A 57,121-nucleotide genomic window follows, 5' to 3' on the forward strand; every position below is an offset into this window, starting at 1 on the left:
GGCGGGGGCCGAGGCCTCGGTCGGCAAGCGGTACGACCTCAGCGCGCACGCGCTCGGCGGCTCGGCCCCGGACGTCCGGCTGGCCGACGAGGAGCTCGGGCCGCTAGTCACCGTGCCGCTGCTGGAGGAGGTGGCGGCGCTCGTCCCGGACGAGTGGCTGGCCGGCGAGCCCGGCTTCGACTCGGTGGACGCTGTCCGGCACGCCTACGTCGCCCACCTCGCCGCCCGGGCGGTGCTCTCCGAGGAGTGGCTGCCGGAGGGCTTCGCCACGCCCGAGCAGCTGCGCGAGGCGGAGCGGCGGCGGGCGGCCCGGACCAGGGCCGGGCGGCCGGCCTGGCTGCGGGACGTACCGGACCTGCACGGCAAGCCGTCGGTGGAGACGGCCTGGGAGCAGTACGCCGACGAGGGCTAGCCGGGTTCGGGCCCGACGCGGCCGGAACGCCGACGGGTGGGAACGCGACCGGGGAGCGGACCCAGTGGGCCCGCTCCCCGGTTCTACTGTTCAGTGCTGTCCGCGGTCAGCGCGTCAGCGCCACCACTGGACCGCCTTCTCGGCGTTGACCAGGCCCGCGCCGTAGAAGCCGTTGTCGTTCGTGGTGCCCTCGCAGGTGGCCTTCCAGGCACCGGCGCCGCCCGGGTTGAACTCGCCCTTCGGGCACGGGACGGACTCGGCGTGGCTGGTCAGCATCTCGGTCAGCTCGTCCGGGCTGGCCCACGGGAAGGTGCTGGCGAGCAGCGCGACCACGCCGGCGACGTGCGGGGTGGCCATCGAGGTGCCCTGCATGTAGCCGTACTTGCCACCGGGGATGGTGGACAGGATGCGGCCGTCCTTGTCGGGGGTGTCCGGGAGCTGGAAGCGGCGGTCGCCACCGGGCGCGGTGACGGAGACGACGCCCTTGCCGTAGCTGGAGTAGTACGCCTTGACACCCTCGGAGCCCACCGCGGAGACGGCGACGACGCCGGGCAGCTCGGTCGGCAGCGACAGGCAGTCGTTGGTGACCGGGCGGGAGGCGGGGGTGGTGTCGTCCGGGCTGGCCACGTCGACGGTCTTGTGCGCCAGGTCGAGGTTCTCGTTACCGGCGGCGGCGACGTTCAGGACGCCCTTGCGCTGCGAGAAGGCGACGGCCTTGCGGACGGCGTCCGAGATGGCGGCCTGGTCCTTGTCCGTCTTGCAGTTGAACATCCACGGGTCGACGAAGTAGCTGTTGTTGGTCACCTTGAAGCCGTGCTCGCCGGCCCAGACGAAGCCGCAGACCGCGTTCTCCGGGTAGATGAACCCGCCGTCGTCGACGACCTTGACGGCGGCCAGCTTGACGTTCGGCGCGACACCGACGATGCCCTTGCCGTTCTTGGCGGCGCCGATGGTGCCGGCCACGTGGGTGCCGTGGTCGCTGGTGGTCGGCTGCCAGGCCTTCCAGTCGGTGTTCGTCCTGCCGTCGATGCAGGAGACCGACTGCGAGGCGTCCACGTTGGCGGCCAGGTCCTCGTGGGTGGCGTCGATGCCGGAGTCCAGGACGCCGACGGTGACGTTGCGGCTGCCGAGCGAGATCTTGTGGGCCTTGTCGGCACCGATCTGACGCATGTCCCACTGGTAGGCGTCGTAGGGCTCCTGGCCCGGGGCGGCCGCGGCGGCCGGCTCGGCGGCGACGTCGGCCTTGCCCTGGTCGGAGGCCTGGATGCCCTTGGTGCGGCTGGCACCGACCGAGTCGACGCCCTTGGCCAGGCGCAGCTTCTCGGCGAACTTGGTGTCGTTCGAGCGGGCGACCACGACGCCGACCTGCTCGTACGACTGGACCACCGTGCCGCCGAGGCCGGTGATGGCCTTCTCGACCTTCTGCACCTGACCGTGGTTGGCCTTGGTGTTGACGACGTAGCTCATCACCGGACCGGTCGTCGGGTCGGCCGCGGGGGCCGCGACGGCGGTGCCGGCCGGCAGCGCGAGGGCGCCGGCAGTGGCGAGCACGACGCCCACTGCCGCGTACCGGGTACCGCTGATCCGAGGAACACGCATGAGGGTTGGCCTCCCGAGTCGTCAAGGCGGCAGCTGCGGTGGCAGGTGCGCTTGGGAATGACCGGGACGCTAATGAATATTTGCTTATAAGCGCAAGAGGTAGTCATCTAATCGTCACATCTGAACCAGAAACCGGGATGCGACCGTTCGGGGGTCAACAGGGAAACAGAGGTCAAGAGTGTTAAAAAGTGATGGTTCGCCGACGTGCGGCCGCACCCCTCGGAACCTCGGCCACCAGCGCGGATCGCGCCGCTACAACGCGTACAACCGACGCGCGTTGCCGCCCGCGACCAGGCCCGCCACCCGCTCGGCGTCGGCCGCGGAACAGGCGCCGTCGGCCTGCCAGTCCGCCAGCACCGCGCCCAGTCCGTACCGGAACTGACAGGTCCCCACCAGAAAGAGTTCGGGCAGCCCGTAGGCGTCGGTGGAGAACAGCAATTTTCCGAACGGGGCCAGCTCCAGCATCTCGCCCAGCACCGCGGCCACCCGCGGCCCGGTGTAGGAGGCCGTCAACCCGAGGTCGGTGTACACCGTCGGGAAGGCCTGGGCCAGCCAGGCGGCCTGCCGGTGGTACGGGTAGCCGTGCAGCAGCACCAGCGGGACGCCACTGGGCTCGGCGGCCCGCACGAAGTCCGTCAGCAGCGACGGGTCGGCCCGGTGCAGGGTGAGGTCCGGATCGCCGAAGCCGGTGTGGAGTTGGAGCGGCAGGCCGAGCTCGGCGCAGACGTCCACGGCCGTCCAGAGCAGGTGGTGCAGCAGCACCGGATCCGTCAGCCGGCCCCGCCCGGCGCGCAGGTGGGCGCCGGCCGCGGCCACCACGGCCGCGGTGGCGGGGCGTTCGGCGGGGGCCGCCAGCCCGTGCCGGTAGGCGAGCACCGACTTGACCGCGACGGCCCCGGCGGCGGCCGACCCGAGCGCCTGCGCGACGGCCCCCGGCCAGTCCCCGGCGCCGGCCGTCACCGCCGCGGCGACCGACTCCAGCCGGACCACCTCGCGCACCGACGCCCCGGTGGCCCCGGCGAGTTCGGCCAACGGCAGCAGCTCGTGGCCCGCGGCAGTCGTCAGCCCGGTGTCCACCAGGCAGGTGTCCAGCCCGGCGGCCGCCAGCAGCCGCCCGGTGGCCCCGGCCGCGCCCAACTCCCGCCGCCGGGCCAGGTAGTCGGCGGCCGGGGCGTGCGCCGGCAGGCCGAGCACGGGCGGGCACCAGCGCCGCACCGCGAGGCCCAGCGCGCTGTCGAAGGGCGAACAGCCGGGCGCGGGCGGGCGGTCGGACTCGGTGAGCAGCCCGGCCAGGGCGTCGTCGGCGAGCTCGGCCGCCACCACGCTGTGGCAGTGGTGGTCGACCAGCGCGGGCCCCTCCGGCCGGGCCACCGCTCAGTACCGCCAGCGGGTGGCCGCGACCAACTCCTCGGGCGTGACGGCCGCGTACTGCTCCCGCTCCGCCCGGCGCACCGCCAGCACCGCCTGGTAGAGCGGCTCGCCGAGGGCCTCGCGCAGCACCGCCGAGCGCTCGTACGCGGCGATCGCCTCGGCCGGGGAGGCCGGCAGCCGGGGCACCGTGCCGGGCTCGGCGGCCGCCGGATCGCCGGTGAACTCCGGTGGCAGCGCGCGGCGTTGCTCCAGCCCGGCGAGGCCGGCCGCGATCACCCCGCCGACCGCCAGGTACGGGTTGGCGCTCGCGTCGAAGCACTTGACCTCGGCGTTGGCGGCGGCGGACCGCTCCCCGGTGGAGCCCGTCACCAGGCGCAGCGCGGCCTCCCGGTTCTCCAGGCCCCAGCACTGATAGGCGCCCGCCCAGTGCGACGGCACCAGCCGCAGGTACCCGGCCGGGCTGGAGCAGCCCAGCACCAGCAGTTCGGGCAGCGCGTCGAGCACCCCGGCGAGGAAGCCCTCGGCCTCGGCCGTCAGGCCGTGCGGGCCGGGGCCGCCGTGGCCGAGGTTGCGCCCGTCGCGCCAGAGGCTGACGTGCAGGTGCCCGCCGTTGCCGACGCCGCCCGGCTCCACCACCGGGGCGAAGGAGACCCGCAGGCCGTGCCGGGCGGAGACGGCCCGGACGGTGTGCCGGACCAGGACGGAGGTGTCGGCGGCGGCGACCGGGTCCTCGGGGGCGACCGAGACCTCGAACTGGCCCGGGGAGTACTCAGGGTGGATCTGGAGGACGCTCAGGCCCTGCCGGTCGAGGGCGCGCAGGACGTCCCGCAGGTAGTCGGAGAGGTCGGTGACCCGGTGCATCCCGTACGCCGGACCGTGCGTCGGGTACTGCGGCTCCTCCCCCGGGGCGCCGGCCAGGGCGACCGTCCACTCGACCTCGATGCCCGCCTTGAGGCTCAGGCCGCGCGCGGCCGCCACCGCCCGGGCCCGGCGGGCGAACAGCCGCTGGCAGCCGGGGTGCGGGGCGCCGGCCTGGGTGTATCTGTCCCCCGGGGCCCAGGCCCAGCCGGGCTGGGCGGCCAGCGGGACGATCCGGTCGAGGTCCGGGTAGAGCCTGAGGTCCCCGGTGGGGCCGCCGATGATCGGGCTGGTGGTGATCGCGTCGTCGGCGAGGAAGACGTCGAAGCAGGGCGCGGTGCCGACGCCCCACTGCGCGGCGTGCAGCAGGCCGCCGAGCGGCACGGCCTTGACCCGGGTGATGCCCGCGTTGTCCACCCAGGTGACGGCCACCGCCTCGACGGCCTCGGTGCGCAGCCGGTCGACGGCCTGCGCCGCCCGGGCGGCCCGCTCCTCGCGCGGTGGCAGCGCGACGGCCGCCACCGCGGCGGCGGCGAGCCGTTCGGCGGTGACGGGCGGCTCGGCGGGCCCGGGCGCGGTGGGGTCGACGGCGGCGGTTCCGGTGGTCATGCCGTCATGCTGCCCCGCCAGTCGGGGTCGGGTAACTCCCCTATCGGGTGGTCCTGCGGGCGCCCCCGTTCACCCGTTCACCCGTTCGGGGCGAACCTGGCGGTCAACTCCCCCGCGGTGATCCGCTCCAGGGTGTCCGGGGCCGCGTCGGTCGGGCCCGGGTAGAGCCGGTAGAGCGTCCCGCGCAGCTCGGCCGGAGCGGGCACGTCGGCGTGCACCAGGGCGGCGAACGCCCGCGTGCCGCCGAGGCGTTCGGCGATCAGCCGGGCGGTGTCGTCCGGCGGCCGCTCGGTGCGCCGGTCGCTCTCGTGGCGGGCGCGCAGCCGCTCGGCGAAGGCGCTCACCGGCTCGTCCGCGCCCCGGCGGTAGACGTCGAGCCCGCGGCCGGTCCGGTCGCGGACCAGCACCTCGTCGCTGCCCGCCGCGGCGGTGGCGCAGGCGAGGTCCCACAGGGTGGCCCGGGTGCCGGGCGCGAAGTGGGTCAGGACGTCGGCGGCCAGCGAACCGACCGCGGCGTGGTGCCGGTCGAGGTTGTGGAACCCGGTGCCGGAGCCCACGTTGAGGTCGGTCCAGGTGTAGGCGCGGGACCGGAGGTCGACGATCATCGGCACGCAGATCCTGGCGTCCCCGGCGAGGTCGAGGCGCTGGCGGACGTCCTTCGGGCGGAAGGCCCCCCTGTGCCGCTTGGCGCCCTGGGCGGGGTCGAGGGCCATGAACCCGGCGAAGGCGTCGGTGAGGTCCTCGAAGGGGACGTCGTTGTAACTGAACACCACGACCACGGCGTACCGGGCCCCGGCCCCGCCCAGCGCGGGCAGGTCGAGGTCGACGAACTCGGTGGCGCCGTGCGGCGGCGGGGCGCTGGTGTAGTCGCCGGAGTGGACGGCGGCGCGCGGCCCGGCGACCAGCCGGGTGTAGTCGCACAGACCGGTGAACTGCCAGTCCTCGTCGTAGAAGGCGACCGACAGGTCGAGGTCCACCCGCTGGTGCGGACGCTGCATCCAGTGCACGAACAGCCGCAGCCGCTGCCCCTCCGGGAGGGGTTGCACGCTGCCGCGCGGCACCGCGACCAGGGTCCTGGCGCTGGCGCGCTCGGCGAAGGGCACCACCAGGTCGGCCAGCGCGGCGTCCAGCACGGCCACCTCGTAACGCTCCCGGCCCTGGACCGACTGCCCGGCCCTGCGCAGCAGTTCGGCTTCGATCAGGGCGCAGACGGGCGCGCTGAGCCCGGCCGGGACGGGCGTGCCCCGGTCGGCGCGGGCGTGCGCCGAGGCGACCCGGCCGCGCGGGAAGAACAGCCGCCGCTCGCCGTACTCGCGCGGCGCGCGCAGCCGTCCGTACGCGCCGAGCAGCGGGCCGGGGGCGACGGCGCGCAGGGCGACGGGCAGCGCCTCGGCGAGTTCGGCGGGCAGCGGTTCGCCGGGGAGCCAGGCGGCGTGCACCCGCAGCAGGTGGTGCAGCCGGCGCACCAGTTCGCCCGGACGGCGGGCCAGCAGCTGGACGGCGGCGGGCAGGTCGCCCTGTTCGAGGGCGTGCTCGACCCGGGCGGCGAAGGTCTCCACGGTCAGCCGGCCGTGTCCGCCGGGTGTCTCGCGCACCCGCAGCGGGGCGGGCGCCTCGCGCAGCAGCGGGCCGAGGCCGTGCAGGTCGAGGTCGCTCTGCCGGAGGACCGCGAACGCGGCCGCCGCGTGAGGGAAGCGGGCGTGGTGCTCGTACGGGTGCAGCAGTTCGCCGACCCGCAGCCAGGGCTCGCGGTGGCGGCGCAGGTCCTCGGCGAGGGTGCCGGCCGGGAACGCGTCCAGGACGGCGAGCAGGTCGCGGCGCAGCGGGCGGGGCAGGTTGCGCAGGCGCAGCGTGCTGGCGGTCTCCGGCAGCAGGTCGGGTTCGGCGCCGGACCACGCCCAGATCAGCCGCAGGACGTCGGTGGCGGTGGTGAGGTGGGCGGCGAGCAGCGGTCGGGCGGCCTCCCGGTCGCGGTGCAGCAGGGCGGCCAGCACGGTGGCGCGGGTCTCCCGGACGGGGATCTCGGCGGGCAGCCAGCCGGCCGGGTCGGCGGGGGCGTGGTGGAGCAGCAGGGCGAGGTCCTCGCGGTCCTGCGGGCTCAGCGGGGTCTGCCGGGCGAGCAGCGCGGCCAGTGCGGTGGCGGCGAGGGCGTCCACGTCCTCGGGGTCGGCCAGGCGCAGCGGCTTGAGCTGCTGTCCGGACCGCAGTTCGCGGGCGGCGTTGCGGGCGGCCCTGGTGTCGGTGGACAGCCGGCGCTTGCGCTCCAGCCGGGTGTGGCAGAGCGGGCAGCGGTGGTCGCCGCCGGCCTCGACCAGTTCCAGGTAGCAGTCGCCGCACAGCAGGTGGGCGCAGGGGGCGAGGGCGCCGATGCCGGCCTCCAGGCTGGTCCGCTCGCAGAGCAGGCAGACCTGGCTCGCCTGGCAGAGCAGGTAGCCGCGGATGATCGCGGAGTAGTCGGCGTGGGCGTGCGAGGGCACGCCCTCGGGGAAGCGGCGGAACAGCGGGGTGTGGCTGCGGTCGGCGCCGAGCATCGCGTCGATGCCGCGCAGCAGCCGGGTGCCGGCCGCGGCGAGGTCGAGCGGGCGCAGTCGGCCGAGGGCGGCCCGCAGCGGTGCGGTGAGCACGTAGCCGCGCCGGGCGAGGTCGGCCTCCAGGACGACCAGCCCCTGGGCCGTCCAGGGCTGGGGTTCGCCGGGGACGGCTCCGGGCTCGCCCAGGACCGTTCCGTGGCGGCGCAGCAGGTAGGCGTCCAGACCGGCCCGCGGCGCGGTGGTGCTCGGATTCTTCACAGCTCTTCCCCCGTGGGAACGACGAAGCGGGGGCGGAGAGTGGGCGCACTCGGGTTCATTTTGCAGATGAGTGAGAAGGAAGCACGCCGCGGAGCCGCCCCCGCGTCGATCACCCTAGCGAACGCCCGCCCGCGGCCCCGAACGGTTTTCCGTCCCCGCCCCCTTCCTACTCGCCAGTAGCTTCGCTACAGTGGCCGGGCACGCACCACCGCCGGGCTTCGGGAGCCGCACCGGCGGCAGGCCGCGGTCGCCGCTTCTCCGGCGCCCGCGCGGTGCGCCTTCACCTTCACCGGCCGGTGCCGCGGACCGCGGCGGGCCGGGTTCCTCCTCGTATCAGGGCCGTCTCCTTCACCTTCGAGCGCCTGAGCACCACGGCACACCCGCGATCGGGCCGGAGCGGACCGGCCCCCGCCCGGCGTGCCGACACCCCGTCATCTCCCCAGCCCTCGCGCGTGGACCCTCCTCCGGCGGCGGCCGCCCCCGGCGTACGGGCGCGGCGGCGTGCCCGCCGGAGCACGCGCGGGCCCTTCATGACTAGGAGTACAGGACAGATGGAGCGTCCCTTCCCCACTGTCGCCGTCGTCGGCCTCGGCACGATGGGTGCCGGCGTCGCGGTGGCCGTCGCCAAGAGCGGCCGCCGGGTGATCGGCATCGAGGCCACCGAGGACTCGGCCGCCCGGGCGCTGGCCCGGATCGAGGAGGCCACCGCGCACGCGGTCGGCCGGGAGCGGCTCACCGCCGAGGAGCGCACCGGGCTGCTGGCCCGGATCTCGGTCGGCCACGAGCTCGCGGCCGCCGCCGGGGCGGACCTGGTGATCGAGGAGGTCCCCGAGCAGCTGGAGCTGAAGCGGGAGGTCTTCGCCGAGCTGGACCGGATCTGCCCGGAGGGCACCGTCCTCGCCACCGGCACCACCGCGCTGTCGGTGACCCGGATCGCCGCCGCGACCGCCCGTCCGGAGCGGGTGCTCGGCCTGCACTTCTTCAACCCGGTGCACGGCATGAAGCTGGTCGAGGTGGTCCGCACGGTGCTGACCTCCCCGCGGACCGCCGAGGACGCCGCCGCCTTCGCCCGCGACCTCGGCAAGGAGCCGGTGGCGGCCGGCGACCGGGCCGGCTTCGTGGTGAACGGCCTGCTGTTCGCCTACCTGAACCAGGCCGCCGCGATGTTCGAGTCCAAGTACGCCTCGCGGGAGGACATCGACGCCGCGATGCGGCTCGGCTGCGGCCTGCCGATGGGCCCGCTGGCGCTGCTCGACCTGATCGGCGTCGACACCGCGCGCACCGTGCTGGAGGCGATGTACGAGCAGTCCCGGGACCGCCTGCACGCGCCCGCCCCGATCCTCGGCCAGCTGGTCGCGGCCGGGCTGCTGGGCCGCAAGACCGGCCGCGGCTTCTACACCTACGAGGCGCCGGGCTCGTCCCGCGCCGTGGACGCGGCGACCGGGCCGGCCCTGCCGAAGGTGCCGGGCCGGGAGGTGCGCACCGTCGGCGTCTGCGGCTCCGGGACGATGGCCACCGGCATCGCCGAGGTGTTCGCCAAGGCCGGGCACCCGGTGCTGCTGGCCGCCCGCAGCCAGGAGAAGGCCGAGGCGGCCAAGGCGCAGCTGGCGAGGTCGCTGGAGCGCTCGGTGGCCAAGGGCCGGCTGTCCGCGCAGGCGCGGGACGCCGCGCTGGCGCTGGTCACCCCGGTCGGCCAGTACACCGAGCTGGCCGAGGTGGACCTGGTGGTCGAGGCGGTCGCCGAGGACCTGGCGGTCAAGCGCGAGCTGTTCGCCACCCTGGACAAGATCGTCCGGCCGGGCGCGGTGCTCGCCACCACCACCTCCTCGCTGCCGGTGATCAGCTGCGCGACCGCCACCTCGCGGCCGCAGGACGTGATCGGCATGCACTTCTTCAACCCGGCCCCGGCGATGAAGCTGGTCGAGGTGGTCTCCACGGTGCTGACCGCGCCGGACGTCACCGCGACGGTGCTGGAGCTGACCGCGAAGGTCCGCAAGCACCCGGTGGAGTGCGGCGACCGGGCCGGCTTCATCGTCAACGCGCTGCTCTTCCCCTACCTGAACGACGCGGTGCGGATGCTCCAGGAGCACTACGCGACGGTGGACGACATCGACACCGCGATGAAGCTGGGCTGCGGCTACCCGATGGGCCCGTTCGAGCTGCTGGACGTGGTCGGCCTGGACGTCTCGCTGACGATCGAGCGGGTGCTGCACCAGGAGTTCCGCGAGCCCGGTCTGGCGGCCGCGCCGCTGCTGGAGCACCTGGTCGCGGCGGGCTGCCTGGGCCGCAAGACCGGCCGCGGCTTCCGCGACCACGCGCGCCGGTGACCACCCCGCAGGCCGGGGGCGGCCCGTACGAGCTGCCGTACGAGCCGCCCCCGGCCGGACCGCACGCCGCGCCGCCACCGGGCTCCGCGGCTCCCCCGCGCCCCGCCTGGAGCCCCGGGACGGCGACCTCCCGCTGGCCCCGCCCGGCCGTGACCGGACCGGTGGTGCCGGTGCGGCGGGGAAGGGCCGCGGGCGCGCCGTCCGGGCCGTGTAGCGTTCCGGACATGGATCGGGTTCAGTCAACCTCCCCGCAGCACCCCGCCGGGCCCCACGGCGGCGCCGACCGGACCAGCCCCTCGACCGGGGGCACCGGGCCGGAGGGCGGGCCGGGCAGCCGCCGGGCGGCGGCGCAGCGCCAGCAGATGCGCCAGGACCTGGCCACGGCCGCGATGGAGCTGTTCGCCTCGCAGGGCTACGAGGAGACCACGGTCGACCAGATCGCGGCCGCCGCCGGGGTGGCCCGGCGCACCTTCTTCCGGTACTTCCGGTCCAAGGAGGAGGCGATCTTCCCGGACCACGACGACACCCTGGTGCGGGTGGCCGACCTGCTGGCCAGCGCGGAGCCGGAGGAGCACCCGCTGGACGTGGTCTGCCGCGGCATCAAGGAGGTGCTGCGGATGTACGCCTCCACCCCGGGGGTGTCGGTGGCGCGGTACCAGCTGATCCGTCAGGTCCCGGCGCTGCGCGAGCGGGAGATCGCCGTGGTGGCCCGCTACGAGCGGCTGTTCACCCGTTACCTGCTGGGCCGTTTCGACACCGGCGAGTCCATCCCGTCCGGCTGGCAGCGCGGCGGCGAGGACGACTCGATGCTGGCCGAGGTCTCGGCGGCGGCGGTGGTCGCGGCGCACAACCACGTGCTGCGGCGCTGGCTGCGGGCCGGCGGCCGGGGCGACGTGGAGGCGCAGCTGGACCACTCCTTCGAGGTGATCCGGCGGACCTTCTGGGCCTCCAGTGCCCCGGGTGCCAGACGGCGGGGATCGGTGGTGGCACCGGGTGCCAACGGGACCCCGGGGGACGCCGGGGTCGAGAGCGCACTGAGTGCCAGTCCTGGAGGTGAGGTGCTCATCACAGTCGCCCGGACGGACGCTCCGCTGGACGTCGTGGTGGACAGCATCCGGGCCGCGCTGAGTGGCGCCCGGGAGTCGTAGACCCAGTATTCACGCAGGTCAGAGCGGTATCGAGGGCCCGCGCCGGGATGCCGGCGCGGGCCTTTCGCATGCCCGCGCAACGCGCGTCACGCGGCCCCTGAACCGGCTGGAATTCCTGGCACCCGGTGTCTTTACGAGTGGCACAGGGTGCCACTACCTTGTTACTCACCAGTCGCGGCGCCGCGGCTCCCCACCTCGGCGCGCCGTCGTCCGGCGTTCCCACACCCCGGGAGCAGAGAGCCAGAACGGCCCGGTCCACCCCGGGTGCCCCGTCTGACCCGCCCACCACCCACCTCAGCGAAGCCGGTGTCCGCTCCCGGCTCCCCCAGACGCCCTGTGACCCTCGCACAGGTACGCCTTCGGAGGCAGCCATGCAGGAAATCCTCGACGCGATCCTCAGCACCGACAGCACGTCGGCGGACTTCGCGGCGATCAAGCTCCCCGAGTCCTACCGGGCGGTGACGCTCCACAAGGACGACGAGCAGATGTTCGCGGGCCTCGCCAGCCGCGACAAGGACCCCCGCAAGTCCCTTCACCTCGACGAGGTCGCCCTGCCCGAGCTGGGCCCGGGCGAGGCCCTGGTCGCCGTCATGGCCAGCGCGGTGAACTACAACACCGTCTGGAGCTCGATCTTCGAGCCGGTCTCCACCTTCGGCTTCCTGGAGCGGTACGGCCGGCTGTCGCCGCTGACCAAGCGCCACGACCTGCCGTACCACGTGGTCGGCTCCGACCTGGCCGGCGTGGTGCTGCGCACCGGCGCCGGGGTCAACGCCTGGAAGCCCGGCGACGAGGTCGTCGCGCACTGCCTCTCGGTCGAGCTGGAGTCCGCGGACGGCCACAACGACACGATGATGGACCCGGAGCAGCGCATCTGGGGCTTCGAGACCAACTTCGGCGGCCTGGCGCAGCTGGCCCTGGTGAAGACCAACCAGCTGCTGCCCAAGCCCCGGCACCTCACCTGGGAGGAGGCCGCCTCCCCCGGCCTGGTCAACTCCACCGCGTACCGCCAGCTGGTCTCGCGCAACGGCGCCGGCATGAAGCAGGGCGACAACGTGCTGATCTGGGGCGCCAGCGGCGGCCTCGGCTCGTACGCCACCCAGTACGCGCTGGCCGGCGGCGCCACCCCGATCTGCGTGGTCTCCAGCGACCAGAAGGCCGAGATCTGCCGCGCCATGGGCGCCGAGGCGATCATCGACCGCTCCGCCGAGGGCTACCGGTTCTGGAAGGACGAGAACAACCAGGACCCGCGCGAGTGGAAGCGCCTGGGCGCGAAGATCCGCGAGTTCACCGGCGGCGAGGACGTGGACATCGTCTTCGAGCACCCGGGCCGGGAGACCTTCGGCGCCTCGGTGTACGTCACCCGCAAGGGCGGCACCATCGTCACCTGCGCCTCCACCTCCGGCTACATGCACCAGTACGACAACCGGTACCTGTGGATGTCGCTCAAGCGGATCGTCGGCTCGCACTTCGCCAACTACCGCGAGGCCTTCGAGGCCAACCGCCTGATCGCCAAGGGGAAGATCCACCCGACCCTCTCCAAGGTCTACTCCCTGGAGGAGACCGGCCAGGCCGCCCTGGACGTGCACCACAACAGGCACCAGGGCAAGGTCGGCGTGCTCTGCCTGGCCCCCGAGGAGGGCCTGGGCGTGCACGACGCGGAGTTCCGCGCCAAGCACCTCGACGCCATCAACCGTTTCAGGAACATCTGATGACCGAGCCCCGGAAGCGCGACCGCCCCTGGCTGATGCGCACCTACGCCGGCCACTCCACCGCGAGCGACTCCAACGCGCTCTACCGGCGGAACCTGGCGAAGGGCCAGACCGGCCTGTCCGTCGCCTTCGACCTGCCGACCCAGACCGGCTACGACTCCGACCACGTCCTCGCCCGCGGCGAGGTCGGCCGGGTCGGCGTCCCGGTCGGGCACGTCGGCGACATGCGCACCCTGTTCGACGGCATCCCGCTCGAACGGACCAACACCTCCATGACGATCAACGCCACCGCGATGTGGCTGCTGGCGCTCTACCAGGTGGTCGCCGAGGAGCAGGGCGCGGACATCGCCACGCTCACCGGCACCACCCAGAACGACATCGTCAAGGAGTACCTGTCCCGCGGGACGCACGTCTTCCCGCCCGGCCCGTCGGTGCGGCTGATCACCGACATGATCGCCTACACGGTCGGCAGCATCCCCAAGTGGAACCCGATCAACATCTGCAGCTACCACCTGCAGGAGGCCGGGGCGACGCCCGTCCAGGAGATCGCCTACGCGATGTGCACCGCCATCTCGGTGCTCGACGCCGTGCGCGACTCCGGCCAGGTGCCGGCCGAGCGGATGGGCGAGGTGGTCGCCCGGATCTCCTTCTTCGTGAACGCCGGCGTGCGCTTCGTCGAGGAGATGTGCAAGATGCGCGCCTTCGCCCGGCTGTGGGAGAAGGTCACCCTGGAGCGCTACGGCGTCACCGACCCCAAGCAGCGCCGCTTCCGCTACGGCGTCCAGGTCAACTCGCTCGGCCTGACCGAGGCCCAGCCGGAGAACAACGTCCAGCGGATCGTCCTGGAGATGCTGGCCGTCACCCTCTCCAAGGACGCCCGGGCGCGGGCCGTCCAGCTGCCCGCCTGGAACGAGGCGCTCGGCCTGCCCAGGCCCTGGGACCAGCAGTGGTCGCTGCGCATCCAGCAGGTGCTGGCGTACGAGTCGGACCTGCTGGAGTACGGCGACATCTTCAACGGCTCCCAGGTGATCGAGGCCAAGACCGAGGAGCTGCTGGCCGGCGCCGAGGCGGAGATCGCCAAGGTGCTGGAGATGGGCGGGGTGATCCCGGCCGTCGAGTCCGGCTACCTGAAGTCCAACCTGGTCGCCTCGCACGCCGCCCGCCGGGCCCGGATCGAGTCCGGCGAGGACAAGATCATCGGGGTCAACTGCTTCGACACCACCGAGCCGAGCCCGCTCACCGCCGACCTCGACACCGCGATCATGGTCGTCGACCCGGCCTCCGAACAGTCCGTGCTCGCCGCCCTGGAGGCCTGGCGCGCCGAGCGCGACGAGGCCGCCGTCCAGTCGTCGCTGGCCGAGCTCAAGGCCGTCGCCGCCACCGAGGCCAACCTGATGCCGGCCACGCTCGCCTGCGCCCGGGCCGGCGTCACCACCGGCGAGTGGGCCTTCGCCCTGCGCGAGGTCTTCGGCGAGTACCGGGCGCCCACCGGCGTCGGCGGCGCCCCCGTCGCGGTGGCCGCCGAGCCCGGCGGCGAGCTGGAGCAGGTCCGCGCCGCGGTCGCCGCGACCGCCGCGGAGCTGGGTGCCGGCAAGCTGCGCCTGCTGGTCGGCAAGCCCGGCCTGGACGGGCACTCCAACGGCGCCGAGCAGATCGCCGTCCGGGCCCGCGACGCCGGGTTCGAGGTGGTCTACCAGGGCATCCGGCTGACCCCGGAGCAGATCGTCTCCGCCGCCGTCGCGGAGGACGTCCACTGCGTGGGCCTGTCCATCCTCTCCGGCGCGCACAGCGAGCTGGTGCCCGACGTCCTGAGGCGGCTGCGCCGCGCCGGGGTGGAGGATGTCCCGGTGATCGTGGGTGGCATCATCCCGGCAGCGGACGGCGAGGCCCTCAAGGCCGCCGGCGTCGCCGCCGTGTTCACCCCGAAGGACTTCGGCATCACCACCATCATCGGCCGGATCGTGGACGAGATCCGGCTGGCCAACAAGCTCCAGCCGTGGACGTCCGCACCGACCGCGGCCACGAACTGACCAGCTGACCAGCTGACCACTGGGAAGGAACCCTCGATTCTGATGACTGCTGTCAACCGACTGCGCCCGCGCCGCTCCTGCCTCGCCGTACCGGGCAGCAACCCGCGCTTCCTGGAGAAGGCCCAGGGCCTGCCGGCCGACCAGGTCTTCCTCGACCTGGAGGACGCCTGCGCCCCGCTGGTCAAGGAGAGCGCCCGCCACAACATCGTCGACGCCCTCAACAACGGCGACTGGGGCGGCAAGACCCGCGTCGTGCGCGTCAACGACTGGACCACCCACTGGACCTACCGCGACGTGATCACCGTGGTCGAGGGCGCCGGCCCCAACCTCGACTGCATCATGCTGCCGAAGGTGCAGGACGCCGAGCAGGTCAAGGCGCTCGACCTGCTGCTCACCCAGATCGAGAAGACCATGGGCTTCGAGGTCGGCCGGATCGGCATCGAGGCGCAGATCGAGAACGCCAAGGGCCTGATCAACGTCGACGCCATCGCCGAGGCCTCGCCCCGGCTGGAGACCATCATCTTCGGCCCCGCCGACTTCATGGCCTCCATCAACATGAAGTCGCTGGTGGTCGGCGAGCAGCCGCCCGGCTACGGCGCCGACGCCTACCACTACATCCTGATGCGCATCCTGATGGCCGCCCGCGCCAACGACCTCCAGGCGATCGACGGCCCCTACCTCCAGATCCGCAACCAGGAGGGCTACCGCGAGGTCGCCCGCCGCTCGGCCGCCCTCGGCTTCGACGGCAAGTGGGTGCTCCACCCGGACCAGGTCGCCGCCGCGAACGAGATCTACTCGCCCTCGCAGGAGGACTACGACCACGCCGAGCTGATCCTCGACGCGTACGACTACTGCACCTCCGAGGCGGGCGGCGCCAAGGGCTCCGCGATGCTCGGCGACGAGATGATCGACGAGGCCAGCCGCAAGATGGCGCTGGTCGTCGCCGGCAAGGGCCGGGCCGCGGGCCTGCAGCGCACCACCAAGTTCGAGATCCCGGAGGCCTGAGCAGCCATGCAGTTCGGACGCACCTACGAGGAGTTCGAGGTCGGCGCGGTCTACAAGCACTGGCCCGGCAAGACGGTCACCGAGTACGACGACCACCTCTTCTGCCTGCTCACCATGAACCACCACCCGCTCCACCTGGACACCAACTACGCCGGGAAGACGACCGACTTCGGCAGGAACGTCGTGGTGGGCAACTACGTCTACTCGCTGCTGCTCGGCATGTCCGTCCCGGACGTCTCCGGCAAGGCGATCGCCAACCTGGAGATCGAGTCGCTGCGCCACATCGCGCCGACCTTCCACGGCGACACGATCTACGGCGAGACCACCGTGCTCGACAAGTGGCCGTCCAAGTCCAAGGACGACCGCGGCATCGTGTACGTCGAGACCAAGGGGTACAAGCAGGACGGCACGGTCGTCTGCGTCTTCCGCCGCAAGGTGATGGTGCCGACCGTGACGTACACCGAGGAGCGCGGCGGCGAGCAGCCCGGCCGCCCGACCCCGCTCTCCTGAGCCCCTCCCCTCTATAGGGGCCCGCTTTTCACCGCGGGCCCCTCGAGAGACCCCGGACGGGCAGGCCGCCGTCATCGGCCGCGCCCCACCCGGCCCGGGGGCCCTGCTGCCGCAGCCACGCCGGCAGGGCCCCCGCAATCCCCCCCCCCGGGGATTCCCCGACTTTTCCGCAGACCCTCAGACCTTTCGGAGCCGCACGATGGGACGCCTCGCACAGACCGACGGCCTCACCGAGATCCAGCGGGACATCCTCGCCACCGTGCGGGATTTCGTCGACAAGGAGATCATTCCGGTCGCGACCGAGCTGGAGCACAAGGACGAGTACCCGACCGCCATCGTCGAGGGGATGAAGCAGCTCGGCCTGTTCGGCCTCACCATCCCCGAGGAGTACGGCGGCCTCGGCGAGTCGCTGCTCACCTACGCCCTGGTGGTCGAGGAGATCGCCCGCGGCTGGATGTCGGTCTCCGGCATCGTGAACACCCACTTCATCGTGGCGCACATGATCAACGCCCACGGCACCCAGGAGCAGAAGGACCACTTCCTGCCGAGGATGGCGGCCGGCGAGATCCGCGGCGCCTTCTCGATGTCCGAGCCGGGCCTCGGCTCCGACGTTTCGGCCATCTCCACCAAGGGCGTCAAGGACGGCGAGTTCTACGTCCTCAACGGCCAGAAGATGTGGCTCACCAACGGCGGCACCTCCACCCTGGTCGCGGTCCTCTGCAAGACCGACGAGGGCGGCAGCAGCCCGTACAAGAACATGACCACCTTCCTGATCGAGAAGGAGGCCGGTTTCGGCCCGAACCCCTCGGTTCCCGGCCTGACCGTGCCCGGCAAGATCGAGAAGATGGGCTACAAGGGCGTCGACACCACCGAGCTGGTCCTCCAGGACGTCCGCGTCCCGGCGAACCGCGTCCTCGGCGGCGTCCCGGGCCGCGGCTTCTACCAGATGATGGACGGCGTCGAGGTCGGCCGCGTCAACGTCGCCGCCCGCGGCTGCGGCGTCGCCCGCCGCGCCTTCGAGCTCGGCATCGCCTACGCCCAGCAGCGCTCCACCTTCGGCAAGAAGATCGCCGAGCACCAGGCGATCCAGTTCAAGCTCGCCGAGATGGCCACCAAGGTCGAGGCCGCCCACCAGATGATGGTCATGGCCGCCCGCAAGAAGGACGGCGGCGAGCGCAACGACCTCGAGGCCGGCATGGCCAAGTACCTCGCCTCCGAGTACTGCAAGGAGGTCGTCGAGGACGCCTTCCGCATCCACGGCGGCTACGGCTTCTCGAAGGAGTACGAGATCGAGCGCCTCTACCGCGAGGCCCCGATGCTGCTCATCGGTGAAGGTACTGCGGAGATCCAGAAGATGATCGTCGGGCGCCGGCTCCTCGAGGAGTACCGGATCGCCGACTGACCCCCGGGCCGCCCGCCGACGCACCCCGTCGCCGGTCGGCCCCCTCGAACCGCCGGTCGACGGGCGTGCGGGCCCGTCCCGGCGCGGGGCCGTGCCCCGTCACGGGCCCGGCCTGGTCCGCCTGGGTCCGGCACGGCCCGCCGGAAGCGGCCGCAGGGCGTACAGCTGCGACGACGCGCCCTGCGGCCGCTTCCGCACACCCGCTTCCGGCCGCTACGGCCGTTTCGTCCGCCGGGTTCCGTCCGCGCACCCGTTGAGACAAGAGTCACCAGCCCTGTCGGGTCCCTTGGGAACCGGACCGGGCCGAGCTACGGTCGTAGGAGTGGACGCGCACACGCGCCGCCACCGGACACGTGAACGAGCAGGCGGGTTGCCCACCCACCGTCTGCTCCCGATAGCATCCACCGGGACAGCAAGCCGTCCCTCTATTACCGATTCCGCGGTGGCCCCCGTCCAGCGGCCATGATCCCCCGCGACAAAGGTCTTCGATGCCCATCAGCCCGTCCCCTCACACCTCCGTCACGGACCGCGATGCCCTCGCAGCCCCGACGGCCGGTCGGCGACCCCGCGTGACCATCGCGCGCGGAGCCACCCCCTGGTTCGTCCCCACCCTCGCCACGGCCGCCGTGACCACCGCCCTCACCCGGCGCAGCGGCAAGTGGGCCCTGGCTGCGGTACCCGCCTGTGCCCTCGGCGCGGGCATGCTGTGGTTCTTCCGCGACCCCGAGCGTGAGATCGGCACGGGCAGAGTGATCTCCCCCGCCGACGGCGTGGTGCAGAGCATCGACGCCTGGCCGGACGGCCGCACCCGGGTCGCGATCTTCATGAGCCCGCTGAACGTCCACGTCAACCGCGCGCCCCTGCCGGGCACCGTGACGTCGGTCGAGCACGTCGCGGGCGGCTTCGTCCCCGCGTTCAACAAGGACAGCGACCAGAACGAGCGGGTCGTCTGGCACTTCGACACCGAGCTCGGCGACATCGAGATGGTCCAGATCGCGGGGGCCGTGGCCCGCCGCATCGTGCCGTACGTGGACGCCGGAACCAAGGTCGAGCAGGGCGACCGGATCGGTCTGATCCGGTTCGGGTCCCGCGTCGACACCTACCTGCCGGCCGGCGTCGAGGTCGGCGTCGAGGTCGGCCAGAAGACCACAGCCGGGGTGACGCGCCTTGACCGTGACTGATCCTGAGACAATCGTCGGCCTGGACGACGAGGAGACGGCCCTGCGCCGCCGCCGCTGGGCACGGGACCGCGAGCTGCGTGCCCCGCGCTCTCCCCAGCACCTGTCCACGGCCGACTTCCTGACCCTGGGGAACGCCGTCTGCGGCTTCCTGGCGATCTACTCGATCACCACCGGGGTCCTGGTCCCGCACATCACCAACCCGGACGCCGCTCCGGACCGGCACAGCGCCGCCACCGCGGTCACGCTGCTGCTGATCGGCTCGATGTGCGACCTCTTCGACGGGCTGGTGGCGCGCAAGCTGCGCTCCTCCGCCCTCGGAGCGGAACTGGACAACCTCGCGGACCTGATCAGCTTCGGCATCGCGCCGGCCTACTTCGTCGCGGTCTGGGGGATGGTCTCCCCGGGTTCCAACAGCAAGCTGTCGGCGCTGATCGCGCTGACCGTACTGCTCGCGGTGGTCCTGCGGCTGGCCCGCTTCTCGGCCGTCAAGATGCGGCCCGGGGTGTTCCAGGGCATGCCCTGCCCGATGGGCGCGATGACGGTGATCGCCATCGTGCTGCTCGACCCGCCGTTCCTGCCCGGTCTGCTCGCCATCTTCGGCGCCGCGTACCTGATGGTCAGCCGGATCGAGTACCCGAAGCCGCAGGGGCTGCTGGCCACCGCCACGCTCTGCTGGGTCGTCGTCGCGATCGGCTGCCTGGCCGCCTGGGCGACCGGGCTGCCCGGCGGCGACAGCCTGATGCACGTCGGCGCGTTCGCCCAGATCACGCTCGCCGCGATGGCGCCGCTGCTGGTCATCCGCCGCAAGGTGGGGCAGAAGGTCGGCGACGTCCGCGCCCGGCGGGCGGAGTCGCGGCTCGGCTGAGCCGTCCCACGACCGACATGGGGAAGGGCCCGGAACCTGGTGGTTCCGGGCCCTTCCCGTGTTCCCGTGTTCCTGTGCGCCCGTGTTCCCGTGCGCCCGTGCGGCTCAGGCGCCGCCGGTGTGCACGCTGAACGCCGAGCGGCGGGCCGCCCGGGCCACGCCCGGGTCCGGGTGCACGCTCGAGACCGCCGTCAGCACCGAGGCCGCCCGCGGGTGGCCGGACTGCCGGGCCCGGGCGAACAGCCGGACCGGGTCGCCCGCCGCGGCGCCCTCGACGTGGCCCACCAGCAGCTCGGTCTCGCCGTGGTCGAGCACCGCGGCCGCGGTGTCCACCCAGAGCCAGGCCGCGTCCTCCGCGCCCAGCACGTCCGCCGGGGCGACGCCCTCGTCCGCGCGCTCCGCCAGCCACAGCAGCGCGTACGGGCGCAGCACCGGCTCGTCCACCGCCGCGCGCACCGCCTGCTCGGCCGGTCCGCCGGCCACCCGCAGCGCCTCGAAGGCCAGCCCGCGCACCAGCGCGTCGTCGCCCTGGGCGGCGTCCAGCAGCTCGCCCACCGCCCGGTCGGCCGGCCGGGCCGCGACCCAGGCCCGGAACTCGGCGCGGGCCGGGCCCGGCGAGTAGTCCGCACAGGCGTTCAGCAGCTCGAAGGCGCTCTGCTCGATGTGCCCGGCCGCGGTCTGCGCGACCGTGCAGATCTCCTCCAGCTTCGCCCGCACCGCCCAGTGGCCGAGCGGCGACAGCTCCGCGGCGTCGTTCCTGCGCACCAGGGCGCCGACGGCCGCCAGGCCGTCCAGCATCCAGTCCAGGACGGCGGCCACGTCCGAGGGCGCGGCCGGGGTGTCGATCTGCGGCGCGCGGCAGGTGCCGCGGACGGCGGAGACGGCCGAGGCCGCGTGCGGCACCGGCGACAGGCCGGGTCCGCCGAGGCCGGTGCCGACCCGGCGCTCGTCCAGGCCGCGGCGCAGCAGCTCCAGCAGCTCGCTCTCGGCGACCGGGCCGTCCACCAGGTGCAGGAAGGAGAGCAGCTGCGGGGCCTGGTCCACGGCCTGCCCGGCCAGGACCGCGAAGACGCCGCGCAGCGCCGCGGGCGGCACCGGGGCGAGCAGGGTCCAGGCGTCGAACAGCGCCGACCAGCCGCGCACCACGGCCTCGTCGTCGTGCTCCCAGGCGTGCAGGCGCCAGCCGGGGCCGGCTCCGCCGTCCCGGGCCTCCACCAGGCCCACCAGCAGCGCCTGCCCCCACGCCTTGGCGGCGGCACCGACCGTCATGGCCAGGGCCCGGCCCGCCGCGCGGGCGTCGTCCGGGAGCAGCTCGCCACGCTTGTCGACCTCGGCCAGCTCACCGGCCCAGCGGGCGACCCGGACGGCGTCCACCAGCATCCGGCGGGCCAGCGGCGCCAGCTCGGAGGGTGCCGGAAAGCCCTCCGGCACGGGAACCCTGCCCCGCCCGGGAGCCGGAGCGGGCCCTCGTCGCCGGGGTACTGCGTTACGGGGGACTCCCGCCCCGCCCGGCCTGCCACCGGCGGGCCGTTGGGCCGTTCCGGGGAGACGGGTCACCGTCGCACCGGTACCGATCGTCGGCGGGAGCGGGGCATCACGGTCGCGCGGGTTCCGAGACGTCACGTCGAGCAGTCTTCCCCTTGTACCGGCCTTCTGTCACATCCGGTTGTCCGTACGACCGGGCGACCGCCGGTGGCACCTCCGCAAGATCGGGCAACAACGGCAAACCGCCTGGCCGGAAACGTGTGACCTGCCCATGCCATGGGGGGCGGCCCGGTTGCCGGGAATGCTCGGGCGGTCACCGTGCGTACGGGTGGGGGGTAAGGGGCCGGGCCAAATATTGCTCCTGACAGCCGAGGGGCCCGTACGGGGGCGTTTCGGCCCGGCGACGCCCGGCAGGACTGTCCAGCCCGAATCCGGACGGATGGCGGGCGCGGTGATCGGGATCGAGCCGCACCGGAAGTCGGCCGGGCCGACTTTTCACGCGGGCCCGGAGGAATGGGAGGAACGTTCATTCCCGGACGGGGGGAATCGCACCGGGAAAAGCGGCGGGGACCAGCCGAAAACGCCCTCGCGCACAGGGGGGGTGGTTGAGGGGCCAGGGCCGGTCTTCGAACTCCCGTCGTCCGCCCGGAGGGCGGGCGGGGCGGCGTTGGGGTGCGTGCATCGCAAGGCGGAGGAGGGAGCCACTGCGGTGGGGGCACCTCCCGGCCGAAGGCTGGGGGCCATTGGCGACCGACGACAACGCGGCGAGGTGCGTGCCCCGGCGTCGGCCCGCAGACGCGAGTTCGAAGACGGGCCCTAGAGGAGCGGGGTGAGCCAGCGGCGGAGGAGTTCGGTGTAGCGGTCGGGGGCGGTGTTCCAGAGGGTGGCGTGGTCGGCGCCGGGGAAGGGTTGGAGGCTCACCACGTCGCGGCGGGCGGCGGCCAGCTTCTCGGCGGCGCCGAAGGGCGCGATCCTGTCCTCGGGGCTGTGCAGGAGGAGGGTCGGCACCCGCAGGTCGGTGCCGTCGGCGATGCGGCCGAAGTCGGCGAGGTCGACCCCGGTGCGGCCCTCGGCGGCGAGGGCGCCGAGCTCGGCGGCGACGCCCTGGAAGCCGGCCCGGGCGGCGTCCCGGCGGGCGGAGGCGGGCAGGTCGAGCACGGGCGAGTCGAGGATCAGGCCGCGGACGGCGTGCGACCAGGCGGAGCGGGCCACGGTCTGCAGCACGATGGTCGCGCCGACGGACCAGCCGTACAGGATCACCTTGCCCGCGCCGCTGTCGAGCGCCAGCCGTACCGCCGCCTCGATGTCGCGCCACTCGGTCTCGCCGAAGTGGCTGAGCCCGTCCGGGGAGGCGGGGGCGCCCCGGTCGCCGCGGTAGGTGACGGCGAGGGCGGGCAGGCCGAGCCGGTCGAGGACGGGGAGCACCGGGAGGGTCTGCCGGCGGTCGTCGCCGGGGCCGTGCACCAGGATCACCCAGGTGCCGCGCTTGCCGTCGAGCCGCCAGGCGGGGAGGGCGCCGAGCTCGCCGTCGGCGGTGGTGTCGGCGAAGGCGAGGCCGAGCGCCTCGGTGGGGTCGCCGAGGTGGACCCGCGGGGTGAAGCGGACCTCGGTGCCGGGGACGAGGGTGCCCCGGTCGGCGCGGACCAGTCGGCGGGTGACGCCCTGTTCGTCGGCGTGCAGCACCTCCTCGACGACCGCGTGCCCGCCGTCCGCCCACTCCACCGCCCAGCGGCCGGGGCGCAGGCTCGCGGGACCGCGGGTGAAGGTGACCCGGCCGGCGGCGAGGGCGCGGACCTGGACCGGCCCGGACTCCTGGACGGCGGTCACCGGACGGACCATCCGCTCGGAGGCCCGGCGGCCGACCACCAGCACGGCGGCCCCCACCGCGGCGGCCGCCACGACGGCGGCGGTTCCCCAACGCATCTCGCTCCCCGCTCTGTTGTTCACGGACGTTGTTCACGGACGTTGTTCACGGACCGGACGGTGTTCGAGCCCCAGTTCACCGGCGCTCCGCCCGACCGGCCACCGGGCTGGGCCGTCCGGGTCACCCGGCGGGCGCTCCCGGGGTGCTCAGGGCGGTACTCAGGGGGTGCCGGTGGCGGGGGTCGGGGCGGGGCCGCGCCGGGCGATCCGACCGGGCGTCAGCGGCGTCCCCGTGTGACCAACCCCTCCGTGACCTCGGTTGACTCCCGGTTCGGGCCCGTGATGGGATCCTGGGGCCAAACGGAGGCATGGAGAGGAAGCCGGTGGAAGTCCGGCGCGGTCCCGCCACTGTCACCGGGGAGCACGCTCGGAACATCGCCACGGCGGGCCGTCGACGGCCGCTGGAAGGCTCCGGGGGTGCGTTCGACCCGGAAGCCAGGAGACTCTCGCCGCCGTCACGTCGATCCAGGGCGCGGACCCTGAGTGAGGACACGCACGCGATGCAGGCTGCCCCGCCCGGCCGGACTCCGAGCTGCCCTCCGCCGTGCGGCCGATGACCCCGCGCGCGCCTTCCCCCGCTCCGCGCCCGCTGACCCGAGCCTCGCGCCCGCTGGCCCGCGCCGCCGTGTTCGCGCTCGGCGCCGCCGCGGGCTACGCCGCCGACGCCCGCTTCGCCGACCCCCGCCGGGGCCACCCGGTGGCCTTCTTCGGCAGCGCCGCGACCCGGCTGGAGCGGCGGCTGTGGCGCGACGACCGCGCCGCCGGGGCCGGGTACACCGCGCTGTGCGTGGGCGCGGTCGCGGCGGGCGCGCTCGCCCTGGACCGTACGGTGGGCCGGCGCCCGCTGGGCCGGGCGGCGCTGGCGGCGGCCGCGACCTGGACGGTACTCGGCGGCACCTCGCTGACCCGGGAGGCCCGCACCATCGGCCGCTCGCTGGCCGCCGGCGACCTCGCCGCCGCCCGGGAGCGGCTGCCGCACCTGTGCGGGCGGGACCCGAGCGCGCTGGACGGGCAGCAGATCGCCCGGGCGGTGGTCGAGTCGGTGGCCGAGAACACCGCCGACGCCGTGGTGAACGCGCTGACCTGGGGCGCCCTGGCCGGCACCCCCGGCCTGCTGGCCTTCCGCGCCGTGAACACCCTGGACGCCATGGTCGGCCACCGCTCGCCCCGCTACGCCCGGTTCGGCTGGGCCTCGGCCCGGCTGGACGACGTGGCGGGCTGGCCGGGCGCCCGGCTGACGGCGCTGCTGACGGTGGCCGCCGCCCCCGAGCCCCGGACCGCCTGGCGGGTCTGGCGGCGCGACGGCTCCGCGCACCCGAGCCCGAACGCGGGCCAGGCCGAATCGGCGTTCGCCGGCGCGGTGGGCGTCCGACTGGGCGGCACGCTGCGGTACGGCGAGCGGGTGGAGCACCGGCCCGTCCTGGGCGCGGAGCTGCGGCCGGTGACGGTGGACGACATCGAGCGGGCCTGCGCGCTCTCCCGGCGGGTGGGCGCACTGGCGCTGGGTACGACGGTCGCGGGGCACGTCCTGCTGCGGGCACTGCTGAAGAAGAGGGGACGGGCATGAGCAACGCACTGCTGGTCGCGGGGACGACCTCGGACGCTGGCAAGAGCGTGGTGACGGCCGGAATCTGCCGGTGGCTCGCCCGCCAGGGCGTACGGGTCGCGCCGTTCAAGGCGCAGAACATGTCGCTCAACTCCTTCGTCACCGCCGACGGCGCCGAGATCGGCCGCGCCCAGGCGATGCAGGCGCAGGCCGCCCGGGTGGAGCCGGAGGCGGCGATGAACCCGGTGCTGCTCAAGCCGGGCGCGGACGGCCGCAGCCAGGTGGTGCTGCTCGGCCGGCCGGTGGCCGAGGTCGGCGCGCTGGACTACCGCGAGCGCAAGCCCGTCCTGCTGGAGCGCGCCCTGGAGTGCCTGGCCGACCTGCGCGGCCGCTACGACGTGGTGGTCTGCGAGGGCGCGGGATCGCCCGCCGAGATCAACCTGCGCGACCGCGACATCGCCAACATGGGCCTGGCCACGGCCGCCGCCCTGCCGGTGGTGGTGGTCGGGGACATCGACCGCGGCGGGGTCTTCGCGGCGATGTACGGGACGCTGGCGCTGCTGTCGGCGGAGGACCAGCGGCACGTGGCGGGCTGGTTCGTCAACAAGTTCCGCGGCGACGCGCGGCTGCTGGCGCCCGGGCTGGAGATGCTGCACGAGCTGACCGGCCGTCCGGTGCTGGGCACGCTGCCGATGCTGCCCGGGCTCTGGCTGGACGCCGAGGACTCGCTGGACCTGTCCACCGTGGCGGACCGGGCGGACGGGCCCGGGCCGCTCGGCGCGGACGTGCTGCGGGTGGCCGTGGTGCGCTTCCCCCGGCTGTCCAACTTCACCGACATGGACGCGCTCGCGCAGGAGCCGGGCGTGCTGGTCCGCTGGGCGACCAGGCCGGAGGAGCTGGCCGACGCCGACCTGGTGGTGCTGCCCGGTACCCGGGCCACCGTCGCGGACCTCGCCTGGCTGCGCGAGCGCGGCCTGGAGCCGGCCCTGAAGGCGCGGGTGGCGGCCGGACTGCCGGTCCTCGGGGTCTGCGGCGGCTACCAGATGCTGGCGCACTCGATCGTGGACGAGGTCGAGTCGAAGGCGGGCGCCGTCGACGGTCTCGGGCTGCTGCCGACGCACGTGCGCTTCGGCGTCGAGAAGGTGCTGGCGCGGCCGGTCGGCGAGGCGTTCGGGCAGCGGGTCGAGGGCTACGAGATCCACCACGGGGTGGTGACCGTGGAGGGGGGCAGTCCCTTCCTGGACGGCTGCCGGGTCGGCCCGGTCTGGGGCACCACCTGGCACGGCGCGCTGGAGAACGACGGGTTCCGCCGCGAACTCCTGCGCGAGGTAGCCGAGTTGTCCGGCCGGGCGTTCGTCCCGGCGCCGGACACCTCCTTCGCCGCGGCGCGCGAGGCCCGGCTGGACCGGCTGGGCGACCTGATCGAGGAGCACGCGGACACCGACGCGCTGTGGAAGCTGATCGAGGGCGGGGTGCCGGCGGCCGGATCGCTGCCGTTCCTCCCGCCCGGGGCCCCTGGGAGTGACGCATGAGCCGGACACGGACGCAGGGCTGGGCAGGACCGCCGAACCGGGCGGGGCAGCAGGGCCGGGCACGATCACAGAGTCAGGCACGACAGGACTGGGGTACGGCATGAGTGACGTCCGCTATCCGTTCACCGCGATCGTCGGCATGGCCGACCTGCGGCTCGGACTGCTGCTGAACGCGGTCTCCCCGGCCGTGGGCGGCGTGCTGGTGCGCGGCGAGAAGGGCACCGCGAAGTCGACCATGGTGCGCGCGCTGGCCGGCCTGCTGCCGTCCATCGCCACCGTGGACGACTGCCGCTTCGCCTGCGACCCGGCCGCGCCCGACCCGCAGTGCCCGGACGGGCCGCACGACTCCCCGTCCTCCTCCGAACGGCCCTCCCAGCTGGTCGAGTTGCCGGTCGGCGTGGCCGAGGACCGGATCGTCGGCTCGCTCGACCTGGAGCGGGCGCTGGCCGAGGGCGTCAAGGCCTACGAGCCCGGACTGCTCGCCCGGGCGCACCGCGGCGTGCTCTACATCGACGAGGTGAACCTGCTCCAGGACCACGTGGTGGACCTGCTGCTGGACGCCGCCGCGATGGGCCGCTCGTACGTCGAGCGCGAGGGCGTGTCGGTGCGGCACGCGGCCCGGTTCCTGCTGGTCGGCACCATGAACCCGGAGGAGGGCGAGCTGCGGCCGCAGCTGCTCGACCGGTTCGGCCTGACCGTCGAGATCGCCGCCACCCGGGACCCGGCCGAGCGCGCCGAGGTGGTCCGCCGCCGGCTCGGGTACGACGCGGACCCGGCCGGCTTCGCCGCGCGGTTCGCCGAGGAGGAGCGGGCGCTCGCCGAACGCATCACCGCGGCACGGGAGTTGCTGCCCAAGGTCAAGCTGACCGATGTGGCGCTGCGTCAGATCACCGCTGTGTGCGCCGCGTTCGAGGTGGACGGCCTGCGGGCGGACATCGTGATGGCCCGCACCGCCGTCGCGCTGGCCGCCTGGGACGGGCGCACCGAGGTGCTGGAGGAGGACGTCCGCAAGGCCGCCCAGCTGGCACTGCCGCACCGCCGCCGCCGCAACCCCTTCGACGCGCCCGGGCTGGACGAGGAGCAGCTGGACCGGACGCTGGAGGAGCACGCCCAGCAGGAGGAGCCGGAGCCCGAGGACGACGGGCCCGGCCCGGACGGCGACGGTGGCGGCAGTGACGACGGCGACGGGCCGGAGGGCGGCCCGGACGGGGGCGGCCCCGACGGCGGCGGCGCGCCCGATCCGTCCGACGCCGGCCCCGAGGCGCCCGAGGCGCCCTCCCCCGAGGACCCCGCCTCCGATGGCCCCGAGGCACCCGCGCAGCCGCCCGTACCGGCCCAGCACCCGGCCCCCGCGCGGGAGTCGGCGCCGGTCGCGGCCGGCGACCCGTACCGGACGCGGCTGTTCACCGTGAAGGGCACCGGGCACGGCGCCCAGGGCCGCCGCTCCCCCGCCGAGACCACCGGCGGGCACACCATCCGCGCCCGCCGCCCGCAGGGCGCGCTCGCCCGGCTGCACCTGACCGCGACCCTCCAGGCCGCCGCGCCGCACCAGGCCGCGCGCGGGCGCAGCGGGCGGGCACTGGTGGTGCACAAGGACGACTTCCGCGAACAGGTGCGCCAGGGACGGGAGTCCAACCTGGTGCTGTTCGTGGTGGACGCCTCCGGCTCGATGGCCGCCCGGCAGCGGATGACCGCCGTCAAGGGCGCGGTGCTGTCGCTGCTGATGGACGCCTACCAGCGCCGCGACAAGATCGGCATGATCACCTTCCGGGGCTCGGGCGCCGAGCTGGCACTGCCGCCCACCTCCTCGGTGGAGGTCGGCGCGGCCCGGCTGGAGTCGCTGCCCACCGGCGGGCGGACCCCGCTGGCCGCCGGCCTGCTGCGCGCCCACGAGGTGCTGCGGGTGGAGCGGCTGCGCGACCCGAGCCGGCGCCCGCTGCTGGTCGTGGTGACCGACGGCCGGGCCACCGGCGGGCGGGACGCGCTCGCCCAGTCGCGCCGCGCGGCCGCGCTGTTCGCGGCGCAGGGCACGGCCAGCGTGGTGCTGGACTGCGAGTCCGGCCCGGTCCGCCTGGGCCTGGCCCGCACCCTGGCCGGGCTGCTCGGCGGCACCGCCGTCAGCCTGGACGAGCTGCGCGCCGAGGGCGTGGCCTCGCTCGTCCGCGAGAACCGCGCCGCGGACCGCTCCGCGAACCGTTCGACCACTTCGATGCGAAAGGCGGCCTGAGCCGAATGCCCAAGGGAGTCCCCGAGAGCGTCCCCGATGACGGCCTGACGACCCGTCAGCGCCGCACGCTGCCGATCACCGCCGTGCACACCGGCCCCGGCAAGGGCAAGTCCACGGCCGCGTTCGGCATGGCGCTGCGGGCCTGGAACCAGGGCTGGCCGGTCGGGGTGTTCCAGTTCGTGAAGTCCGCCAAGTGGAAGGTCGGCGAGGAGAACGCGCTGCGCGTGCTCGGCGCCTCCGGCGAGGGCGGCACCGTCGACTGGCACAAGATGGGCTCCGGCTGGTCCTGGATCCAGCGCTCCACCGAGCAGGAGATGTCCAGCGAGGAGGCGGCCAAGGAGGGCTGGGAGCAGGTCAAGCGCGACCTCGCGGCCGAGACCTACCGCTTCTACGTGCTCGACGAGTTCACCTACCCGATGCACTGGGGGTGGGTCGACCCGGACGAGGTGGTCGCCGTGCTCAAGGACCGCCCGGGCAGCCAGCACGTCGTCATCACCGGCCGGTACGCGCCCGAGGCGCTGACCGGCTTCGCCGACCTGGTCACCGAGATGACCAAGGTCAAGCACCCCATGGACGCCGGCCGCAAGGGCCAGCGCGGTATCGAGTGGTAGACCGTTGAGCAACATCCCCCGCCTCGTCGTCGCCGCGCCCTCCTCGGGCGCCGGCAAGACCACCGTCGCCACCGGCCTGATCGCGGCGCTCGCCGCGCGCGGGCTGGCGGTGTCGCCGCACAAGGTCGGCCCCGACTACATCGACCCGGGCTACCACGCGCTCGCCGCCGGGCGCCCGGGCCGCAACCTGGACGCCTTCATGTGCGGGCCGGAGCGGATCGCGCCGCTGTTCCTGCACGGCGCGGCGGGGGCGGACGTCGCCGTCGTCGAGGGGGTCATGGGCCTGTTCGACGGGGCCTCCGGGCGCGGCGAACTGGCCTCCACGGCGCACGTCGCCAAGCTGCTGCGGGCGCCGGTGGTGCTGGTCGTGGACGGCTCCTCGCAGTCCCGCTCGGTGGCCGCGCTGGTGCACGGATTCGCCTCCTGGGACCCGCAGGTGCGGCTCGCCGGGGTGATCCTCAACCGGGTCGCCTCCGACCGGCACGAGCACCTGCTGCGCGAGGCCCTGGAGGAGGGCTCCGGCGTGCCGGTGCTGGGCGCGCTGCGCCGCTCGACGGCGGTCGCCACACCCTCCCGCCACCTCGGGCTGATCCCGGCGGTGGAACGCTCGGCGGAGGCCCTCCGGGCGGTCGCCGACATGGGTGAACTGGTCGCCTCCTCGGTCGACTTGGACGCCCTGCTCGAACTCGCCCGGACGGCACCGGAGTTGGACGCCGAACCCTGGGACCCGTCGGCCGAGGTCACCCCGGTGGCCGGCCGGCCCCGGATCGCGGTGGCGGGCGGCGCGGCCTTCTCCTTCTCGTACGCCGAGAACGCCGAACTGCTCGGCGCGGCGGGCGCGGAGGTGGTCCCGTTCGACCCGCTGCACGCCTCCTCGCTGCCCGCCGGGACGGCCGGCCTGGTCATCGGCGGCGGCTTCCCCGAGCTGTACGTCCGCGAGCTGAGCGGCAACGCCCCGCTGCGCGCCGCCATCGCCGCGTTCGCCGCCGCGGGCGGGCCGGTCGCCGCCGAGTGCGCCGGACTGCTCTACCTGGGACGGGAGTTGGACGGCCTGCCGATGTGCGGCGTACTGCCCGCCGACGCCCGGATGACCGAACGCCTCACCCTCGGCTACCGGGAGGCGGTCGCCCTGCACGACTCCCCGCTGGCCCCGGCCGGCACCAGGCTGCGCGGCCACGAGTTCCACCGCACGGTCTGCGAGCCCGGCGCGGGCGAACTCCCCGCCTGGGGCTGGCGCCTGCCGACCGGCCCCCGCACCGAGGGCTTCGCGAGCGGCAACGTGCACGCCTCCTACCTGCACCTGCACTGGGCGGGCGCACCGGCGGTGGCCGCCTCCTTCACCGCCGCGGCGGCGGCCTTCGTGGCGGGGGCGGCGTAGCCCGGGGCTTCGGCGGCGGGGGGCGGCGTTGATGGGGGCGGCGTTGATGGGGGCGGCGTTGATGGGGGCGGTCGGGGCCGTGCGGTCCATGGCCGCGCCCCTGTGGCACCCCCGGGATAACGCCGCGACGACGCGGGGTGCGCGGCCGTAGGCTCCGCGCATGCATGTGATCGTTCTCAACGGCGGGTCCAGCTCCGGCAAGTCGAGCATCGCCCTGCGCCTGCAGGAGCTGCTGCCGGACCCCTGGCTGCACCTCGGCGCGGACACCATGGTCGAGGCGCTGCCGCCGTCGCTGCGCACCGGCGGCGAGGGCATCGGCGGGCTGGAGGACGGGGACGGGACGGTCGAGGTCGGCCCGGTCTTCGCCACCCTGGACGCCGCCTGGACGCTCGGGGTCGCGGCGATGGCCCGGGCCGGGGCCCGGATCGTGGTGGACGAGGTGTTCCTCGGCGGCGCCGCTTCGCAGGCCCGGTGGCGGTCGGCGCTGGAGGGCCTGGACGTGCTCTGGGTCGGGGTGCGCTGCGATCCGGCGGTGGCCGCGAAGCGGGAGGCGGCCCGCGGCGACCGGGCGGCCGGGATGGCCGCCGCGCAGGCCTCGCTGGTGCACGAGGGCGTCACGTACGACCTGGTCGTCGACACCTCGCGGGCCTCGGTGGACGACTGCGCCCGGCTCGTCGCCGGGCGGGTAACGTCCGACGGCTGAGGCCGCACCGTACCTGATGCCGCCGCCGGACCCGTCGCCGCCGCTACAGCGCGAGGGTCTGCCAGCCCCGGGTGATCTGGTCGTGGACGGCCGCCGGGTCCGGCGCCGTCGGCTGGGCCGCCGCCAGCGCCGCCAGCAGGGCCGTGCCGTCCGCCGGGCGCTGCTCGGGGGCCATGGCCAGCGCGCGGGTGACGACGGCGGCGAGCGCCGGGTCGAGGGCCTGGACCGCCGCCAGCGCCGCGGGTTCGGGCCCGGTCTCCACGATCCGGCGGATCACCGCTCCCGTGTTGGTCGCCGCGAACGGGCTGGCGCCGTGCGCCGCGCACACCACGCAGCACGCCCAGGCCCACACGTCGGCCGCCGTACCGACCCGCTCCTCGCCGAACTGCTCCGGCGCCATGTACGTCAGGGTGCCCGGCCCGCCGCCGGTGGCGGTCAGCCGGGTGCCGTCCACGATCGCCGCGATGCCGAAGTCCAGCAGGCGCGGACCGGCCGTGGTCAGCATGATGTTGGCGGGCTTGAGGTCCCGGTGGACGAGCCCCAGCCGGTGCACCCCGGACAGCGCCACGGCCAGCGCCAGCGCGAGGGCCCGCAGCGCCTCGGCGGAGCGGATCGGCCCCTGCTCGCGCAGGTGGGCGTCCAGCGGGCGGCCGTCCAGCAACTCCATGGCCAGGTACGGGCGTCCGGAGTCCACGCCGGTGTCGAGCACCCGGGCGGTGTAGGCGCCGGGGACCATCGCCAGCACCTCGGACTCGCGCCGGAAGCGGCGCAACAGGTCGGCGTCGTCGAGGAGTTCGAGGTTGATGGTCTTGAGCGCGACCTGGGTGGCGGAGCCCTGGCGCTGGGCGAGGTAGACCGTGCCCATGCCGCCGGAGCCGATCCGGCCGAGGAGCTGGTAGCCGCCGATCGTGCGGGGCTCGTGAGCACCGAGGGGGCTGCCGACGGGCGGCCTCGGCAGCACCGGCGGGGCGGCCGGGGCAGCCGGCACCGGAGGGACGGGCTGCGCGAACTGCGTGGGGACGTACGGGACCTGAGGCGGGGCGTACGGCGTCTGCGGCGGGACGTACGGCGCCCGCGCCGGCGCGGTGGGCACGTACGGGTTCGGCGACGCCGGGAACGCCTGGACCGCCTGGGCGGCCTGGGCCGCTCGGGCCTCTTCGGCGCGCACCGCCTCCGCGCCGACCGGCTTGGCCCGGCGGCTCGCCGCCATCGCGACGGCCTGGAACACCAGCGCGGCGACGATCAGCCCGACCGGCAGGAGGAACACGGCGAGCACCGCGCGGAGGGCGAGCAGGCCGGCGACCTGGGCCCGGGTCCGGCCGGCCCGCCACAGCCGAGGCGGCATGCCGACGGTCCACAGGTTGCGCTGGGTCAGGCACCAGAGCAGCAGCCAGAGCAGCAGGCAGACGACGAAGGAGGTGATGTACCAGGTCCGCGCCGAGTGGAGGGGCAGGTGCGAGACGATCGTGAGGTACCGCGCATTGTAGACGTCGAACGACCGCCCCAGCCCCTCGAAGAGGACGCTGCTCCAGGCGCGCAGGACGGCCAGCACTCCCACGGCGGTCAGCAGACCCACCGTCAGTTCGCCGATCGTCGCGCCGGTGCCGCCCCGCGCACCTCCGGCCGGGTCCGCGCCGGCGGCCGCCAACGCCCGGCGGCGCGTTGCCGCTTGGGCACGGACCAGCACCGGCAGCGTCGCCAGCCGCACCAGCAGCGCCACCCCGACCACCACCAGTACCGCGACGTCGAGCGTGTTCAGCATTTCTTCCCCCTGCCTGATCGGGCAGAGGGAGTATAGGCGGGCACCCCCGGGCCCCGGCCCTACCGGGTCCCACCGGTCCTACCGGCTCCTACCGGTCGAGCAGCACGGCGAGGTAGCGGTCGATCTCCTCGCGCAGTTCCTCCGGCATCGGCACGTGCCAGTGCCCGCTGCCGGCCGTGGCGTTGAACAGCACGCCGTCGCACCAGCGGATCAACCGGCGGGCGTCCCCCGTGGGGTCGCCCGAGCCGGAGGCGGCGAGCAGCTCGGCGGCGCGCTGGGCGAAGCGCGCGCCCAGGCGGTCGTAGAGGGTGCGCAGTTCGGGCCTGCGGGTGGCCTCCAGGGCGAGTTCCAGGCGGGCCAGGGTGAGCCGGCGGCCCTCCGTGAGCGCCCGGAAGAGCACCTCGGCGCCGACCTCGGCCAGCAGTTCGCGCGGCGGGACGGCGGCCTGCGGCAGTTCGCCCTCGGCGAGGACCGGGAAGTCTGCGGTCTCCCGCTCGACGATCCGGGTGAGCACGAGCTCCAGCAGGGCGGCCCTGGTCCGGGCGAGGTTGGAGGTCGAGCCGGCGGGCAGGCCGGACGCGTCGTCCACGGCGCGGTGGGTGAGCCCGCGCAGGCCGGCGTCGGCGATCAGGTCGATGGCGGCGTCGGCGATCAGGGTCGGGCGCGGGGGTGTCATGGGTCCGATCATGGCCTTTCCAGTCGGGCTCCCCCAACTCACTACAGCCGTAGTTTACGGCTCACTACACATGTAGTAGCGTGCCGGACATCGGACACTACACCTGTAGTGCCCGGGTCGCGCGAGAAGAGGAGCCCCCTCATGGGCCTGCACCAGGCGATCGTCATCGGCGGCGGCATCGGCGGCCTCACCGCCGCCCTCGCCCTCCACCGGCAGGGCATGCCCGTACGCGTCCACGAACGCGCCGAATCCCTCGAACCCGTCGGCGCCGGGCTCGCCCTCGCCCCCAACGCCCTGCGCTCCCTCGACCGGCTCGGCGTCGGCGCGCGCCTGCGCGCCCTCGCCGCCCCGCACCCCGCCGTCGGCCTGCGCCACCCCTCCGGCCGCTGGCTCGCCCGCCTCGACACCACGGCCTTCGAGGCCTGCTTCGGCGACACCATCGCCGCCGTCGCCCGCGCCGACGTCATCGCCGCCCTGGTCGACGCGCTCCCGGAGGACACCGTCCGCACCGGCTCGCCCGCCACCCTCGTCACCCCCGGCAGCGCCACCGAACCCGCCGTCCTGCGCACCGCCGACGGGGAGGAGACCGCCGACCTGGTCGTCGCCGCCGACGGCATCCGCTCCGCGACCCGGGCCCTGCTCTTCCCCCGCCACCCCGGCCCCCGCTACAGCGGCTTCACCACCTGGCGCGCCGTCGTCACCCCCGACCGCCGCCCGGCCGCCGTCGGCGAGGTGTGGGGCCGCGGCCGGCTCGCCGGAGTCGTCCCGCTCGCCGACGGCCGGGTCTACGTCTACGGCGCCGCCCTCGCCCCGGCCGGCGAGCGGGCCGCCGACGGGGACGAACGGGCCGAACTCCTGCGCCGGTTCGGCGACTGGTGCGCCCCCGTACCGCGGCTGTTCGCCCTGGCCGAGCCCGAACGCGTCCTGCGCCACGACGTCTGGGACCTCGCCGACCCGCTGCCCGCCCACCACCACGGCCGGGTCGCCCTCCTCGGCGACGCCGCCCACGCGATGTGCCCCTTCCAGGGCCAGGGCGCCTGCCAGGCCATCGAGGACGCCGTCGTCCTCGCCTCCCTGCTCACCCCCGCCGCCGACCCGGCCGCCGCCCTGCCCGCCTACACCGCTGCCCGGCTCCCCCGCACCACCGCCGTCGTCGCCGCCTCCCGCCGCATCGGCAACCTCGTCGCCCTCCGCTCCCCCGCCGCCACCCTCCTGCGCGACACCGCCCTCACCCTCACCGGCCTCCTCCCCGCCCGCACCCTGCTGAACCGCTCGGCCGCGACCTTCGACTGGCAGCCGCCGACCCTGGGCGGAGCGGGATGAGGGGATCTGCCGCCCCGACTGCGGGGCGGGCGCAGGCGACACACAGAGAGCCGTTGGCTCCGCCTGGAGCCAACGGTCCACAAGACCCCTGGGCGAATGACAGCTCGGGAGAAGCTGTCGAATTCGATCCGCAAGCGCCAACCTCCAACCCGTCCAACATAGTTGGCAAGCTCCCCGGGGTGTGGTGGGGTGAGCCGGTACGGTCGGCGGGTTCCGGCACCGTGCCACCTTGGGGCAGCTTCGGGCACTTCCCCGCAACGCACCCGGGCCCTGGTCTCGTGCCGCCGTTCGTCAGCGCTGGCGAGGAGGCTCCATGTTGGACACACTGGTGACGACGGCGGCCGGGGCGCTTTCAGCCACGGCAGGTGTACTGGTCGGCGGCATCGTCACGCGCCGCGCCCAGGACCGGCACTGGTCCCGGGACCAGCAGCTCGCCGCATACCGGGAACTACTGGGCCACTACGCCGGGTTCACAATGGAACTCAGGCGCGCACACGGCGAACGGCGTGGCTGGGACTACGACTGGGGCGCATGGAGTGCGGCCCTGATGCACGCGAGCCTGATCGCACCCAGGGAAGTCGCCGCCGAGATCGACGAGTTCGGCCGTGCCGTCGAGACCTTCCTCGATCAGGTGGCTCGTAGCCGCGACCCACGAACCGATCCGCTGTCTCCGGACGAGTTCGAGCAGGCTCGGCGGTCGACGACTGCGGCACAGGTCAGGCTGGTCAACGTCATTCGGCGGTCGGTGAGCGGGGACCGGCACGGGATCCCCTTCCCCATCGGCGGGTAGCGGCCCGTGTCGGTGGCGGTTGCGATGATGCGCGCCATGGATGACTCCGGCCGCCGCGCCATTGCCGAGTACTGGGACGCGGCCGCTGCGGCCTTCGACGAGGAGCCCGACCACGGGTTGCGGGCGGGGCCGGTGCGGGCGGCGTGGCTTCGGCGGGTGCGGGGGTGGGTGCCGGGCGGGGCGGCGGACGTGCTGGACGTCGGGTGCGGCACCGGGTCGCTGTCGCTGCTGCTCGCGGCGGACGGGCACCGGGTGACGGGCGTGGACCTGGCGCCGCGGATGGTCGGGCGGGCCAGGGCGAAGCTGGTCGCGGCGGGCCTGACGGCGCGGTTCCTGGTGGGTGACGCGGGCGCGCCGCCGCTCGGGGACGAGAGCTTCGACGTCCTGCTGTCACGGCACCTGGTCTGGACGCTCCCCGAGCCCGAGCGGGCGCTGCGCGCTTGGGTGCGGCTGCTGCGGCCGGGCGGCCGGCTGGTCCTGGTCGAGGGCCGGTGGCGGGAGACCGGGCAGGCCACCGTTTCGCCGTACCCGGCCGGGGCGGGGCGGCTGCCGTGGGGCGGCGGGGTCGGGGCGGAGGAACTCGCGGCGGCCGTACGGCCGTTGGTCTCCGAGCTGCGGGTCGAGCCGCTCGGCGGGGAGGCCGAGCTGTGGGGCGGGCCAGTGGACGACGAGCGGTACGCGCTGGTCGCACGCCGTTGAGCGGCCCGGTCAGACGGGCTGGCCGAAGGTGCCGGTGAGCGGGTCGGAGTGGTGGCAGGCGGCGCAGCGCAGCCGGGTGTAGATCGCCACCGCGCCCATGAAGACGTCCTCGCGCCCGTCGGCCGGGGACGTGGAGGCGGCGGGTTCCCCGCAGTCCAGGCAGACCCGGCGGGGGCGGGCGGCGATCGAGCAGGCGCGGCAGATCAGGTGGGTCGGGTGTTCCGCGTGCACGACGACGGGCTGCGGCCCGCCGTACAGCAGGTGGTCGCACCAGGTGCAGGACTCGTCCCGCTGCGACGCCAGCATCCGGGCGCGGGTCTCCTGCTGCCACTTCGCCGCCTCCTGCAGCGGCACCTTGACCGGCGGCCCCCACCCGGAGGCGGTCAGCCACTGGGCACCCTCGGTGCCGGCGGCCCGCAGCTGGTCGCCGACGGCGATGTCCCTGGGGGTCTTCTCTTTCATCGGGGCCTCTCCTCCGGTGGGCTTCCGCAGGGGATAACGCCGCCGGGACACCGCTGGACACGCCGCCCGCGCCCGCCCTTGGAGGCACCGGCCCGGCTCAGAGAAGCGGCTCGGTGTCCCCGTGCGCGATGAGGAGCTTGCGCAGTAGGGCGTCGAGCCGGTTGCGCTCGTCCGCGTCGAGGGCCGAGAGGATGCGCTCCTCGTTGCGGACGTGACCGGCCAGCGCCCCGTCGATCAGCTCCTTGCCGGCCGGGGTGAGGCGGACCAGGACGGCCCGGCGGTCGGTCGGGCAGGGGTTGCGCTCGACCAGTCCCTTGGCGGACAGCCGGTCGACCCGGTTGGTGATGGCCCCGGAGGTGACCATCGCGGACTTGAGCAGCGCGCGGGCGTTGAGCTCGTACGGCTCGCCGGAGCGGCGCAGGGTGGCCAGCACGTCGAACTCGGAGGAGTCCAGGCCGCAGGCGGTGAAGTACTCGCGCAGGGCGTTGTCGACCCGGACGTTGAGCCGTCGCAGCCGGCCGATCAGGGCCATCGGCCCGGCGTCCAGCTCGGGGCGGGCCCGGGCCCACTGCTCGACGATGTCGTCCACGGTGTCGCGCTGCTGCATGCCCGCCGCCCTTCCGGAGCCGTCTGTCCGTAGCCGTCCAGTGTCCACTGCCTACCCAACGTAGATATCTTAACATTCACATACTTGACGTTCGCGGATCCCCGGCGTAGAAATTATCTCAACGTTCAGATAATCAACGTTCAGGGGGACGTCATGGCCGTCATGGACCGCAAGCGCGCGGGGATCGCCGCCACCGCCGCACTCGCCCCGGCCGCGTGGGGCACCACCTACCTCGTCACCACCCAGCTGCTGCCCGACGGCCGCCCGCTGCTGCTCGCCGCGCTCCGTGCGCTCCCGGCCGGACTGCTCCTGCTGCTGATCGGCCGTCGACTTCCCAAGGGGCGCTGGTGGGGGCGCGCGGCCGTGCTCGGGATGCTCAACATCGGGCTGTTCTTCCCGCTGATGTTCGTCGGCGCCTACCGCCTGCCCGGCGGCGTCGCCGCCACCATCGGGGCGATCCAGCCGCTGCTCGTCGCCGGATTCTCGATCGGCGTGCTGCGGGTGCGACCCGGACGGCGGGCGGTGATCGCCGGACTGGTCGGGGTCGGCGGCGTGGCCCTGCTGGTGCTCAAGAGCGGCGCCCGGCTGGACGGCGTCGGCATCGCCTCGATGGTCGCCGGGATCTCGCTGATGGCCATGGGCACCGTCCTCACCCGCCGCTGGGGCCGCCCCGAGGGCGCCACCCTGCTCGACCTCACCGGCTGGCAGCTCCTGGCCGGCTCGGTCTTCCTCGTCCCGCTCGCCGCCCTGGTCGAGGGCGCACCGCCCGCCCTGAGCGCCGCCAACCTGGCCGGCTTCGCCTACCTCGGCCTGTTCGGCACCGCGCTCGCCTACTCCCTCTGGTTCCGCGGCATCGAGCACCTCGGCGCCGGCCCGGCCTCCTTCCTCGGCCTGATCAACCCGGTCGTCGCCACCCTCGGCGGCCTCCTCGTCCTCGGCCAGACCCTCACCCCCTGGCAGGTCCTCGGCCTCCTCCTCGCCCTCGCCGCCATGCTCGTCGGCCAGGCCCCCACCCGCCGCACCCCAACCCCGACCCCGACCACCACCCCCTCCACAGCCGCGGCCGAGCCCCCCACCCCCCGCCCCGAACCGGCCGCCGCCGCCCGCTGACCAGCCCCTCCCGAACGCCCGTCGGCTACCCGCCCGCGGGCGTTCGGCCGTTCCCGGCCTCTCGGCCCCGCCCGGTCTCCGGACCGGGGCGTACGGCGCTCCCGTGCGGGTAGGGAGCCGTTGGCCCGACTCGACCAGAGCGGGAGGAAGGGGACTGCCCGATGGTCGATTCCGACGGATTGCACTCCGCGATCGCCGCACAGATCGAAGCGTTCACGACGGCCGGCGGCACAGGCGTGCGCAGCGTCCTGGTCAAGACGCTCGACGGCCCCCGGCTCACCGTCGCCCACCGGGCGGACCTGGTGCTTCCTGCGGCGAGCCTGACCAAGATGATCCTCGGGGTGGCCCTCTTCGACTCAGCCGAACGCGGCGAACTCGACCCCGATGAGCGCGTCCGGATCGGGGCCCTCCCGGGCACGATGTACCCGAGTGTGCTCCAGGCCCTCGACCCCGACTCGACCGTCACCGTACGGGAGTTGTGCGGGTTCGCCCTGGTGACCAGCGACAATCCGGCAGCCGAGCACGTACGCGCCGTCCTGGGCCAGGAGCGGATCGACGCCACGATCAAGGCCGTCGGACTGCATAGCACGACCTTCCCTGCCGGGTTCTCCGAGCGGGAACTCGGTCCGCTCGGCCGGGCCAACACCACGACCGCCGAGGACATGCTGCGGCTGGTCGAGTACATCGACCGGACGCCCCACCTCGAGCCGGTCCGCCGTTACCTGGTCAACTACCTGCGCAACGACCGGATTCCGTCCCGCCTGGACGACGACGTCCCGGTCCGGCACAAGACCGGAAGCCTGCGCGGCATCGTGAACGACGCGGGCATCGTCCTGCATCCCGCACACCGCGTCGCCATGGTCTTTCTGACCGAGGGGCAGGCGGACAACATTCGTACGGCGCAGGAGATCGGGGAGGTCTCCGAACGCATCGTCCGGATCATCGCAGAGGGGTCGGCGCTCTGACGCGGCCCACGGGGGTGGCGCGTGGCCGTGTCTCGTGAACGACAACTGCGCAAGATCCTCGCACTGATCAACACCCTCGCATTGACGGTGGGGCTGGTCTGCGTGGTGACCGCGGCACTGATGACCCACCAGCAGGTCCTCGCCACCATCCTCAGCCTCATCGGCGGCGCCTTCGTGTCGGCGGCGGCCGTCACCCTCGCGATCGGCTCCCTCACCGTACGGGAGACCACGGAACAGGTGGACAGCGCCGTACTTCGCGGCATGCAGGACGTCCTCGGTCCGGTGCGCGACCCGCTGTTCGCCGGAGCGCTGTCCGCCTACCGCTATGACTGCCTGCTCTCGCCCGCACCAAACGGCGACGCCCATCCGGACTACCTCTACCAGAGCTTCCGGATCTCCTACCGGATCGAGGCCCTGCCCGGAACGGTGACGATCGCCTGCCTCGCCTCCAACGACGACGCCGGCCTGGACGGCTTCACCGGGCCCGAGTGCCTGCTCCGGTGGATGATCGACGACAACCTGGATCCGGACGACCCGGAAGTCTTCACGGTCGGCGCGGTCCGGGTCGACAACCGCGAACTGGAACGCGCGCCCGCCACGCACGAGGACGTCGTCGGCGGACGCGCCAGGGTCGAACACTTCCCGGTACCGCGCGAGGTTCAGGCCACCGCGGGCCACCTGGTGGAGCTGAGCGTCACGGCACGCAAGTTCGTGGGAAACGACCGACGGATTCGCGTGCAGGCCCAGGTGTTCCGCCATGTCACCGATGCCGAGTACCGGCTCACCGTTGATCCCGCGCTCCGGCCGACCCGCCTGAGCGTGAACGCGTCGGAGATCAGCGCGCTCGGGGCCGCCCACGGTGCGAGCGTCCGGGCCACCTTCCCCGCGCCGTTCAACAACACCGCCGGGCTGATCCAGCTCCCGTTCCCGCTCCAACCCGGCAGCGTCATGGCCTTCACCATCGACCGACACGTGGCCTGACCCGGCGCCCGGCGGGGGTCAGCCGGTGGCGCGGATGTAGATGTCGGCGGCGCCGGGGAGGCCGCCGGAGATGGTGGCGACGTAGATGCGGCGGGCGGTGGGGGTGTGGGTGGGGAGGGCGGTGGGGCTGGGGGTGGGGGTCCAGGTGGGGCTCGGGGTGGGGTCGTCGGGGGTGGGCTCGTCCGGGGCGGCGGGCTCGTCCGGGACGGGGTCCGGGGCGGGGGCGACCACGGGGGCCGGGTCGGCGGGGTCGGCGGGCTCGGCGAAGGGGTCGTCGGACTCCGGGGTGGGGGTGGCCTCCGGGGACGGGCTCTCGGCGGGGGTGGGGGTGGCCGAGGGGGAGGGGGTGGCGACGGGCGGCGGCGGGGAGTCGGGGAGTTCCGGGGCCTCGGCCGGCTCGTCGCCGCCGAGGGCGGCGAGCAGGTCGGCGGGCAGTGGGGCAACCGGGCCGGGCGCGGGGAGGTCGTAGGCGCTGAGGAAGTCGCCGAGGCCGGGGGCCCGGCCGCCGCCGAGGCGGTAGTGCAGGTAGGCGACCGGGGCGCCGTCGGAGGTGTGGGTGTAGACGGCGCCGACCGGGACGTAGAAGCGGCCGACGCCGGGGTGCTGGGAGGGGTGGAGCCCGGCCAGACGTTCGGCGCGGTCGCGGTCGGTCTCGCGGCCGGTGCCGCCGGCGGTGAGCGCGTTGACGCCGCGCACCACGAGGGCGGCGGCGACGGACACGCACAGCACCAGCCCGACGGCGACGGTGCGCCGCAGGACCGGGCGGCCGTGCAGGGCGGGCCACGAGTCGGTCACCGTGCGCTCGGGTGGGATGCCGTCCACGGTTGTCTTGCTCCCCCGTTCGGTCAGAACGCTCGATCAGGACGTCTGATCAGGACATTTGTTCGAGGTGCCTGATCGGGACGTCACACTCTGCTCGACGTGGGACGGTAGCCGAGAGTTCCTCAGCCCAGGTAGGCGGGGGCGACCGCGGCCTTGGTGACCGGCTCCGCGCGGCCCGAACCGTCCGCCGGGACGGTCCACAGGTCGGCGCCGTAGTCGCCGGGCAGGGCGTAGACCAGGGTGCCGGCGCCGGACCAGAGCGCCTGGTCGTCGATGTTGCGCTGCTCGGCGGTGGCGGTCTCGGTCATGGTGGCGAGGTCGAGCACGTACAGCCGCCACGGGGCGTCGGCGGGCAGGCCGGGGACGCGCTTCTTGTACGCGACGCGGGTGCCGTCCGGGGAGAGCGAGGGGCACTCGACGTTGTCGTGCAGGGCGGTGAGGGTGCGGGCGGTGAGGTCGCCGCGGACGAGGTGGGTCTGCCCGGCGCTGGCGAGGGTGGCGTAGAAGGTGGTGTCGTCGGCGAAGGTGACGCCCCAGATGTTGATGTCGTGCGCCTGGTACGGGCGGCCGGCCAGGACGACCGCGAAGTCCTCCAGGTTCTCCCGCAGGTTCCAGTCCCGGACGTCCACGATCGAGGTGCGGGTGGAGAAGTCGCTGCCCGCGTACGAGTCGCCGCTGACGAAGACCGTCCAGGCGGCGAGGTGCCCGGACGGCGAGACCCGGGAGCGGGTGGGGATGCCGGCCGCCGGGAACGAGCGGAGCTCGCGCAGGTGGTCGTCCAGGACGACGGCGCGGTAGGTGTCCTCCAGCGCGCCGTGCTGGGCCTGGAGGCAGATGCCGGTGCCGGCGGCGGCGTGGAAGCGCAGGCACTGGACGCCCGAGGCGGTGCGCGGGCCGTCCGGGTGGTCGGCGGCGACGGTGGTGATCTCGTCCCGGTGCGGGCCCCAGGCCATGTTGCGGAACAACAGCTGTCGTCCGCCGGACTGCACCTGTAGTGACACCGGGCCGGACGCGACGGACGGCCCGCCGGGCTGGGCCTGGTCCCGGCGGGCGGTGCGGTCGGCGGCGTAGAGGACGGCCCCGGTGCCGACCGCGCCGAGCAGCACGACGGCGACCAGCAGGATGATCACCCTGGTCCGGTTCCGCAGGTTCATCGGCTCTTCTCCTCCGGGGGCTTCACGACGACGGGTTCGGACGGGTGCGGCACCGCCGCGGCGGAGGGCTCGGACCGGCGCAGCACCGCCGCCGCGCCGAGCACGCACAGCGCCAGCGCCCCCGCCGACCAGCCCAGCGCCGCCGAGCCGCCGACCGCGCCCCACAGCGCGCCGAACAGCAGCGAGCAGGCGAACCGGGCCAGCGCCTGCCCGGTGCCGACCAGGGCCAGCCCGGCGCCGCGCTGCTCGGCGGGTACGGCGTCGGCGGCCGCCGCGGCGAGCACGCCGTCGGTGGCCGCGTAGAAGGTGCCGTGCAGCGCCAGCACGCAGAGCACCGCCGGCAGCCCCCGCAGCGGCGAGAGCAACAGCCCGTACGCGAGCAGCAGCACCCCGTGCCCGGCGAGGAAGAGCCGGTGGCGGCCGATCCGGTCGGCGAGCGCGCCGAGCGGGACGGCGAGCAGCAGGAAGGCCGCGGCGGTGCCCAGCGGCAGCAGCGGGAACAGGTCGACGGGCAGGTCCAGTCGGCGCTGGACCAGCAGGTAGAGGAAGGAGTCGCTGACGGTGGTGAGGCCGAGCAGGACGGCGCAGAGCGTCAGCCGGCGCAGCCCCGGCAGCCGCAGCAGGGTGAGGCTAGCGCGCAGCGAGGGGGCGGGCGCCGAGGCGTCGTCGCCCTGCTGCCGGTTCGGCACGAACAGCAGCAGGATCAGCACGCCGAGCGCCGCGACGCACGAGCTGACCGTGAACACCGCGTCGTAGCCGTGCCGTTCGCCGCCGTCGGCGAGCAGCGGGCCGCCGGCCAGCCGCAGCACCAGGAAGGCGGCGAGCGGGCCGAGCAGGGCCCCGGCCGTGTCCATCGCCCGGTGCACCCCGAACGCCCGGCCGCGGTGGGCGGGTTCGGTGGCGAGCGAGATCATCGCGTCCCGGGGCGCGGTGCGCAGGCCCTTGCCGGTGCGGTCGACGGCGATCACGGCGCCGATCAGCGGCACGGTGTGGACGAACAGCAGCAGCGGCCGGCACAGCGCGGACAGCCCGTACCCGACGGCCGCGACGGCCTTGTGGCGGGCGGCGCCGTCGCGGCCGCGGCGGTCCGAGAGGTGGCCGCCGACCAGCCGGACCAGCGCGCTGAAGCCGTTCTGGATGCCGTCGAGCAGGCCGAAGCCGAGCGGGGAGAGGCCGAGCCCGGTGAGCAGGTAGAGCGGGAGGACGGCGGTGACCATCTCGGAGGAGATGTCGGTGACCAGGCTGACCGTGCCGAGGGCGAGGACCGCCCCCGGCACGGCGCCCCGCCGCGCCCGACCGGCGGCCGGCGCGGGGGCCGCCCCGAGGGGGGCCGCGTCGGCGGCGGTCGGGGCGGCGGGGGCCTTCGAGCTGCGGGAGTCCGCGACGTACACGGGCGTCAGTTCCAGATTCCGGTGATGTCGGCGGCGCCGGCCGAGTTGCCCGCGTGGGCGTTGACCCCGGCCAGGTCCTCCAGGGTGTGCAGCACGTCGTAGTGGTTGTACGTGGTGGCGGTGCTGCTGCCGGGGGCGACGTGGGCGCCGTAGACGAGGGTCGGGATGCGGTTGCCGGACAGCTTGTTGTCCTCGTCGAAGGTGAGCAGGAGCAGGCTGTTGTGGCTCTTCGCCCACTGCGCGTACCCGTCGAGGTTGGCCTGGAGCCAGGAGTCGCCGGTGCCGACGGAGCAGTCGTGCATGTCGTCGCAGAGGTCCGGGACGACGAAGGAGACCTTCGGCAGGGTGCTGTAGTCGCTCGGGAAGGCGTCCATGCCGTACGCGCTGGAGGTGGGCACGTTGCCGAAGCCGAACCACGGGTTGTGCTTCTGGGCGTAGTTGCCGCTGCTGCAGTCGGTGGCGCCGGGGCCGGGCAGGCCCTCGTTGTAGCTGGCCCAGGTCTGGCCGGCGCCGATCAGCTCGGACGCGAGGTTGGGCTGCTGCAGGGCACCGACGTCCACGCAGCCGTCGTCCACGATGCCCTGGGAGCTGCCGGAGAACAGCATGTAGTAGTTGGGCTGGCTGGGGTGGGTGAGCGCGTAGGACTGGGTCAGCGTCGCGCCGCCGGCCACCAGGGTGGTGTTGATGTACGGGGCCTTGGAGCTGCCGATCACCTGGGAGTAGGCGTGGTTCTCCAGGACGACGACGACCACGTGGTCGGGCGCGGGCAGGCCGGCGGCGGCGCCCGCGGCGGTGTCGGCGGCCGCGCTGCCGCCGGCGGCCCAGAGGCCGAGCGAGCCGGCCACCAGGCCGAGGCCGGCGGCCAGCGCGGTGAGCGGGCGGAGCGGGCGCGGACGGCGGCGGCCGGGGCGCGGGAGGGGGGCGACGGCGGAAGAGGGGGTGCGCAGTCGTGCGAAGGCCATGGTGTCCTCCGGATGTCGGGGCTTCCTGGCGGGAGCGCCGAGAACAGTAGGAGTGCCGCGGTGACGTGTACCGCACAAGACAAGTGAAGAACAGACGAACAGCTGCCGCGCCCCGGCGGACCGGCGGCGTCGGGAAGAGCATCGGCAAGGACATCGGGAGGGGCGTCGGGAGCGGCGACGGCACCGGCGTCGGATCTCACACCCGCCGCGATTGACCCGTTCCGCCCGGGCGTGGTGGGATCACCGGAGCTTGGGACGAAAGGGTGCGGCACGTGAGCGGACTGGTCGCCGTCGTCCCCCGCACCCTGGTGGTCGGGATCGGTGCGAGCAGCGGCGCCGAGCGGACCGAGGTGCTGCGGCTGCTGACGGACACCCTCCGGGAGGCCGGGCTGGACCGCTCCGAGGTGGCCCGGCTGGCCACCGTGGCGGGCAAGGCGGACCACCCGGCGGTGCGCTGGGCGGCCGACCACCTCACCGGCGTACCCGTGGACGAGCACCCGCCCGAGGCGCTCGCGGGCGTGCCGGTGCCGAACCCCTCCGCCGCCGTCGGTACGGCCGTCGGCACCGCGAGCGTGGCCGAGGCCGCGGCGCTGGCGAGCGCGCCGGGGGGCCGGCTCGTGGTCACCAAGCGGAAGTCGGCGCGGGCCACGGTCGCGATCGCCCGGGCGGCGGCGCACGGACGGCTCGCACCGCTCGACCTCGGCGACGACCCGCGGCCCGCCGCACCACCCGGCCCGTAGAACCGCATCACGTCCACCACCAGTCGCGACCACCCGAACCAGCCGCACCACCCAGCGAGGAGACCCCGCGTGACCGCCCCCGAACCCGACCTGCGCCACCACGGCGACGCCGAGGTGCGCGCCGACGGGCTCGGCCTGGTCGACCTCGCCGTCAACGTCCGCACCGGCACTCCCCCGACCTGGCTGCGCGAGCACCTCGCGGCCACCCTCGGCGACCTCGCCGCCTATCCCGACCAGAGCGCCGCGCGCGCCGCCGTGGCCGCCCGGCACGCCCGCCCGGTCGAGGAGGTGCTGCTCACCTCGGGGGCGGCGGAGGCCTTCGTCCTGCTGGCGCGCGTGCTGACGCCACGTCACATCATCGTGGTGCACCCCCAGTTCACCGAGCCGGAGGCGGCCCTGCGGGACGCCGGACACCACGTGCACCGGGTACTGCTCGCCCCCGGGGACGGCTTCCGGCTGGGCGCCGTCCCCGAGGAGGCGGACCTGGTCGTCCTCGGCAACCCGACCAACCCGACCTCCGTGCTGCACCCCGCCGAGGCCGTCGCCGCACTGGCCCGGCCGGGGCGCACCCTGGTGGTGGACGAGGCGTTCATGGACACCGTCCCGGGCGAGCGGGAGTCCCTCGCCTCCACCCGGGACCTGCCCGGCCGGGTCGTCGTGCTGCGCAGCCTCACCAAGACCTGGGGGCTGGCCGGACTGCGGATCGGCTACGTGCTCGGGCCCGCACCGCTGATCGCCGACCTCGGCGCCGCCCAGCCGCTCTGGCCGGTCTCCACCCCGGCGCTGGCCGCCGCCGAGGCGTGCAGCGGCCCGGCGGCGCTCGCCGAGGCGGAGCTGGCGGCGGCCGAACTGGCCTTCTGGCGCGAGCACTTGGTGAAGGGCCTGGCCGCCTTCCCGTCGGTGCGGCTGTACGGCGAACCGGCCGCCTCCTTCGTCCTGGTACGGCTGCCCGACGCGGCGGCGGTCCGGCGGCGGCTGCGCGAGCACGGCTTCGCCGTCCGGCGCGGGGACACCTTCCCGGGGCTGGGCGAGGAGTGGCTGCGGATCGCCGTCCGGGACGAGGCGACCACCGACCGGTTCCTCAACGCCCTTGAGGCCGTGCTCGGTTCGGCCTGACCGGCGCAACAGCAGCCCACCCCTGGCCGCCGGCCGCTCGCCCGTCAGGCCGGGCGAGCGGGTGGACGGCGGGGCGGGCGGCCGGGCGGACGCACGACAGCCCACCCCCGGCCGACCCGGCGAGCGCTACTGGAGCCCGAGCGCCTCCGCCGCCAGGGCGGTGCCCTTCACGCGGGCCGCGATCTTGGCGAAGGCGGTGTCCCGCGAGGTGGAGGCGTCGTCTGCGAACGGCGAGAATCCGCAGTCGTCGGTCGTGCCGAGCTGGTCGACCGGGATGTGCCGGGCTGCGGCCAGCACCCGGTCCCGCACCTCCTCCGGGGTCTCCACCCTGGGGTCGATCGGGTCGGTCACTCCGACGAACACCCGGATTCCGGGGCGGAGTTGATCCGCGATGACGGCGAGCACGCGGTCGGGGTCGGCCTCGCTCGCCAGCTGCACGTAGAAGTTGCCGACCCTGAGCCGGAAGAGCTTCGGCAGCAGCTCGGCGTAGTCGACGTCCAGGCTGTGGGTGGAGTCCTGGTCCCCGCCCGGGCAGGTGTGCACGCCGAGGCGGGCCCGCTCCTCCTCGGCGAACCGGTCGAGCACCTGGTTGTTGAGGGCCACGAAGTCGTCCAGCAGAGTGCCCGACGGGTCCAGCTTGAGCGACAACCGGGCCTCGGTGAAGTCGAGTTGGACGACGTGGGCGCCCGCGTCCAGGCAGCCGCGGATGTCGGCCTCGGCCTCGTCGGCCAGGTCCTCCAGGAAGTTCTCGCGCGAGTACCCGTCGATGCCGTCGGCGGGGTAGAGCAGGCTGAGCGCGGAGGGTGCGATGACGGCCTGCTTGACGGGCTGCGAGGTGTGCCGCAGGGCGTCGCGCAGATAGGTCTCGGCACGGACCCGGTACCGGAAGGGTCCGGCGGTCAGCCGCGGCAGCTGCCGGGTGTGTCCGTCGGCGAAGGGGATGACGGCGCCGTCCCCGGCGAGGGAGGTCAGCCCGGCGAGGGGGTACGTGACGAAGCTCGGCTTCGCCTGCTCGCCGTCCACCAGGACGGGGCAGCCGAGCTCCGCCAGCCTGGCCAGCGTGTCGGCGGTGGCCTCGTCCTGCAGCTTCTTCAGGTCGGCGTCGGACAGCCGCCCCTCGGCGTGTTCGGTCAGGGCGTTCAGCAGAGTGCTCGGCCGGGGGATGCTGCCGATGGGCTCCGTGAGAATGGTCATGACGGGACGGTAGAAAGGGCGGCGCCCCGAGCACAACGGGGCGCTCGGCGCACTCCGCTCGACCGTTCACACCTCGCGCGCCCCACCCTTCTCCGTTCACGCCCCTGGAACAGCACACCCCTCCGCCCAATCCCGTAGCGTGGCGAAGTCGTCGGCGAGCAGGCCGACCCGGGGGTTGACGTGCAGGGCGAGCGCCGGGCCGGGGTGGTTCGCCTCGATCCACTCCTCGTCCCGCGGGCCGAGTTCGTCGTCCACCCAGACGAACGGGCGCCCGGCGGCCCAGGCGACCACGTCCCTGGTCTTCCAGTGCAGCCCGTCCCGCGCCTCGCCGAACAGGTCGGACCAGCTGATGTACGGGAGTTCGGGCAGGCCCAGGTGCGGCCCTATGTGGGTGTTCGCGTCGCCCATCCAGCCGGTGGCCCACACCAGTTCGTAGGGCAGTGCCAGCAGTTCCGCGCCGTGCGAGGGGTTGAGCCAGACCCGCAGCGGCTTGACCCGGACGGCGGGGGGCTTGGCGTGCCTGGCGCGGGTCGCCTGCCGGGCCTGGACCGCCGCCAGGTGCTCCTGCTTCGCCACCCACCAGGAGGGGCGCAGCCGGTGGGTGGCGTAGCCCTCGGGCCTCCGCTTCGGCGCGGCGTAGGGGTTGAGCGGTCCGTCCACGTCGAGGAGGAGCAGGGGCTGCTGGGTCATGCCATGAATTCTCGGTCCGGCGGGGGCGCTTGACCAGCGGTTTGCGGGTCGACGCGCGGAGCGGGCGCCCGCTACGGGCGGGACCACAGGTTGCGGGCGGCGAGCAGCGGGAGCACGCCCTCGCCGAACCAGTACGCCTCCTCCAGGTGCGGCATCCCGCTCAGCACGAACTCGTCGACGCCCAGCCCGTGGTACTCGCAGATCAGGTCCGCGACCTCCCGGTGGCTGCCCACCAGCGCCGTGCCGGCGCCGCCGCGCAGCAGTCCGATGCCGGCCCACAGTCCGGGGTACACCTCCAGCCGCTGCGCCGAGCCGCCGTGCAGCGCGAGCATCCGCCGCTGGCCCTCCGACTCGCTCCGGGCGAGCGCCCGCTGGGTCTCCCGCACCCGCTCCGGGTCCATCGCGGCGAGCAGCCGTTCGGTCTCCGCCCAGGCCTGGGCGGCGGTGTCCCGGGTGATCACGTGCAGCCGGATGCCGAACCGTACGGTCCGGCCCCGGGCGGCGGCCAGGCCGCGGATCCAGCGGATCTTCTCCCGGACCTGGGCGGGCGGTTCGCCCCAGGTCAGGTAGACGTCCGCGTGCTCGGCGGCGACGTCGCCGGCGACCGGGGAGGAGCCGCCGAAGTACACCGCCGGGACCGGGTCCGGCAGCCGGTTCAGCCGCGCCCCCTCGACCCGCAGGTGCGGCCCGTGGTGGTCGACCGTCTCCCCCGCCCAGAGCCGCCGGGTGATGCCCAGGAACTCCCCGGTCCGCGCGTACCGGGCGTCCTTGTCCAGGAAGTCCCCGTAGGCGCGCTGCTCGGCGGACTCCCCGCCGGTCACCACGTTGAGCAGCAGCCGCCCGCCGGACTGCCGCTGGTAGGTGGCGGCCATCTGCGCGGCCAGCGTCGGGCTGATCTGCCCGGGCCGGAACGCCACCAGGTACTTCAGCCGCTCGGTCACCTGGCTGAGCATCGCGGTGGTCAGCCAGGCGTCCTCGCACCAGGCCCCGGTCGGCGTCAGCACCCCCTCGAAGCCCAACTGCTCGGCGCTGCGGGCGATCTGGCCGAGGTAGCCGACGCTCGGCGGCCGGTCCGAGCCGGCCGTGCCGGGCGTGGAGCCGTGCCCGCCACCGACGATCAGCCGGCTGTCGCCGTTGGTGGGGAGGAACCAGTGGAAGGTGAGAGCCATGGACGGACACACTCCTGGGGCCGGTACTGCCTGCGGTCGGTTGACGGAACCCGCCGACCGCGACACCCGTCCGCCCACACCCGCCCCAGGTCCACGTGCAGACGGCGCACGAGGAGGGGGCGGTCCGGAGCAGTCATGGCCCGATTCTCCGGGACCGCCCCACCCCGATCAAGACCCGATCGGAACCGGCTCGCTACCGCGCCGTCCAGCCGGTCCAGCTGCCGTTGGTGTCCCTGGCCCGGGACCAGGTCCGGCCGTCGGCGCCGGGCACGTCGATGCGGAAGGCGCCGCCCATGGTCGCCGCGGTGATCTCGACCTTGCCGGCCATAGTGCCGCCGAGGGACTTCCAGTCGGTCAGCTTGGTGGAGTTGGCGATGGTCGACCGGGTGTACACCGCGTGGTTGGTGCCGATCACCAGGATCAGGCGGGTGCCGTCCCGGAAGTCGAAGAAGGTCGCCCCGCTGCCGTAGCTGCCGCCGCAGTAGAACGTGCCGCCGAACAGTCGGTCGCTGCAGGTCGTGACACCCGGCACGGGGGTGCTCCCGGAACCGGCCGGCTCGACGGCGAGGTTCTGCACCGTCCCCGGCCCGGCCGGCTTGCCCGGCGTGATCGGCACGCCCGGCCTGGGAGCGCCCGGCACCGTGGACGGCGCACCCGGCGAGGGAACGCCCGGCACCGTGATCGGCACGCCCGGCGTGGTGGCGGTGGTCCCGCCGGCGGCCGAGGCGGGAGCCGCAGCCGCGGCCAGCCCGATGCCCGCGAGGGCGGCGGCGGAGACGAGGGCCGCCTGGATCTTCTTCATGAACGCTCCTGAGTGAACGGTTCGGGCCGCGGGCGGCGACCGGTCGGCGCGCGAGCGCTTCCCGGCGCCCGCCCGTCGGGCCCTCTCCGGTAGCAACGGGAGCCCCGCTCGGCCGAGTTCAACGACTGGTCCGCCGATTTCGCGGAGCCGACCGGAACGCCGCCAGGCCTCCCCTCGCGTGGAGGGGAGGCCCGGCGGACTGCTCAGGAGACGCGGCGGATCAGACCTGGCCGGCCTTCTCCAGGGCCTCGCAGCAGGTGTTGATCAGGAGCCGGGTGACGACGTAGGGGTCGACGTTGGCGTTCGGGCGACGGTCCTCGATGTAGCCCTTCTTGTCCACCTCGACCTGCCACGGGATGCGCACCGAGGCGCCGCGGTCGGAGACGCCGTAGCTGTAGACGTTCCACGGGGCGGTCTCGTGCTTGCCCGTGAGGCGCGACTGGATGTCGTGGCCGTACTGGTTGACGTGCTCCAGCACCTTCTCCTGCGAGGTGCCGAGCGACTCGCAGGCGGTGATGATGGCGTCGTAGCCCTCGCGCATCGCCTTGGTGGAGAAGTTGGTGTGGGCACCCGCACCGTTCCAGTCACCGCGGGCCGGCTTGGCGTCGAGGGTGGCGTCGATGCCGAACTCCTCGGCGGTGCGGTACAGCAGGTAGCGGGCGATCCACATGTCGTCCGAGACGGTCAGCGCGTCGACCGGGCCGATCTGGAACTCCCACTGGCCGGGCATGACCTCGGCGTTGATGCCGCAGATGGCCAGGCCGGCGTCGATGCAGCGGTCCAGGTGCAGCTCGACGATCTCGCGGCCGAAGACCTCCTCGGCGCCGACGCCGCAGTAGTAGCCGCCCTGCGGGGCCGGGAAGCCGCCCTCCGGGAAGCCGAGCGGGCGGGAGCCCTTGAAGAAGGTGTACTCCTGCTCGATGCCGAAGATCGACTCCTGCGAGGCGTACTTCTCGGCGACCTCGCGCAGCAGGGCGCGGGTGTTGGAGACGTGCGGGGTGCCGTCCGTCTCCAGGACCTCGCAGAGGACCAGGATGTTGTCGCCGCCGCGGATCGGGTCCGGCGTCACCCGCACCGGGTCCAGCACGCGGTCCGAGGCGTGGCCCTCGGCCTGGTTGGTCGAGGAACCGTCGAAGCCCCAGGTCGGGATCTTGTCGGCGTTGGGCAGGACGCGAGTCTTGGAACGGAGCTTCGCGGTCGGCTTGGTGCCGTCGATCCAGATGTACTCGGCCTTGATTGCCACTGCGTGTCCCTCGCATTGCTGGGTGGTGGGTGCCCGCGTAGCGTCGCAAGCCGCCGTTTCCCGGTTGTTCCTCTTGTGTAACGCGCAGGTGAACCAACCGTCCGCATTGGCACGGTCACGGTGCGGGAGTGCCGGGGGTGACACTCCCGCCGTTCCGGGTGCCATGAGTGACGAGGCCGGTACGTTCAGTGACGACGCGTGATCAGCGCCACCCCGTGGTCAGCGGAGCCACACGGTCGGTACCGGCGGACGGTCAGTGCCGGCGGGCGTGCGCGGCGCGACGGCGCCGGGTGGCCCACAGTGCGGCCGCCCCGCCCGCGACCAGGGCGGCGGCCCCTGCGGCCAGCGGGCCGGTGGCGCTGCTGCCGCCGGTGGCGGCCAGCTTCTCCGACTTCTCCGGCTTCTCCACCGCGGCCTGCGGAACGGGGGTGCGCGAGGCGGTGGTGTCGGCGACCGGCTCGACGGCGGGCGCGCTGGTGGGCGCGGCGCTCTGGGTGGCCGGGCCGGACGGGGTGGCCGCCGGCCCGGAGGGCTTCTCGCAGCTCACCGAGGCGACGGTGACCTTCCCGGTGACCTTGGCGACGTTCAGGTTGAGCGGGTTCACCTCCACCTGCACCTCCAGGGCGGAGGCGGCGGCGGTGGTCGTGGTGACGGTCTTCTTGGAGAACTCCACCGAGACACTGCCGACCAGCGGCACGTCCACCTTGGTCGGCCCGTACAGGCCGACGGTGACCGGCTTGCCGAGCACGCTGAGCTTGAGCGGCGCGACCACGTCCGCGGTGGGCTGCCCGTCCACCGGACAGCTGGCCTCGGCGCTCATCGCCTCCAGGCCGAGCAGCGCGGTGGCGGGCAGGCCGGGGGCATGCACGTCGGCGTTGACCAGCTTGACGGAGGCGGTGGCGCCCTTGGCGTCGACGCGGGTGACCGACTTGCCGACGTCCGCCTTGACCAGGGTGACGGGGCCCGTCTGGTCCACCCCGGCCACCGTGGCGGTCAGGATCGAGCCGTCGCGCTGCGCCGGCGACTCCACCTTGTTCAGCGCGATGTTCACCGGGACGTCCACCGCCTTGTTCAACAGGCTGACGTCCAGGTCGAGTTCGGCGGTGACGGCGCGCGCCTTACCGGGCGACGACGGGGCGGGCCCGGCCGCCTGGACGGGCGCGGCGGTGAGCAGTGAGCTCGCCACCACGGCGGTGGCCGCGGCGGCGGAAACGATTCGGCGAGCGGACGGGCAAGCGGACGAGCGCGAAGACGAGGCCGAAGACGGGCGAGAAGACAAGGCGGTACCCCCACACAGATGAAACGATGAGCCGCCAGTCTTCTCGAACAATCCGTCACATGAGCAACACAGAACGTCATTTCACCCGTTGGAGTGAGATTGGCGTTCTGCGCTGACCCATCTCTGCTACGGCAGCCGCCAGTCCACCGGCTGCGCCCCCTGCCGCACCAGCAGCTCGTTGGCCCGGCTGAACGGCCGCGAGCCGAAGAAGCCGCGGTCGGCCGACATCGGGCTGGGGTGCACCGACTCCACCGACGGGACGTTGCCCAGCAGCGGCCGCAGGTTGCGGGCGTCGCTCCCCCACAGGATCGCCACCAGCGGGCCGCCGCGCGCCACCAGCGCCCGGATCGCCTGCTCGGTGACCGCCTCCCAGCCCTTGCCCCGGTGCCCGCCGCTCTTGCGCGGCTGGACGGTGAGCACCCGGTTGAGCAGCAGCACGCCCTGGTTCGTCCACGGGGTGAGGTCCCCGTTGGACGGCTCCGGCAGGCCCAGGTCGGTGCCGTACTCCCGGTAGATGTTGATCAGGCTCGCCGGGATCGGCCGCACCTCCGGCGCCACCGAGAAGCTGAGCCCGACGGCGTGGCCGGGGGTCGGGTACGGGTCCTGCCCGACGATCAGCACCCGCACGTCGGCGAAGGGCTGCTGGAAGGCGCGCAGCACGTTCGGGCCGGAGGGCAGGTAGGTACGGCCTGCGGTCAGCTCGGAGCGCAGGAAGTCGCCCATCGCGGCGACCCTTCCGGCGACGGGTTCCAGGGCGGTGGCCCAGCCGGGCTCGACGATCTCGTTCAGTGGACGCGGTGCCATGGTCGCCACCCTATCGGCCTACACCGACACGGCTTTCAGCGGATGATCATGTGATCGAGAGGGTCCAGCGGGCCGGCGGCGGGCCGGCCCGGGGACGGCGGCACCCCCGCCCGGACACCCTCCCCGGCCCCGCGGCGGAACCCCGGCGCGGCTACCCGACCGGCCGCCCCCGCAGCACCACCAGCCGCGGGTCCGCGAGCACCCGGACGTCCGCCCGCGGGTCCTGCGCGTACACCACGAAGTCCGCCGGCGCGCCCTCCTCCAACCCCGGCCGCCCCAGCCACGCGCGCGCTCCCCAGCTCGCCGCCGACAGCGCCTCGGCCGGGCTCAGCCCCGCCTTCACCAGCTCCGCCACCTCCTCCGCGACCAGCCCGTGCGCCAGCGAGCCGCCCGCGTCGGTGCCGACGAACACTGGGATGCCCGCGTCGTGCGCGGCCCCCACCGTGGCGTACCGGCGCTCGTGCAGCCGCCGCATGTGCGCCGACCAGGCCGGGAACTTGGCCTCGCCGCCGGCCGCGAGGTCCGGGAAGGTGGCGATGTTGACCAGGGTCGGCACGATCGCCACCCCGCGCTCGGCGAAGACCGGGATCAGGTCCTCGGTCAGGCCGGTGGCGTGCTCGACGCAGTCGATCCCGGCCGCCAGCAGGTCCGGCAGCGACTCGGCGGAGAAGCAGTGCGCGGTGACCCGGGCGCCCTCCTCGTGCGCCGCCGCGATCGCCTCGGCCAGCGCGTCGCCGGGCCAGCAGGCGGCGAGGTCGCCGCGCTCGCGGTCGATCCAGTCGCCGACCAGCTTCACCCAGCCGTCCCCGCGCCGGGCCTCGGCCCGGACGTAGGCGGCCAGGTCGCCGGGCTCGATCTCGTGCGCGTAGTTGCGGATGTAGCGGCGGGTGCGGGCGATGTGCCGCCCGGCCCGGATGATCCGGGGCAGGTCCTCGCGGTCGTCGATCCACCGGGTGTCGGCGGCCGAGCCGGCGTCGCGGATCAGCAGGGTGCCGGCGTCCCGGTCGGTGAGCGCCTGCTTCTCGCTGGTCTCGGCGTCCACCGCGCCGTGCGCGTCCAGGCCGACGTGGCAGTGCGCGTCCACCAGGCCGGGCAGCACCCAGCCGGTCACCGTCCGGACGTCCCCGGCGGTCGGCGGGCGGGTGAAGCTCACCCGGCCGTCCACCACCCAGAGTTCGTCCCGGACGTCCTGCGGACCGACCAGCACCCGACCCCGCACGTGCAGCACCGCGCCATCGCTCATGGCCGCACTCTACCGACGGGCGGGTTCCGTGTAAGCAGTCACAATGCGGCAGACTCGTTTCCGCACCCCCACCCCGCACGACCCCCGCGCGGCCCCCGCGCGACTCCCGCGAAACCCCGCGAAAGGCGATACCGACGTGAGCCCCTTCCTCGACCTGCCCCCGCTCAGCGCCGCCGAGTTCGCGGCGATCGAGGACCAGGTGGCCGCCCTGCTGCACACCGGGGCCGACGTGATCGTCACCCAGGGCGAGGCGCTGCTCCCCCTGGAGGCCGCGATCCGCGGCGCCGCGCACCCCGGCTCGACCGCCCTCAACGTCGTCACCGGCCCGTACGGGCAGACCTTCGGCAACTGGCTGCGCTCCTGCGGGGCGAAGGTCGTCGACCTGGCCGTGCCCTTCGACAGCGCGGTGAGCGCCGAGCAGGTCGCCGCGGCCCTGGAGGCGAACCCGGAGATCGACTTCGTCTCCCTGGTGCACGCCGAGGCCGCCACCGGCAACACCAACCCGGTCGCCGAGATCGGCGCCGTGGTCCGCGAGCACGGCGCGCTGCTGATGCTCGACGCGGTGGCCTCCGTCGCCGCCGAGCCCGTGCTCACCGACGAGTGGGGCGTCGACCTGTGCGTCATCGGCGGCCAGAAGGCGATGGGCGGCCCGGCCGGCGTCTCCGCCGTGTCCGTCTCCGAGCGCGCCTGGGCGCGGATCGCCGCCAACCCGGCCGCCCCGCGCCGCTCCTACCTCTCGCTGCTGGACTGGAAGGAGCGCTGGACCGACGCCGGCCGCGCCGTACTGCCGCACGCCCCGGCCCAGTTGGAGATGCTCGCGCTCGGCGCCTGCCTGGACCGGATCGCCGCCGACGGCCTGCCCGCCGTGATCGCCCGGCACCGCGCCGCCTCGGCCGCCACCCGGGCCGGCGTCCGCGCGCTCGGCACCCTGGCCCCGTACGTCGTCGAGGACGCCCACGCGGCCCCGGTCGCCACCACCCTGCGCACCCCGGACGGCGTCGACGCGACCGCCCTCGCCGCCCGCCTCGACCCGGCCCTGCCGGTCCAGCCGGGCGGCGGCGCGCTGGCCGGTTCGATGCTGCGGGTCAACCACTACGGGCGGGCCGCCTCGCTGGACACCGTCCGCGCCTGCCTCACCGGCCTCGCCGCCGCCACCTCGGCCGACCCGGCGCCCGCCCTGGCCGCCGCCGAGGCCGCCTGGAACGCGACCGTCGCGGCCTGACGCGCGCACAGCGACGCACGCACGGCGACCGTCGCGGCCCGACGCACGCACGGCGGCGGCCCCGGGAACAGCTCCCGGGGCCGCCGCCGTACCCGGCCGTCAGTGCCCGTTGACGTCCACCACCTCCACGCCGCGGATGTTCCGCTCGATCTCCTCCGCCGGCAGCGCGATCGCCAGCGCCCAGTAGTAGACGACCAGCGAGAACACCACCACGACGGCGATGTCCCACCACAGCGGCAGGTTCCCCTGCGCGCCCGCGCCGAAGGTGCCCTGCCAGGAGACCACGCCCATGCCGAGCAGGTAGACCGGCAGCCACTGCCCGGCCCGGAAGTCCATCCGGGGCGCGTTCGGCATCCCCTTCGAGCGCGCGTACCAGGAGTACCCGCCGAGCAGCAGGTAGCCGATCACGATCGCCAGGCCGAGCCGCCACAGGGTGTCCCAGCCGGACCAGTAGATGACCAGGCTCGCCACCACGAAGGCCAGCGGCGAGACCACCGAGCCGCCGGGCAGGTGGTACGAGCGCTCCATCCCCGGCAGCCGCTTGCGCAGCACCCCGAAGGCCAGCGGGGCGCCCGCGTACATCAGCACCACCGCCGAGGTGATGAAGCCGACCAGCCGCTGCCAGCTCGGGAAGGGCAGGAAGCAGATCACCCCGGCCACCCAGGCGATCAGCAGGCCGAGCCAGGGCACCGCGC

Annotated in this window: 48 protein-coding genes and 1 riboswitch (2 of these 49 cut by a window edge); of the genes, 25 read left to right on the forward strand and 23 right to left on the reverse strand. The window is 74.3% G+C overall.

All coding sequences use genetic code 11. The features are described 5' to 3' along the window. Positions 1-412, forward strand: partial view of a HipA family kinase gene (locus ACFVU7_RS18180; RefSeq protein WP_388045932.1) — the end only. 488 nt of this gene lie to the left of the window's left edge; only the last 412 of its 900 coding nucleotides appear in the window; its start codon lies beyond the left edge, outside the window; the stop codon is at positions 410-412. A gap of 114 nt (positions 413-526) precedes the next feature. On the opposite strand, the gene ACFVU7_RS18185 is transcribed toward ACFVU7_RS18180, so the two are convergent. The 4 genes from ACFVU7_RS18185 to ACFVU7_RS18200 all read right to left on the reverse strand — a co-directional run bounded on the left by ACFVU7_RS18185 (position 527) and on the right by ACFVU7_RS18200 (position 7,638). After that, on the reverse strand, positions 527-2,011 hold the full coding sequence (locus ACFVU7_RS18185; protein ID WP_074001618.1) for a S8 family serine peptidase: 1,485 nt from the start codon (positions 2,009-2,011) through the stop codon (positions 527-529). Between the two features lie 252 nt (positions 2,012-2,263). Then, a complete protein-coding gene (locus ACFVU7_RS18190; RefSeq protein ID WP_387825719.1) occupies positions 2,264-3,382 on the reverse strand; it encodes an amidohydrolase family protein in 1,119 nt (372 codons plus the stop codon). Positions 3,383-3,385: 3 nt separating this feature from the next. Then, positions 3,386-4,849, reverse strand: coding sequence for a glutamine synthetase (locus tag ACFVU7_RS18195; RefSeq protein WP_388045934.1), 1,464 nt, complete (start codon positions 4,847-4,849; stop codon positions 3,386-3,388). Positions 4,850-4,926: 77 nt separating this feature from the next. Next, the gene (locus ACFVU7_RS18200) at positions 4,927-7,638 is read right to left on the reverse strand and encodes an MXAN_6230/SCO0854 family RING domain-containing protein (protein ID WP_241852791.1); all 2,712 of its coding nucleotides are present in this window, start codon (positions 7,636-7,638) and stop codon (positions 4,927-4,929) included. Between the two features lie 551 nt (positions 7,639-8,189). On the opposite strand from ACFVU7_RS18200, the gene ACFVU7_RS18205 reads away from it, so the two are divergent. From ACFVU7_RS18205 to ACFVU7_RS18245, 9 genes are all read left to right on the forward strand, one after another. Further along, on the forward strand, positions 8,190-9,965 hold the full coding sequence (locus ACFVU7_RS18205; RefSeq protein WP_375873289.1) for a 3-hydroxyacyl-CoA dehydrogenase family protein: 1,776 nt from the start codon (positions 8,190-8,192) through the stop codon (positions 9,963-9,965). 224 nt (positions 9,966-10,189) lie between these two features. Then, the gene (locus tag ACFVU7_RS18210) at positions 10,190-11,113 is read left to right on the forward strand and encodes a TetR family transcriptional regulator (RefSeq protein WP_380737341.1); all 924 of its coding nucleotides are present in this window, start codon (positions 10,190-10,192) and stop codon (positions 11,111-11,113) included. 371 nt (positions 11,114-11,484) lie between these two features. Further along, positions 11,485-12,822, forward strand: coding sequence for a crotonyl-CoA carboxylase/reductase (ccrA, locus tag ACFVU7_RS18215; RefSeq protein WP_049655667.1), 1,338 nt, complete (start codon positions 11,485-11,487; stop codon positions 12,820-12,822). Next, positions 12,822-14,852 (forward strand): protein meaA, encoded by a 2,031-nt coding sequence (locus ACFVU7_RS18220; RefSeq protein ID WP_388045936.1) that lies wholly within the window; start codon positions 12,822-12,824, stop codon positions 14,850-14,852. The genes ccrA and ACFVU7_RS18220 overlap by 1 nt, the downstream gene beginning before the upstream one ends. 42 nt (positions 14,853-14,894) lie before the next feature. After that, a complete protein-coding gene (locus ACFVU7_RS18225; protein WP_049655662.1) occupies positions 14,895-15,857 on the forward strand; it encodes a CoA ester lyase in 963 nt (320 codons plus the stop codon). 6 nt (positions 15,858-15,863) lie between these two features. After that, a complete protein-coding gene (locus ACFVU7_RS18230; RefSeq protein ID WP_388045937.1) occupies positions 15,864-16,367 on the forward strand; it encodes a MaoC family dehydratase in 504 nt (167 codons plus the stop codon). 199 nt (positions 16,368-16,566) lie between these two features. Then, positions 16,567-17,769 carry an acyl-CoA dehydrogenase family protein gene (locus tag ACFVU7_RS18235; RefSeq protein ID WP_074001622.1) on the forward strand — a complete coding sequence of 401 codons (1,203 nt, stop codon included), beginning with the start codon at positions 16,567-16,569 and terminating at the stop codon, positions 17,767-17,769. A gap of 488 nt (positions 17,770-18,257) precedes the next feature. Beyond that, positions 18,258-18,950: a phosphatidylserine decarboxylase gene (locus tag ACFVU7_RS18240; RefSeq protein WP_049655656.1), complete on the forward strand. Its 693-nt coding sequence runs from the start codon at positions 18,258-18,260 to the stop codon at positions 18,948-18,950. Continuing rightward, a complete protein-coding gene (locus tag ACFVU7_RS18245) occupies positions 18,937-19,815 on the forward strand; it encodes a phosphatidylcholine/phosphatidylserine synthase (protein WP_369808332.1) in 879 nt (292 codons plus the stop codon). The genes ACFVU7_RS18240 and ACFVU7_RS18245 overlap by 14 nt, the downstream gene beginning before the upstream one ends. Positions 19,816-19,920: 105 nt before the next feature. Here ACFVU7_RS18245 and ACFVU7_RS18250 read toward each other — a convergent pair whose 3' ends face one another. Next, positions 19,921-21,246, reverse strand: coding sequence for a hypothetical protein (locus tag ACFVU7_RS18250; protein ID WP_074001623.1), 1,326 nt, complete (start codon positions 21,244-21,246; stop codon positions 19,921-19,923). Between the two features lie 870 nt (positions 21,247-22,116). After that, positions 22,117-23,223 (reverse strand): alpha/beta hydrolase family protein, encoded by a 1,107-nt coding sequence (locus ACFVU7_RS18255; protein ID WP_387969807.1) that lies wholly within the window; start codon positions 23,221-23,223, stop codon positions 22,117-22,119. A 312-nt stretch (positions 23,224-23,535) separates the two neighbouring features. After that, a riboswitch (cobalamin riboswitch) is annotated at positions 23,536-23,669 on the forward strand. A gap of 107 nt (positions 23,670-23,776) precedes the next feature. Here ACFVU7_RS18255 and ACFVU7_RS18260 point away from each other — a divergent pair. The 6 genes from ACFVU7_RS18260 (at position 23,777) to cpt (ending at position 31,220) form a co-directional block, all read left to right on the forward strand. Next, a complete protein-coding gene (locus ACFVU7_RS18260) occupies positions 23,777-24,790 on the forward strand; it encodes a cobalamin biosynthesis protein (RefSeq protein WP_387969809.1) in 1,014 nt (337 codons plus the stop codon). After that, positions 24,787-26,301: a cobyric acid synthase gene (locus tag ACFVU7_RS18265; protein ID WP_388045939.1), complete on the forward strand. Its 1,515-nt coding sequence runs from the start codon at positions 24,787-24,789 to the stop codon at positions 26,299-26,301. The genes ACFVU7_RS18260 and ACFVU7_RS18265 overlap by 4 nt, the downstream gene beginning before the upstream one ends. Before the next feature lie 100 nt (positions 26,302-26,401). Then, positions 26,402-28,528, forward strand: a complete 2,127-nt coding sequence (locus ACFVU7_RS18270) for a putative cobaltochelatase (RefSeq protein WP_388045941.1) — start codon at positions 26,402-26,404, stop codon at positions 28,526-28,528. Positions 28,529-28,533: 5 nt separating this feature from the next. Continuing rightward, positions 28,534-29,139, forward strand: coding sequence for a cob(I)yrinic acid a,c-diamide adenosyltransferase (gene cobO, locus ACFVU7_RS18275; protein WP_380737330.1), 606 nt, complete (start codon positions 28,534-28,536; stop codon positions 29,137-29,139). A 4-nt stretch (positions 29,140-29,143) separates the two neighbouring features. Next, the gene (locus ACFVU7_RS18280) at positions 29,144-30,517 is read left to right on the forward strand and encodes a cobyrinate a,c-diamide synthase (RefSeq protein WP_388045943.1); all 1,374 of its coding nucleotides are present in this window, start codon (positions 29,144-29,146) and stop codon (positions 30,515-30,517) included. Between the two features lie 166 nt (positions 30,518-30,683). After that, the gene (gene cpt / locus ACFVU7_RS18285; protein WP_387969971.1) at positions 30,684-31,220 is read left to right on the forward strand and encodes a chloramphenicol phosphotransferase CPT; all 537 of its coding nucleotides are present in this window, start codon (positions 30,684-30,686) and stop codon (positions 31,218-31,220) included. Positions 31,221-31,263: 43 nt separating this feature from the next. Here cpt and ACFVU7_RS18290 read toward each other — a convergent pair whose 3' ends face one another. Both ACFVU7_RS18290 and ACFVU7_RS18295 read right to left on the reverse strand, forming a co-directional pair. After that, a complete protein-coding gene (locus ACFVU7_RS18290; protein WP_388045944.1) occupies positions 31,264-32,982 on the reverse strand; it encodes a serine/threonine-protein kinase in 1,719 nt (572 codons plus the stop codon). An 88-nt stretch (positions 32,983-33,070) separates the two neighbouring features. Then, entirely contained in the window at positions 33,071-33,658 is a 588-nt protein-coding gene (locus ACFVU7_RS18295) for a TetR/AcrR family transcriptional regulator (RefSeq protein WP_388045946.1), read from the reverse strand. A 141-nt stretch (positions 33,659-33,799) separates the two neighbouring features. On the opposite strand from ACFVU7_RS18295, the gene ACFVU7_RS18300 reads away from it, so the two are divergent. The 3 genes from ACFVU7_RS18300 (at position 33,800) to ACFVU7_RS18310 (ending at position 36,470) form a co-directional block, all read left to right on the forward strand. After that, positions 33,800-34,981: an FAD-dependent monooxygenase gene (locus ACFVU7_RS18300; protein ID WP_388045948.1), complete on the forward strand. Its 1,182-nt coding sequence runs from the start codon at positions 33,800-33,802 to the stop codon at positions 34,979-34,981. A gap of 313 nt (positions 34,982-35,294) precedes the next feature. After that, positions 35,295-35,771 carry a hypothetical protein gene (locus tag ACFVU7_RS18305; RefSeq protein ID WP_049655348.1) on the forward strand — a complete coding sequence of 159 codons (477 nt, stop codon included), beginning with the start codon at positions 35,295-35,297 and terminating at the stop codon, positions 35,769-35,771. Positions 35,772-35,798: 27 nt separating this feature from the next. Continuing rightward, positions 35,799-36,470: a class I SAM-dependent methyltransferase gene (locus tag ACFVU7_RS18310; RefSeq protein WP_388045951.1), complete on the forward strand. Its 672-nt coding sequence runs from the start codon at positions 35,799-35,801 to the stop codon at positions 36,468-36,470. Positions 36,471-36,479: 9 nt separating this feature from the next. Here the strand turns inward: ACFVU7_RS18310 and ACFVU7_RS18315 are convergent, their stop codons facing one another. Then, positions 36,480-36,932: a hypothetical protein gene (locus tag ACFVU7_RS18315; protein ID WP_049655346.1), complete on the reverse strand. Its 453-nt coding sequence runs from the start codon at positions 36,930-36,932 to the stop codon at positions 36,480-36,482. Between the two features lie 97 nt (positions 36,933-37,029). After that, entirely contained in the window at positions 37,030-37,539 is a 510-nt protein-coding gene (locus tag ACFVU7_RS18320; protein WP_375873277.1) for a MarR family winged helix-turn-helix transcriptional regulator, read from the reverse strand. Positions 37,540-37,692: 153 nt separating this feature from the next. Between ACFVU7_RS18320 and ACFVU7_RS18325 the strand changes: the two genes are divergently transcribed. The 3 genes from ACFVU7_RS18325 (at position 37,693) to ACFVU7_RS18335 (ending at position 40,595) form a co-directional block, all read left to right on the forward strand. Then, positions 37,693-38,649, forward strand: coding sequence for an EamA family transporter (locus ACFVU7_RS18325; protein ID WP_388045953.1), 957 nt, complete (start codon positions 37,693-37,695; stop codon positions 38,647-38,649). A 161-nt stretch (positions 38,650-38,810) separates the two neighbouring features. Further along, entirely contained in the window at positions 38,811-39,614 is an 804-nt protein-coding gene (locus ACFVU7_RS18330) for a serine hydrolase (RefSeq protein ID WP_388045955.1), read from the forward strand. A gap of 27 nt (positions 39,615-39,641) precedes the next feature. After that, entirely contained in the window at positions 39,642-40,595 is a 954-nt protein-coding gene (locus tag ACFVU7_RS18335; protein WP_388045956.1) for a hypothetical protein, read from the forward strand. An 18-nt stretch (positions 40,596-40,613) separates the two neighbouring features. Here ACFVU7_RS18335 and ACFVU7_RS18340 read toward each other — a convergent pair whose 3' ends face one another. The 4 genes from ACFVU7_RS18340 to ACFVU7_RS18355 all read right to left on the reverse strand — a co-directional run bounded on the left by ACFVU7_RS18340 (position 40,614) and on the right by ACFVU7_RS18355 (position 44,924). After that, positions 40,614-41,417 carry a hypothetical protein gene (locus tag ACFVU7_RS18340; protein WP_388045958.1) on the reverse strand — a complete coding sequence of 268 codons (804 nt, stop codon included), beginning with the start codon at positions 41,415-41,417 and terminating at the stop codon, positions 40,614-40,616. Between the two features lie 122 nt (positions 41,418-41,539). Beyond that, positions 41,540-42,565, reverse strand: coding sequence for a TolB family protein (locus ACFVU7_RS18345; protein ID WP_388046131.1), 1,026 nt, complete (start codon positions 42,563-42,565; stop codon positions 41,540-41,542). A gap of 2 nt (positions 42,566-42,567) precedes the next feature. Further along, entirely contained in the window at positions 42,568-43,962 is a 1,395-nt protein-coding gene (locus ACFVU7_RS18350; RefSeq protein ID WP_388045960.1) for an MFS transporter, read from the reverse strand. A 5-nt stretch (positions 43,963-43,967) separates the two neighbouring features. Next, positions 43,968-44,924, reverse strand: coding sequence for an alkaline phosphatase family protein (locus ACFVU7_RS18355; protein WP_388045961.1), 957 nt, complete (start codon positions 44,922-44,924; stop codon positions 43,968-43,970). A 272-nt stretch (positions 44,925-45,196) separates the two neighbouring features. Here ACFVU7_RS18355 and ACFVU7_RS18360 point away from each other — a divergent pair, with 272 nt between their 5' ends. Both ACFVU7_RS18360 and cobC read left to right on the forward strand, forming a co-directional pair. Beyond that, entirely contained in the window at positions 45,197-45,664 is a 468-nt protein-coding gene (locus ACFVU7_RS18360) for a cobalamin biosynthesis protein (protein ID WP_388045963.1), read from the forward strand. 69 nt (positions 45,665-45,733) lie between these two features. Continuing rightward, the gene (gene cobC, locus ACFVU7_RS18365) at positions 45,734-46,780 is read left to right on the forward strand and encodes an Rv2231c family pyridoxal phosphate-dependent protein CobC (protein WP_388045965.1); all 1,047 of its coding nucleotides are present in this window, start codon (positions 45,734-45,736) and stop codon (positions 46,778-46,780) included. 126 nt (positions 46,781-46,906) lie between these two features. Here the strand turns inward: cobC and ACFVU7_RS18370 are convergent, their stop codons facing one another. The 8 genes from ACFVU7_RS18370 to ACFVU7_RS18405 all read right to left on the reverse strand — a co-directional run bounded on the left by ACFVU7_RS18370 (position 46,907) and on the right by ACFVU7_RS18405 (position 55,204). Continuing rightward, positions 46,907-47,974, reverse strand: coding sequence for a cobalamin-independent methionine synthase II family protein (locus ACFVU7_RS18370; protein ID WP_074001639.1), 1,068 nt, complete (start codon positions 47,972-47,974; stop codon positions 46,907-46,909). A gap of 96 nt (positions 47,975-48,070) precedes the next feature. Continuing rightward, positions 48,071-48,664, reverse strand: a complete 594-nt coding sequence (locus ACFVU7_RS18375) for a hypothetical protein (protein WP_388045967.1) — start codon at positions 48,662-48,664, stop codon at positions 48,071-48,073. Positions 48,665-48,735: 71 nt separating this feature from the next. Then, entirely contained in the window at positions 48,736-49,833 is a 1,098-nt protein-coding gene (locus tag ACFVU7_RS18380; protein WP_388045970.1) for an LLM class flavin-dependent oxidoreductase, read from the reverse strand. 193 nt (positions 49,834-50,026) lie between these two features. Then, positions 50,027-50,635 (reverse strand): hypothetical protein, encoded by a 609-nt coding sequence (locus ACFVU7_RS18385; RefSeq protein ID WP_388045971.1) that lies wholly within the window; start codon positions 50,633-50,635, stop codon positions 50,027-50,029. A 220-nt stretch (positions 50,636-50,855) separates the two neighbouring features. Next, positions 50,856-51,878 (reverse strand): glutamine synthetase, encoded by a 1,023-nt coding sequence (gene glnII / locus ACFVU7_RS18390; RefSeq protein WP_049656664.1) that lies wholly within the window; start codon positions 51,876-51,878, stop codon positions 50,856-50,858. Positions 51,879-52,131: 253 nt separating this feature from the next. Continuing rightward, a complete protein-coding gene (locus ACFVU7_RS18395) occupies positions 52,132-53,208 on the reverse strand; it encodes an SCO1860 family LAETG-anchored protein (protein ID WP_388045973.1) in 1,077 nt (358 codons plus the stop codon). Between the two features lie 75 nt (positions 53,209-53,283). Beyond that, positions 53,284-53,961 (reverse strand): uracil-DNA glycosylase, encoded by a 678-nt coding sequence (locus tag ACFVU7_RS18400; RefSeq protein WP_049659571.1) that lies wholly within the window; start codon positions 53,959-53,961, stop codon positions 53,284-53,286. A gap of 151 nt (positions 53,962-54,112) precedes the next feature. Next, positions 54,113-55,204, reverse strand: coding sequence for an amidohydrolase family protein (locus ACFVU7_RS18405; RefSeq protein ID WP_388045975.1), 1,092 nt, complete (start codon positions 55,202-55,204; stop codon positions 54,113-54,115). Positions 55,205-55,340: 136 nt separating this feature from the next. Between ACFVU7_RS18405 and ACFVU7_RS18410 the strand changes: the two genes are divergently transcribed. Beyond that, positions 55,341-56,426: an alanine--glyoxylate aminotransferase family protein gene (locus tag ACFVU7_RS18410; RefSeq protein ID WP_117490014.1), complete on the forward strand. Its 1,086-nt coding sequence runs from the start codon at positions 55,341-55,343 to the stop codon at positions 56,424-56,426. Between the two features lie 99 nt (positions 56,427-56,525). On the opposite strand, the gene ACFVU7_RS18415 is transcribed toward ACFVU7_RS18410, so the two are convergent. After that, on the reverse strand, positions 56,526-57,121 hold the 3' portion of the coding sequence (locus ACFVU7_RS18415; protein ID WP_387969862.1) for an APC family permease. Its footprint extends 1,042 nt past the window's final position; the window shows 596 of its 1,638 coding nt (coding positions 1,043-1,638); its start codon lies off the right edge, out of view; it ends in the stop codon at positions 56,526-56,528.

It is taken from the genome of Kitasatospora sp. NPDC058046 (assembly GCF_042885595.1).
Lineage (GTDB): Bacteria > Actinomycetota > Actinomycetes > Streptomycetales > Streptomycetaceae > Kitasatospora.

Excerpts from the sequence above, each read along its gene's own strand:
- ACFVU7_RS18185 (WP_074001618.1), bottom strand. The coding sequence starts at position 2,011 with ATGCGTGTTCCTCGGATCAGCGGTACCCGGTACGCGGCAGTGGGCGTC.
- ACFVU7_RS18195 (WP_388045934.1), bottom strand. The coding sequence starts at position 4,849 with ATGACCACCGGAACCGCCGCCGTCGACCCCACCGCGCCCGGGCCCGCC.
- ACFVU7_RS18205 (WP_375873289.1), top strand. The coding sequence starts at position 8,190 with ATGGAGCGTCCCTTCCCCACTGTCGCCGTCGTCGGCCTCGGCACGATG.
- ACFVU7_RS18210 (WP_380737341.1), top strand. The coding sequence starts at position 10,190 with ATGGATCGGGTTCAGTCAACCTCCCCGCAGCACCCCGCCGGGCCCCAC.
- ccrA (WP_049655667.1), top strand. The coding sequence starts at position 11,485 with ATGCAGGAAATCCTCGACGCGATCCTCAGCACCGACAGCACGTCGGCG.
- ACFVU7_RS18220 (WP_388045936.1), top strand. The coding sequence starts at position 12,822 with ATGACCGAGCCCCGGAAGCGCGACCGCCCCTGGCTGATGCGCACCTAC.
- ACFVU7_RS18225 (WP_049655662.1), top strand. The coding sequence starts at position 14,895 with ATGACTGCTGTCAACCGACTGCGCCCGCGCCGCTCCTGCCTCGCCGTA.
- ACFVU7_RS18230 (WP_388045937.1), top strand. The coding sequence starts at position 15,864 with ATGCAGTTCGGACGCACCTACGAGGAGTTCGAGGTCGGCGCGGTCTAC.
- ACFVU7_RS18235 (WP_074001622.1), top strand. The coding sequence starts at position 16,567 with ATGGGACGCCTCGCACAGACCGACGGCCTCACCGAGATCCAGCGGGAC.
- ACFVU7_RS18240 (WP_049655656.1), top strand. The coding sequence starts at position 18,258 with ATGCCCATCAGCCCGTCCCCTCACACCTCCGTCACGGACCGCGATGCC.
- ACFVU7_RS18255 (WP_387969807.1), bottom strand. The coding sequence starts at position 23,223 with ATGCGTTGGGGAACCGCCGCCGTCGTGGCGGCCGCCGCGGTGGGGGCC.
- ACFVU7_RS18260 (WP_387969809.1), top strand. The coding sequence starts at position 23,777 with ATGACCCCGCGCGCGCCTTCCCCCGCTCCGCGCCCGCTGACCCGAGCC.
- ACFVU7_RS18265 (WP_388045939.1), top strand. The coding sequence starts at position 24,787 with ATGAGCAACGCACTGCTGGTCGCGGGGACGACCTCGGACGCTGGCAAG.
- ACFVU7_RS18270 (WP_388045941.1), top strand. The coding sequence starts at position 26,402 with ATGAGTGACGTCCGCTATCCGTTCACCGCGATCGTCGGCATGGCCGAC.
- cobO (WP_380737330.1), top strand. The coding sequence starts at position 28,534 with ATGCCCAAGGGAGTCCCCGAGAGCGTCCCCGATGACGGCCTGACGACC.
- ACFVU7_RS18290 (WP_388045944.1), bottom strand. The coding sequence starts at position 32,982 with ATGCTGAACACGCTCGACGTCGCGGTACTGGTGGTGGTCGGGGTGGCG.
- ACFVU7_RS18295 (WP_388045946.1), bottom strand. The coding sequence starts at position 33,658 with ATGACACCCCCGCGCCCGACCCTGATCGCCGACGCCGCCATCGACCTG.
- ACFVU7_RS18300 (WP_388045948.1), top strand. The coding sequence starts at position 33,800 with ATGGGCCTGCACCAGGCGATCGTCATCGGCGGCGGCATCGGCGGCCTC.
- ACFVU7_RS18305 (WP_049655348.1), top strand. The coding sequence starts at position 35,295 with ATGTTGGACACACTGGTGACGACGGCGGCCGGGGCGCTTTCAGCCACG.
- ACFVU7_RS18310 (WP_388045951.1), top strand. The coding sequence starts at position 35,799 with ATGCGCGCCATGGATGACTCCGGCCGCCGCGCCATTGCCGAGTACTGG.
- ACFVU7_RS18315 (WP_049655346.1), bottom strand. The coding sequence starts at position 36,932 with ATGAAAGAGAAGACCCCCAGGGACATCGCCGTCGGCGACCAGCTGCGG.
- ACFVU7_RS18320 (WP_375873277.1), bottom strand. The coding sequence starts at position 37,539 with ATGCAGCAGCGCGACACCGTGGACGACATCGTCGAGCAGTGGGCCCGG.
- ACFVU7_RS18325 (WP_388045953.1), top strand. The coding sequence starts at position 37,693 with ATGGCCGTCATGGACCGCAAGCGCGCGGGGATCGCCGCCACCGCCGCA.
- ACFVU7_RS18330 (WP_388045955.1), top strand. The coding sequence starts at position 38,811 with ATGGTCGATTCCGACGGATTGCACTCCGCGATCGCCGCACAGATCGAA.
- ACFVU7_RS18355 (WP_388045961.1), bottom strand. The coding sequence starts at position 44,924 with ATGGCCTTCGCACGACTGCGCACCCCCTCTTCCGCCGTCGCCCCCCTC.
- ACFVU7_RS18370 (WP_074001639.1), bottom strand. The coding sequence starts at position 47,974 with ATGACCATTCTCACGGAGCCCATCGGCAGCATCCCCCGGCCGAGCACT.
- ACFVU7_RS18375 (WP_388045967.1), bottom strand. The coding sequence starts at position 48,664 with ATGACCCAGCAGCCCCTGCTCCTCCTCGACGTGGACGGACCGCTCAAC.
- ACFVU7_RS18380 (WP_388045970.1), bottom strand. The coding sequence starts at position 49,833 with ATGGCTCTCACCTTCCACTGGTTCCTCCCCACCAACGGCGACAGCCGG.
- ACFVU7_RS18385 (WP_388045971.1), bottom strand. The coding sequence starts at position 50,635 with ATGAAGAAGATCCAGGCGGCCCTCGTCTCCGCCGCCGCCCTCGCGGGC.
- ACFVU7_RS18400 (WP_049659571.1), bottom strand. The coding sequence starts at position 53,961 with ATGGCACCGCGTCCACTGAACGAGATCGTCGAGCCCGGCTGGGCCACC.
- ACFVU7_RS18405 (WP_388045975.1), bottom strand. The coding sequence starts at position 55,204 with ATGAGCGATGGCGCGGTGCTGCACGTGCGGGGTCGGGTGCTGGTCGGT.